The organism is Nonomuraea sp. NPDC049684, assembly GCF_044465345.1.
Taxonomy (GTDB): domain Bacteria; phylum Actinomycetota; class Actinomycetes; order Streptosporangiales; family Streptosporangiaceae; genus Nonomuraea.
The window spans coordinates 111155-167327 of sequence record NZ_JBITLO010000001.1 but is presented as its reverse complement, the minus strand read 5'-3'; the positions used below and the strand labels follow the sequence as shown (position 1 = coordinate 167327).

The 56173-nt window shown below is 72.6% G+C and carries 50 protein-coding genes (2 of these 50 cut by a window edge); 26 read left to right on the top strand and 24 right to left on the bottom strand.

All coding sequences use genetic code 11. The features are described 5' to 3' along the window. Nucleotides 1–314 carry the 3' portion of a right-handed parallel beta-helix repeat-containing protein gene (locus ACIBST_RS00770; RefSeq protein ID WP_397167893.1) on the top strand. Its footprint begins 937 nt before the window's first position, so 314 of the gene's 1251 nt are visible here — the last part of the coding sequence; its start codon lies beyond the left edge, outside the window; the stop codon is at nucleotides 312–314. 18 nt (nucleotides 315–332) lie between these two features. Continuing rightward, the gene (locus ACIBST_RS00765; RefSeq protein ID WP_397167892.1) at nucleotides 333–629 is read left to right on the top strand and encodes a hypothetical protein; all 297 of its coding nucleotides are present in this window, start codon (nucleotides 333–335) and stop codon (nucleotides 627–629) included. 3 nt (nucleotides 630–632) lie between these two features. Here the strand turns inward: ACIBST_RS00765 and ACIBST_RS00760 are convergent, their stop codons facing one another. Both ACIBST_RS00760 and ACIBST_RS00755 read right to left on the bottom strand, forming a co-directional pair. Beyond that, nucleotides 633–1793 (bottom strand): thiolase family protein, encoded by a 1161-nt coding sequence (locus ACIBST_RS00760; RefSeq protein WP_397167890.1) that lies wholly within the window; start codon nucleotides 1791–1793, stop codon nucleotides 633–635. Between the two features lie 70 nt (nucleotides 1794–1863). Further along, nucleotides 1864–2421 (bottom strand): TetR/AcrR family transcriptional regulator, encoded by a 558-nt coding sequence (locus ACIBST_RS00755; RefSeq protein ID WP_397167889.1) that lies wholly within the window; start codon nucleotides 2419–2421, stop codon nucleotides 1864–1866. Between the two features lie 54 nt (nucleotides 2422–2475). Between ACIBST_RS00755 and ACIBST_RS00750 the strand changes: the two genes are divergently transcribed. The 3 genes from ACIBST_RS00750 (at nucleotide 2476) to ACIBST_RS00740 (ending at nucleotide 7632) form a co-directional block, all read left to right on the top strand. Then, complete coding sequence (locus ACIBST_RS00750) at nucleotides 2476–5613, top strand: bifunctional cytochrome P450/NADPH--P450 reductase (protein WP_397167887.1); 3138 nt, start codon at nucleotides 2476–2478, stop codon at nucleotides 5611–5613. A 219-nt stretch (nucleotides 5614–5832) separates the two neighbouring features. Beyond that, nucleotides 5833–6468, top strand: a complete 636-nt coding sequence (locus ACIBST_RS00745) for an ACT domain-containing protein (protein WP_397167885.1) — start codon at nucleotides 5833–5835, stop codon at nucleotides 6466–6468. A gap of 45 nt (nucleotides 6469–6513) precedes the next feature. Continuing rightward, nucleotides 6514–7632 carry an acyl-CoA dehydrogenase family protein gene (locus ACIBST_RS00740; RefSeq protein WP_397167884.1) on the top strand — a complete coding sequence of 373 codons (1119 nt, stop codon included), beginning with the start codon at nucleotides 6514–6516 and terminating at the stop codon, nucleotides 7630–7632. On the opposite strand, the gene ACIBST_RS00735 is transcribed toward ACIBST_RS00740, so the two are convergent. Beyond that, nucleotides 7633–7989 (bottom strand): ArsR/SmtB family transcription factor, encoded by a 357-nt coding sequence (locus tag ACIBST_RS00735; protein ID WP_397167882.1) that lies wholly within the window; start codon nucleotides 7987–7989, stop codon nucleotides 7633–7635. Nucleotides 7990–8040: 51 nt separating this feature from the next. On the opposite strand from ACIBST_RS00735, the gene ACIBST_RS00730 reads away from it, so the two are divergent. The 3 genes from ACIBST_RS00730 (at nucleotide 8041) to ACIBST_RS00720 (ending at nucleotide 11784) form a co-directional block, all read left to right on the top strand. Then, nucleotides 8041–9141 carry a cation diffusion facilitator family transporter gene (locus ACIBST_RS00730; RefSeq protein WP_397167881.1) on the top strand — a complete coding sequence of 367 codons (1101 nt, stop codon included), beginning with the start codon at nucleotides 8041–8043 and terminating at the stop codon, nucleotides 9139–9141. Between the two features lie 24 nt (nucleotides 9142–9165). After that, the gene (locus ACIBST_RS00725; protein WP_397167880.1) at nucleotides 9166–10419 is read left to right on the top strand and encodes an acyltransferase family protein; all 1254 of its coding nucleotides are present in this window, start codon (nucleotides 9166–9168) and stop codon (nucleotides 10417–10419) included. 186 nt (nucleotides 10420–10605) lie between these two features. Continuing rightward, complete coding sequence (locus ACIBST_RS00720) at nucleotides 10606–11784, top strand: hypothetical protein (protein WP_397167878.1); 1179 nt, start codon at nucleotides 10606–10608, stop codon at nucleotides 11782–11784. Here ACIBST_RS00720 and ACIBST_RS00715 read toward each other — a convergent pair. Further along, a complete protein-coding gene (locus tag ACIBST_RS00715; protein WP_397167877.1) occupies nucleotides 11781–12404 on the bottom strand; it encodes an FMN-dependent NADH-azoreductase in 624 nt (207 codons plus the stop codon). The two genes, ACIBST_RS00720 and ACIBST_RS00715, sit on opposite strands and share 4 nt — an antisense overlap. Before the next feature lie 180 nt (nucleotides 12405–12584). Beyond that, a complete protein-coding gene (locus tag ACIBST_RS00710; RefSeq protein ID WP_397167876.1) occupies nucleotides 12585–13868 on the bottom strand; it encodes an ABC transporter ATP-binding protein in 1284 nt (427 codons plus the stop codon). A 231-nt stretch (nucleotides 13869–14099) separates the two neighbouring features. Between ACIBST_RS00710 and ACIBST_RS00705 the strand changes: the two genes are divergently transcribed. The 4 genes from ACIBST_RS00705 (at nucleotide 14100) to ACIBST_RS00690 (ending at nucleotide 18119) form a co-directional block, all read left to right on the top strand. Beyond that, nucleotides 14100–15569, top strand: a complete 1470-nt coding sequence (locus ACIBST_RS00705; RefSeq protein ID WP_397167875.1) for a glycoside hydrolase family 13 protein — start codon at nucleotides 14100–14102, stop codon at nucleotides 15567–15569. Next, nucleotides 15566–16591, top strand: a complete 1026-nt coding sequence (locus ACIBST_RS00700) for a LacI family DNA-binding transcriptional regulator (RefSeq protein ID WP_397167873.1) — start codon at nucleotides 15566–15568, stop codon at nucleotides 16589–16591. Before ACIBST_RS00705 ends, ACIBST_RS00700 begins: the two co-directional genes overlap by 4 nt. Before the next feature lie 36 nt (nucleotides 16592–16627). After that, nucleotides 16628–17506, top strand: a complete 879-nt coding sequence (locus tag ACIBST_RS00695; RefSeq protein ID WP_397167872.1) for a carbohydrate kinase family protein — start codon at nucleotides 16628–16630, stop codon at nucleotides 17504–17506. A gap of 64 nt (nucleotides 17507–17570) precedes the next feature. Further along, nucleotides 17571–18119, top strand: coding sequence for a signal peptidase II (locus tag ACIBST_RS00690; RefSeq protein WP_397167870.1), 549 nt, complete (start codon nucleotides 17571–17573; stop codon nucleotides 18117–18119). Between the two features lie 111 nt (nucleotides 18120–18230). Here ACIBST_RS00690 and ACIBST_RS00685 read toward each other — a convergent pair whose 3' ends face one another. The 5 genes from ACIBST_RS00685 to ACIBST_RS00665 form a co-directional block, all read right to left on the bottom strand. After that, nucleotides 18231–18410, bottom strand: a complete 180-nt coding sequence (locus ACIBST_RS00685) for a hypothetical protein (RefSeq protein ID WP_397167869.1) — start codon at nucleotides 18408–18410, stop codon at nucleotides 18231–18233. Nucleotides 18411–18436: 26 nt separating this feature from the next. Then, nucleotides 18437–19087 carry a S26 family signal peptidase gene (locus tag ACIBST_RS00680; protein ID WP_397167867.1) on the bottom strand — a complete coding sequence of 217 codons (651 nt, stop codon included), beginning with the start codon at nucleotides 19085–19087 and terminating at the stop codon, nucleotides 18437–18439. Next, the gene (locus ACIBST_RS00675) at nucleotides 19084–21117 is read right to left on the bottom strand and encodes an ABC transporter ATP-binding protein (protein WP_397167866.1); all 2034 of its coding nucleotides are present in this window, start codon (nucleotides 21115–21117) and stop codon (nucleotides 19084–19086) included. The genes ACIBST_RS00680 and ACIBST_RS00675 overlap by 4 nt, the downstream gene beginning before the upstream one ends. Nucleotides 21118–21692: 575 nt before the next feature. Further along, nucleotides 21693–22223: a hypothetical protein gene (locus ACIBST_RS00670; RefSeq protein ID WP_397167865.1), complete on the bottom strand. Its 531-nt coding sequence runs from the start codon at nucleotides 22221–22223 to the stop codon at nucleotides 21693–21695. Beyond that, nucleotides 22220–22723 (bottom strand): MauE/DoxX family redox-associated membrane protein, encoded by a 504-nt coding sequence (locus tag ACIBST_RS00665; RefSeq protein ID WP_397167864.1) that lies wholly within the window; start codon nucleotides 22721–22723, stop codon nucleotides 22220–22222. The genes ACIBST_RS00670 and ACIBST_RS00665 overlap by 4 nt, the downstream gene beginning before the upstream one ends. A 245-nt stretch (nucleotides 22724–22968) precedes the next feature. Between ACIBST_RS00665 and ACIBST_RS00660 the strand changes: the two genes are divergently transcribed. Further along, nucleotides 22969–27120 (top strand): tetratricopeptide repeat protein, encoded by a 4152-nt coding sequence (locus tag ACIBST_RS00660; RefSeq protein WP_397167863.1) that lies wholly within the window; start codon nucleotides 22969–22971, stop codon nucleotides 27118–27120. Between the two features lie 42 nt (nucleotides 27121–27162). Here ACIBST_RS00660 and ACIBST_RS00655 read toward each other — a convergent pair whose 3' ends face one another. Further along, nucleotides 27163–28602 carry a PQQ-dependent sugar dehydrogenase gene (locus tag ACIBST_RS00655; RefSeq protein WP_397167862.1) on the bottom strand — a complete coding sequence of 480 codons (1440 nt, stop codon included), beginning with the start codon at nucleotides 28600–28602 and terminating at the stop codon, nucleotides 27163–27165. 149 nt (nucleotides 28603–28751) lie between these two features. On the opposite strand from ACIBST_RS00655, the gene ACIBST_RS00650 reads away from it, so the two are divergent. The 6 genes from ACIBST_RS00650 (at nucleotide 28752) to ACIBST_RS00625 (ending at nucleotide 34244) form a co-directional block, all read left to right on the top strand. Beyond that, nucleotides 28752–29357 carry a TetR/AcrR family transcriptional regulator gene (locus ACIBST_RS00650; protein WP_364333638.1) on the top strand — a complete coding sequence of 202 codons (606 nt, stop codon included), beginning with the start codon at nucleotides 28752–28754 and terminating at the stop codon, nucleotides 29355–29357. Nucleotides 29358–29617: 260 nt separating this feature from the next. Continuing rightward, nucleotides 29618–30940 carry an MFS transporter gene (locus ACIBST_RS00645; protein ID WP_397167861.1) on the top strand — a complete coding sequence of 441 codons (1323 nt, stop codon included), beginning with the start codon at nucleotides 29618–29620 and terminating at the stop codon, nucleotides 30938–30940. Nucleotides 30941–31013: 73 nt separating this feature from the next. Then, nucleotides 31014–31928, top strand: coding sequence for a sugar kinase (locus ACIBST_RS00640; protein WP_397167860.1), 915 nt, complete (start codon nucleotides 31014–31016; stop codon nucleotides 31926–31928). A 59-nt stretch (nucleotides 31929–31987) separates the two neighbouring features. Beyond that, a complete protein-coding gene (locus tag ACIBST_RS00635) occupies nucleotides 31988–32608 on the top strand; it encodes a bifunctional 4-hydroxy-2-oxoglutarate aldolase/2-dehydro-3-deoxy-phosphogluconate aldolase (protein ID WP_397167859.1) in 621 nt (206 codons plus the stop codon). After that, the gene (locus ACIBST_RS00630; RefSeq protein WP_397167857.1) at nucleotides 32605–33342 is read left to right on the top strand and encodes a FadR/GntR family transcriptional regulator; all 738 of its coding nucleotides are present in this window, start codon (nucleotides 32605–32607) and stop codon (nucleotides 33340–33342) included. Before ACIBST_RS00635 ends, ACIBST_RS00630 begins: the two co-directional genes overlap by 4 nt. Next, the gene (locus ACIBST_RS00625; protein WP_397167856.1) at nucleotides 33339–34244 is read left to right on the top strand and encodes a D-isomer specific 2-hydroxyacid dehydrogenase family protein; all 906 of its coding nucleotides are present in this window, start codon (nucleotides 33339–33341) and stop codon (nucleotides 34242–34244) included. The genes ACIBST_RS00630 and ACIBST_RS00625 overlap by 4 nt, the downstream gene beginning before the upstream one ends. Nucleotides 34245–34741: 497 nt before the next feature. Here ACIBST_RS00625 and ACIBST_RS00620 read toward each other — a convergent pair whose 3' ends face one another. The 7 genes from ACIBST_RS00620 to zwf all read right to left on the bottom strand — a co-directional run bounded on the left by ACIBST_RS00620 (nucleotide 34742) and on the right by zwf (nucleotide 45478). Then, nucleotides 34742–36790, bottom strand: coding sequence for a protein kinase (locus ACIBST_RS00620; RefSeq protein WP_397167854.1), 2049 nt, complete (start codon nucleotides 36788–36790; stop codon nucleotides 34742–34744). A 120-nt stretch (nucleotides 36791–36910) separates the two neighbouring features. Next, a complete protein-coding gene (locus ACIBST_RS00615; RefSeq protein WP_397167852.1) occupies nucleotides 36911–38047 on the bottom strand; it encodes a cytochrome P450 in 1137 nt (378 codons plus the stop codon). A gap of 437 nt (nucleotides 38048–38484) precedes the next feature. Beyond that, nucleotides 38485–39267, bottom strand: coding sequence for an IclR family transcriptional regulator (locus ACIBST_RS00610; protein ID WP_397167851.1), 783 nt, complete (start codon nucleotides 39265–39267; stop codon nucleotides 38485–38487). A gap of 1116 nt (nucleotides 39268–40383) precedes the next feature. Further along, entirely contained in the window at nucleotides 40384–40998 is a 615-nt protein-coding gene (eda, locus tag ACIBST_RS00605; protein WP_397167849.1) for a bifunctional 4-hydroxy-2-oxoglutarate aldolase/2-dehydro-3-deoxy-phosphogluconate aldolase, read from the bottom strand. Nucleotides 40999–41056: 58 nt separating this feature from the next. Continuing rightward, nucleotides 41057–42022 carry a glucokinase gene (glk, locus tag ACIBST_RS00600; protein ID WP_397167847.1) on the bottom strand — a complete coding sequence of 322 codons (966 nt, stop codon included), beginning with the start codon at nucleotides 42020–42022 and terminating at the stop codon, nucleotides 41057–41059. A 112-nt stretch (nucleotides 42023–42134) separates the two neighbouring features. Continuing rightward, entirely contained in the window at nucleotides 42135–44078 is a 1944-nt protein-coding gene (gene edd, locus ACIBST_RS00595; RefSeq protein ID WP_397167846.1) for a phosphogluconate dehydratase, read from the bottom strand. Then, a complete protein-coding gene (gene zwf / locus ACIBST_RS00590) occupies nucleotides 44075–45478 on the bottom strand; it encodes a glucose-6-phosphate dehydrogenase (RefSeq protein ID WP_397169418.1) in 1404 nt (467 codons plus the stop codon). Before zwf ends, edd begins: the two co-directional genes overlap by 4 nt. Before the next feature lie 215 nt (nucleotides 45479–45693). Here zwf and ACIBST_RS00585 point away from each other — a divergent pair, with 215 nt between their 5' ends. Next, the gene (locus ACIBST_RS00585) at nucleotides 45694–46905 is read left to right on the top strand and encodes an ROK family protein (protein WP_397167844.1); all 1212 of its coding nucleotides are present in this window, start codon (nucleotides 45694–45696) and stop codon (nucleotides 46903–46905) included. Here ACIBST_RS00585 and ACIBST_RS00580 read toward each other — a convergent pair. Next, nucleotides 46902–48476 (bottom strand): ATP-binding cassette domain-containing protein, encoded by a 1575-nt coding sequence (locus tag ACIBST_RS00580; protein WP_397167842.1) that lies wholly within the window; start codon nucleotides 48474–48476, stop codon nucleotides 46902–46904. The two genes, ACIBST_RS00585 and ACIBST_RS00580, sit on opposite strands and share 4 nt — an antisense overlap. A 52-nt stretch (nucleotides 48477–48528) precedes the next feature. On the opposite strand from ACIBST_RS00580, the gene ACIBST_RS00575 reads away from it, so the two are divergent. Further along, the gene (locus tag ACIBST_RS00575; protein WP_397167841.1) at nucleotides 48529–49155 is read left to right on the top strand and encodes a TetR/AcrR family transcriptional regulator C-terminal domain-containing protein; all 627 of its coding nucleotides are present in this window, start codon (nucleotides 48529–48531) and stop codon (nucleotides 49153–49155) included. A gap of 33 nt (nucleotides 49156–49188) precedes the next feature. On the opposite strand, the gene ACIBST_RS00570 is transcribed toward ACIBST_RS00575, so the two are convergent. Both ACIBST_RS00570 and ACIBST_RS00565 read right to left on the bottom strand, forming a co-directional pair. Further along, the gene (locus tag ACIBST_RS00570) at nucleotides 49189–49755 is read right to left on the bottom strand and encodes a hypothetical protein (RefSeq protein ID WP_397167839.1); all 567 of its coding nucleotides are present in this window, start codon (nucleotides 49753–49755) and stop codon (nucleotides 49189–49191) included. A 79-nt stretch (nucleotides 49756–49834) separates the two neighbouring features. Further along, complete coding sequence (locus ACIBST_RS00565) at nucleotides 49835–50536, bottom strand: DUF2470 domain-containing protein (RefSeq protein ID WP_397169416.1); 702 nt, start codon at nucleotides 50534–50536, stop codon at nucleotides 49835–49837. A 67-nt stretch (nucleotides 50537–50603) separates the two neighbouring features. On the opposite strand from ACIBST_RS00565, the gene rpsD reads away from it, so the two are divergent. Both rpsD and ACIBST_RS00555 read left to right on the top strand, forming a co-directional pair. Continuing rightward, nucleotides 50604–51218, top strand: coding sequence for a 30S ribosomal protein S4 (rpsD, locus tag ACIBST_RS00560; RefSeq protein WP_397169414.1), 615 nt, complete (start codon nucleotides 50604–50606; stop codon nucleotides 51216–51218). 2 nt (nucleotides 51219–51220) lie between these two features. After that, nucleotides 51221–52462 carry a low temperature requirement protein A gene (locus tag ACIBST_RS00555; RefSeq protein ID WP_397167837.1) on the top strand — a complete coding sequence of 414 codons (1242 nt, stop codon included), beginning with the start codon at nucleotides 51221–51223 and terminating at the stop codon, nucleotides 52460–52462. Here the strand turns inward: ACIBST_RS00555 and ACIBST_RS00550 are convergent. Continuing rightward, nucleotides 52436–53227, bottom strand: coding sequence for an ion transporter (locus ACIBST_RS00550; protein ID WP_397167835.1), 792 nt, complete (start codon nucleotides 53225–53227; stop codon nucleotides 52436–52438). The genes ACIBST_RS00555 and ACIBST_RS00550 overlap by 27 nt on opposite strands. 118 nt (nucleotides 53228–53345) lie before the next feature. On the opposite strand from ACIBST_RS00550, the gene ACIBST_RS00545 reads away from it, so the two are divergent. Continuing rightward, a complete protein-coding gene (locus ACIBST_RS00545) occupies nucleotides 53346–53654 on the top strand; it encodes a DUF4190 domain-containing protein (RefSeq protein ID WP_352351593.1) in 309 nt (102 codons plus the stop codon). Here the strand turns inward: ACIBST_RS00545 and ACIBST_RS00540 are convergent. Further along, on the bottom strand, nucleotides 53583–54287 hold the full coding sequence (locus ACIBST_RS00540) for a TetR/AcrR family transcriptional regulator (protein WP_397167833.1): 705 nt from the start codon (nucleotides 54285–54287) through the stop codon (nucleotides 53583–53585). The genes ACIBST_RS00545 and ACIBST_RS00540 overlap by 72 nt on opposite strands. Before the next feature lie 66 nt (nucleotides 54288–54353). Here ACIBST_RS00540 and ACIBST_RS00535 point away from each other — a divergent pair, with 66 nt between their 5' ends. Together ACIBST_RS00535 and ACIBST_RS00530 are read left to right on the top strand one after the other, a co-directional pair. Continuing rightward, nucleotides 54354–55091, top strand: a complete 738-nt coding sequence (locus ACIBST_RS00535; protein WP_397167832.1) for an ABC transporter ATP-binding protein — start codon at nucleotides 54354–54356, stop codon at nucleotides 55089–55091. Further along, nucleotides 55091–55816, top strand: coding sequence for an ABC transporter permease (locus tag ACIBST_RS00530; protein ID WP_397167831.1), 726 nt, complete (start codon nucleotides 55091–55093; stop codon nucleotides 55814–55816). The genes ACIBST_RS00535 and ACIBST_RS00530 overlap by 1 nt, the downstream gene beginning before the upstream one ends. A gap of 46 nt (nucleotides 55817–55862) precedes the next feature. On the opposite strand, the gene ACIBST_RS00525 is transcribed toward ACIBST_RS00530, so the two are convergent. After that, on the bottom strand, nucleotides 55863–56173 hold the final stretch of the coding sequence (locus ACIBST_RS00525) for a S8 family serine peptidase (RefSeq protein ID WP_397167829.1). 1048 nt of this gene lie beyond the right edge of the window; the window shows 311 of its 1359 coding nt (coding positions 1049–1359); the start codon falls outside the window, past its right edge — the gene reads right to left on this strand; its stop codon occupies nucleotides 55863–55865.

Sequence of the window (56173 nt, the reverse complement as noted above, 5' to 3'; positions counted from 1 at the left end):
CGCCCTCCATCCTCCGGCTGCGCAACAACGTGATCGCGGTCGGCGGCGAGGCGGGCTGGGCCGACGGCAAGGGCGTCGACGACGGCGGCAGCGTCTACTACGGCCGCAAGCTCACCTTCAAGCTGGGGCCGAAGTCGGTCAGGGCCGACCCGCTGTTCGTCTCCCGCACCGACCTGCGCCTGCGTCCGGGCTCCCCGGCGCTGGGCCGCGGCCTGCCGCTGTCGCCCGCCTGGTACGGCGGCGCCGCCTTCGGCAAGGACATGCTGGGCCGTCCGCTGTCCGGGTCGCCCGACGCCGGGGCCTACCAGCGGTAGCGGTGTAACCTACGGGGCATGGTCCCGGATCTTCGTCTGCCGCTGGTCAAGCAGCTCGCCGAGGCCGACGTGCCCCACCGCTTCTGGCACACCGCCGACCCCGGCGGGCGCGTCTGGCTGTTCGAGAACGTCGAGGGCGACGGCGAGCACTGGGCGATCAGGCAGATCGAGGTCGGCGCCGACCGCGTCGCCCACCGCTACTGGTGGGGCCGGCTCCAGGACGATCGCGGCTTCCTCACCGACCAGCCGCTGGAGATCTGGGAGCTGACCGAGATCACCCAGGCGGCGTTCGAGGCCGTCTGGGCCGCCGCCTGAGCCTCAGCCGGCGTTCTCCAGCACGAGCGCGTTGGCCAGGCCGCCCGCCTCGCACATGGTCTGCAGGGCGTAGCGGGCGCCGCGCGTGCGCATGGCGTGCACGAGCGTGGTGGTGATGCGCGCGCCGCTGGCGCCGAGCGGATGGCCGAGGGCGATGGCGCCGCCGTTGACGTTGACCTTCGCCGGGTCGGCCCCCGTCTCCCGCAGCCAGGCCAGCACGACGGCGGCGAAGGCCTCGTTGACCTCGAACAGGTCGATGTCGGACAGCGCGAGCCCGGCGCGGCGCAGCACCTTCTCCGTGGCCGGGATCACGCCGGTGAGCATGAGCAGCGGGTCGGAGCCCGTGACGGCGAAGCTGTGCAGCCGGGCCAGCGGGCGCAGGCCGAGCCGCGCGGCGGTCTCGGAGCTGGTGATCAGGACGGCCGCCGCGCCGTCGTTGATCGGGCTGGCGTTGCCCGCGGTGACCGACCAGGTGATCTGCGGGAAGCGCGCGGCGTAACTGGGGTCGGCGTAGGCGGGCCGCAGCCCGGCCAGGATCTCGGGCGTGGTGGCGGGCCTGATCGACTCGTCGCGGTCGAGGCCGGCGATCGGGGCGAGCTCGGCGCCGAAGTCGGCGGCGGCGGCCTTGGCGTGGGAGTCGGCGGCGAAGACGTCCATCTCCTCGCGGCTCAGCGACCACTTGGCGGCGATCAGCTCGGCGCTGATGCCCTGCGGGACCAGCCCCCCGGGGAAGCGCGCGGCCACCGAGGGCCCGAACGGGTCGGCGCCCGGCGGCACGTTCGACCACATGGGCACCCGGCTCATCGACTCCACGCCGCAGGCCACCACCAGGTCGTAGGCGCCGGACATGACGCCCTGCGCGGCGAAGTGCACGGCCTGCTGGGACGAGCCGCACTGCCGGTCGACCGTCACCGCGGGCACCGAGTCGGGCAGGCCGGCGGCCAGCCAGGCGTAGCGGGTGGTGTTCATGGCCTGCTCGCCGACCTGGTCGACGCAGCCGCCGATCACGTCGTCGACCAGCGACGGGTCCACGCCGCTGCGCTCGACCAGGGAGCGCAGGGCGTGGGCGAGCAGGTCGACGGGGTGCGTCCCGTGCAGCCCGCCGCCGGGCTTGCCCTTGCCGATCGGGGTGCGTACGGCTTGCACGATGACGGCGTCGCGCATCGCGGCCTCCTGTCCGTTGGAAATTCCAACTCACTCTAACGCGAGCGGGTTGGACTTTCCAACGCAGGCGTCACCGGGCGGCCAGGCCGTTGATGATCATGTGCAGGGCGACGTCGAAGCTGCGCTCGACCTCCTCCGGCTCGCCGCTCAGGTGCCCCCGCGTCTCGGCGAAGACGAACCCCGAGACGAACGCGTGCAGCACCTCGCTCGTCCGCCGCAGCTCCTCCTCGGGCACCCCGCTGGCGCGCAGGATGCGGTAGAGCGCCTGCCACAGCGGCAGCCGCCGGTCCTCGATGAACTCGGGGTGGTTGTGCAGGTAGGTCCACATGGCCGGATGCTGCCGGGCGTGCCGGTGGTAGGCCAGGGCCAGGGCGCGGAGCTGGTCCGGCCACGGCGTGCCGTCGTCGGGCGGCAGCGGCAGCCGGGCGCTGACCGTCTCGCAGATGCGGGCCAGCAACGCTTCCTTGCTCGCGACGTGGTGGTAGACCGACATGGGGTTGACGTCCAGCTCGGCGGCCAGTTTCCGCATCGACAACCCCTCGACGCCGGCCTCGTCGATCAGGCGAAGCGCCGTGGAACAGATCTCGTCAAGACTCAGGGGAGCTCCCCTGCGCGCACTCACTGCCATACAGCGTATGGTAGCGTCAGCCATACGGTGTATGGCTACCCGAAGGGAGCACTCATGAGGCGTATCCCCGCCCCGCAGGGCCTGCCGATCCTGGGCAACACGCTGCAGATCCCGGCCCACTCGCCGGTGGAGCACTTCGTCAAGGTCGCCGAGCGGTTCGAGGAGGGCATCTTCCGGCTGGAGGTCGCCGGCCGCACGATCGTGCTCGTCCACGACCCCGACCTGGTCGCGGAGGTGTGCGACGAGAGCAGGTTCGTCAAGCGCATCAAGCCGCCGCTGTCGATCGTGCGCGACTTCGGCGGCGACGGCCTGTTCACCGCCGAGCCGCACGAGCCGGTGTGGGGGCAGGCGCACCGCATCCTGCTGCCCGCCTTCAGCCAGCGCTCGATGAAGGCGTACTACCCCCAGATGCTGGAGGTCGCCGAGCAGCTCGTCGCCTCGTGGGCCGGCCGCCAGGGCCAGGACCTGCCCGTGGCCGACGACATGACCCGGCTCACGCTGGACACGATCTCGCTGACCGGCTTCGGCTTCCGGTTCGACTCCTTCGCCTCTCCCGAGCTGCACCCGTTCCTGAAGGCCATGGGCGGCGCGCTGACCGAGGCCATGCTGCGCAACCAGCAGCTCCCGTTCGTCACCAAGCTGAAGCGCGGCCACGAGGACGCCTACCGCCGCGACATCGAGACCATGCGCGCCCTGGTGGACGACGTGATCAGGCAGCGCCGCACAGAGCTGCCCGGAGCGGGCGCCGGCGACGCCAAGGACCTGCTCGGCCTCATGCTGGAGGCCGCCGACCCGCAGACCGGCGGCCGCCTGTCCGACGAGAACATCCGCAACCAGGTGCTCACCTTCCTCATCGCCGGGCACGAGACCACCAGCGGCCTGCTCTCCTTCGCCCTGTACAACCTGCTGCGCGACCCGCACACCCTGGCCAGGGCCTACGACGAGGTCGACCGCCTGCTGCCCGGCGACGAGCCGCCCGGCTACGAGACGATCATGAAGCTCGACGTCATCCCCCGCATCCTGGAGGAGACGCTACGGATCTGGTCGCCGATCCCCGCCTTCACCGTCAGCGCCGTCGAGGCCACCACCATCGGCGGGTACGAGATCGAGGCCGACCAGAGCGTCGCCGTGCTGCTGCCGTCGCTGCACCGCAACCCCAAGGCGTGGGAGCGGCCGCAGGAGTTCGACATCGACCGCTGGCTGCCGGAGAACAAGAAGGCGCACCACCCGGCGGCCTACAAGCCGTTCGGCAACGGCGAGCGGGCCTGCATCGGCCGCCAGTTCGCGCTGACCGAGGCACGGCTGGCCCTGGCCATGATCCTGCGCCGCTTCGCGGTCTCCGACCCCGAGGCCTACCGGATGCAGATCAAGCAGACCCTGACCATCAAGCCCGACGGCTTCACCCTGCGGGTGCGCGAGCGCCGCGCCCACGAGCGCACCGCCCCCATCGCCGGCGTCCAGGCCGCCGAGGAGGGGGAGCGGCACGACCTCGCGGTCACCGGCGTGCCGCTCACCGTGGCCTACGGCTCCAACCTGGGCACCGCCGCCGACATCGCCGAGCGGCTGGCCGAGCGGGCCGGCCGGTCCGGCTTCGCCACCACCCTGACCACGCTGGACGACCTGACGCCGCCGTCGGACGGCCTGCTCGTCGTGGTCGCCTCCTCCTACAACGGCAAGGCGCCCGACAACGCCCAGCGCTTCGACGCCCTGGAGGAGCTGCCCGACCTGTCGGGCGTGCGCCTGGCGGTGCTCGGCTGCGGCAACTCGCAGTGGCCGACGTACCAGGACTTCCCGCGCCGGGCCGCCGGGAAGCTGACCGCCGCCGGGGCGGTGCCGCTCGTCGAGCGCGGCGAGGCCGACGCCGACGGCGACTTCGACGGCGACGTCTCGGCCTGGACGGCCCGCCTGTGGGCGGCGCTGGCCGAGGAGTACAGCGCCCAGACGGACGCGGCCGGGCCGCGCTACGAGATGGAGGTGCTCGGCGAGAGCGAGGTCAGGCCGGCCGTCGTGTCCGAGCGGGCCGTGCCGATGACCGTCGTGTCCAACGAGGAGCTGACCGGCGACCCCGCCGGGCTGTGGGACTTCTCGGCCGAGGCCCCGAGGCCCGGCGTGCGCTCCATCGTGGCCCGCCTGCCCGAGGGCGTCACCTACACGGCGGGCGACCACGTCGCCGTCTTCGCCAAGAACGACCCCGAGCTGGTCGAGTGGGCCCTGCGCTGCCTGCGGGTGCCGCGCGAGCAGGTGGTGCGGCTGCGCGCCGCCGGCGCCACCCACCTGCCCGTGGACACGCCGGTGACGGCCGGCCTGCTGCTGACCGAGTTCGCCGAACTGCAGGAGGTGGCCACCAGGGCCGACCTGGAGGCCCTGGCCGCGCACACCGGCTGCCCCTGGACACGCGGTCAGCTCGCCGAGCTGACCGCCAACTACGCCGACGAGATCCTGGCCAAGCGGGTCTCGCCGCTGTCCCTGCTGGAGCGCTTCCCGGCCGTCGAACTGCCGCTGCCGGTGTTCCTGGAGATGGCCGGGCCGATCCGGCCGCGCTACTACTCGGTCTCCTCCTCGCCGCTGGCCGACCCGGGCCTGGTGCGGCTCACCGTCGGGCTGGTCGAGGGGCCCGCCTGGTCCGGCAGCGGCACCTACCAGGGCATGTGCTCGGCGTACCTGGCCGGGCTGCGGCCCGGTGAGGTGTTCTACGGGTACGTTCGCGTGCCCGCGCCGCCGTTCCGGCTGCCCGCCGATCCGGCCACCCCGGTGATCCTGGTCGGCCCCGGCACGGGCTTCGCGCCGCTGCGCGGCTTCCTGGAGGAGCGGGCGCTGAGCGGGGCGGGCGGCCGGGCCGAGGTGTTCACCGGCTGCCGCCACCCCGACCACGACTGGCTGTACCGGGACGAGGTGACCGCCTGGGCCGCCCGCGAGGAGGTGACCGTGCACACCGCGTTCTCGGCCGTAGCCGGGCACCCGTACCGGTACGTCCAGGACGCCGTGGCCGATCACGCCGAGGAGGTGTGGGAGCTGCTGGAGCAGGGCGCGTACGTGTACGTCTGCGGCGACGGCCTGCGCATGGCCCCGGCGGTGCGCCAGGCGCTGCTGGACGTCCACCGGCGGCACACCGGCGAGGACGGCGAAGGCGGCGCGGCCTGGCTGGCCGCCCTGGAGGCGGACGGCCGCTACCAGCAGGACGTGTTCGCCTGATCCCAGCCTGAACCTCACGTGCGGGGATCGGTCTGCCTGATCCTTGAACGATCCTTGGTCGTTTTTGGGAAAACACCTGCTCAAACCGTCATCCCGGTTCGACAATCCGGACTTAGCGCCGGATCCTGGGATATAAGCGCAGCATGCGCGACATATCCGTGGAACGTACGCGAAACCTGTCCACGGCACTGTGAGAGCCTCTGGGAAAGGGGGCGGGCAATGCTGCTGCGACTGAGGGTGTCCCTGCCGGACCGGCCGGGCGGCCTTGGCCAGGTCGCGAAGGCGCTGGGGGCGCTCGGCGCCGACATCCTTCAGGTCACCGTGCTGGAACGGGAGACCGGCCGGGCGGTGGACGACTTCATCGTGTCCTGGCCGGGCCCGATCAGCGCGGCGGAGGTGTGCGAGCGGCTGTCGGCGACGCCGGGCGTACGCGTCGAGGGCGTCTGGCCCACCCGTGACGTGCCCGGCTCGGCCCCCGACTACGACCTGCTCATGCACGTGGCGACGGAACCGGCCCGCGGGCTGGCCACGCTGGTGGACGCCCTGCCCGCGCTGTGCGGCGCCGAGTGGTCGGTCGCGGTCGAGGACGGAGCCGTGCGGCACGCCTCGATGGCCGCGCCGGAGGTGGTGAACCTGCCCGACCCGCCGCCGCGCGCGATCACCCTGGACTCGGCGGACCTGCGGCTGATGTTGCTGCCGTTCGTCCCGCAGGGCATGCACGTCGTCGTCGCCCGCGCCGGCGGGCCGGTCTTCCACCGGGCCGAGCTGGAACGCGCGGTCCGCATCGTGGACGTCGTCGCCAAGCTCGCCGCCCGCGCCCCCGGACGATTGACCGGCCAAACATCAGACGAATAACGTGAGCCTCGTCCGTCCCTCCCGGCGCGCGAAGGACCTGAGGCCATGGATTTCGAGCTGACCGACGAGCAGAAGGCCTTCCGCGAGACCCTGCGCGCCTTCGTGGAGAAGGAGATCCTGCCCGTGGCCACCGAGTGGGAGCACTCGGGCCGCTACCCCACCGAGATCGTCGAGAAGATGAAGCAGATGGGGCTGTTCGGGCTGACCGTCCCCGAGGAGTACGGCGGCCTCGGCGCCGACATGGTCTCCTTCGCGCTGGTCTTCGAGGAGATCGCGCGCGGCTGGATGATCGCCAGACACGGCACCGACGAGCAGAAGCGCCTGCACCTCGCCGACCTGGCCGCGGGCGCCCGGCGTACGGCCATCGCGCTCACCGAGCCCGGCGCCGGCACCGACCTGCAGGGCATCCAGACCCGCGCGGTCCGCGACGGCGACCACTACGTGGTGACCGGCACCAAGACGTGGATCACCAACGCCCGCCACGCCGACCCGCTGCCCGTCCTGGTCAAGACCTCGGTCACCGAGCCGGCCCACAAGGGCATGTCGGTGCTGCTCGTCGATCCGGCCTCGCCCGGCTTCAGCGTCAGCCGCGACCTGCCCAAACTCGGCTACAAGGGCACCGAGACCTGCGAGGTCGTGCTCGACGAGGTGCGCGTGCCGGTCTCGGCGCTGCTCGGGGGCGTCGAGGGGCGCGGCATGCAGCAGGTGCTGGGCGGGCTGGAGATCGGCCGGGTCAACATCGCCGCCCGCGCGGTCGGCGTCGCGCAGGCGGCCTACGACGCCGCCCTGGAGTACGCGCGCGGGCGCACCGTGTTCGGGCAGCCCATCGCCGACTTCCAGGCCGTCCAGCTCAAGCTCGCCGACCTGGCCACCGAGATCCAGGCCGCGCGGCTGCTCACGTACTGGGCCGCCGCCAGGGCCGACGGCGGCGAGCGGGTGGACATGGAGGCGGGCATGGCCAAGTACTTCGCCTCCGAGGTGGCCCTGAAGGCGTCGCTGGAGGCGATGCGCATCCACGGCGGCTACGGCTACTCCCAGGAGTTCGTGGTCGAACGGCTCTACCGCGACGCGCCGCTGATGGCGATCGGCGAGGGTACCAACGACGTGCAGCGCCTGGTGATCGCCCGCGCCCTCGTCTCCGGCAAGGGTCGGGTGGGCTGGTAGCTAGTCGTGCCGGGGCAGCCCCGAGACCTCGTGGTCGGCATGGGACAGCGCCTCGGCGATGAGCGCCCGCACGTGCCCGTCGCGGGCGCGGTAGAGCACGCGGCGGCCGTCCCTGCGGGTGTCCACCAGGCCGGCCAGGCGGAGCTTGGCCAGGTGCTGCGACACCGACGGGCGCGCCGCGCCGACCGCCTCGGCCAGGGAGTTCACGTCCAGCTCGCGGGCCGACAACTGCCACATCAGCCGGAGCCGGGTGGCGTCGCCGAGCATGCGGAAGGCGTCCACGGCGGCGTTGACCTGGGCGGGAGTGGGTTGCTCCTGCGCATGGTCCGCACCTGAGACGTTGTCGCGTGCGTACATGACTACATATCCTGGTCGGAGCGGACGAGAAGCGCAAGTGAAGGGGTGCTCATGTCTGACTCCGATACCCATCCGCACGGCCACGGGCAAGGCCACGGCCACGGGCATGGTCACGGCCACGGCCACGGCCATGGGCACGGGCGCGGGGCGGGGGAGCGGCGGGGGGTCAGGGCGCTGGCCGCCAAGGCCGCGCACGTGTTAACGCCGCACAGCCACGACAGCGCCGCCAGGACCGACAGCGCCCTGGAGTCCAGCAGCCGGGGCATGCGCGTGCTGGCCGTGTCCTTCGCGGTCCTCATGCTCACCGCCGTGGTCCAGGCCGTGATCGTCGTCGCGTCGGGGTCGGTCGCGCTGCTCGGCGACACCCTGCACAACCTGGCCGACGCGCTGACCGCCGTCCCGCTGGCCATCGCGTTCTCGCTGGGCCGCCGCGCCGCCACCCGCCGCTTCACCTACGGCTACGGCAGGGCCGAGGACCTCGCGGGCATCGTCATCGTGGTGCTCATCGCCGCCTCGGCCGCGCTCGCCGGGTACGAGGCCGTCCGGCGGCTCGTCGAGCCTCAGGACGTGCGGGCGCTCGGCTGGGTCGCCGCCGCCGCGCTGGCCGGGTTCGTCGGCAACGAGTGGGTGGCGCGCTACCGCATCACCGTGGGCCGCCAGATCGGCTCGGCCGCGCTCGTGGCCGACGGCCTGCACGCCAGGACCGACGGCTTCACCTCGCTCGCCGTGCTCCTCGGCGCGGGCGGCGCGGCGCTCGGGTTCCCGATCGCCGATCCGGTGGTGGGCCTGCTGATCACGGTCGCCATCTGCTTCGTCCTGCGCGACGCCGCCCGCGAGATCTACCACCGCCTCATGGACGCCGTCGACCCCGCCCTGGTGGACGAGGCCGAACGCATCCTGGCCGGCGTCCCCGGCGTCGAGCGCGTCGGCTCGGTGCGCCTGCGCTGGCTCGGCCACGCCCTGCACGCCGAGGTCGAGATCCTGGTCGACCACGCCATGTCGGTCGTGGACGCCCACGCCGTGGCGGTCGAGGCCGAGCACCGCCTCATCCACGACCTGCCGCGCCTGCGCGCCGCCACCGTCCACACCGACCCCTGCGGCCCCGACGGAGCCGACCACCACGCGTCCCTGGCGACCCACCGCATCACCTAGCCCGCTGCGGGTAAGTTGGGGCGGGTGCCGACCGCCGCGACCCCCCACCCGACCACGCCGGGCGCGCCGTCCAGGCTCGCCTGGCTCGACGCCCTGCGCGGCATCGGCGCGCTCGCGGTGGTCGCCGAGCACCTGCTGCCGTGGTTCCTGCCCGCGCTGCGCCCCTACTGGTTCAGCCTCGGCGTCTACGGCATCCTGGTGTTCTTCCTGGTCAGCGGGTACATCATCCCGACCTCGCTGGAACGCCACGGCGACGTGCGGGCCTTCTGGGCCAGCCGCGCCTTCCGCCTCTACCCGCTCTACCTGGCCGTGATCGTGCTGGTGCTGGCCGCGTCCTGGTGGGTGCCGGTGCGCGAGGGCGTGCCGCGCGACGGCAGCGCGGTGGCGGCCCACGCGACCATGCTGCTCGACGTCGTGAGCGTGGGCGGGGTGGCCGACACGATGTGGACGCTGTCGTACGAGATGGTGTTCTACCTGCTGGTCACGGCGCTGTTCCTGATCGGGGCGCACGAGCGCAGCGGGCTGGCGTCCGTCCTGTTCGCCGGGGCGTCCGTGGCGGTGGGGCTGGTGGTGTCGGGGGCGGTGCTGCGGGGCGGCTGGCCGGCGTACGTGTCGTGCGCGGTGTTCGCCGCCGGGCTCGCCTGCGTGGTCGGCGGCTGGTTCCGCAGGACGGCGGCGTGCGTGCTCGGGCTGATGGCGCTGGCGTTGCTGCTGCTGAGCAGCCGGGTGCCGTGGCTGGGCGCGGCCGTGGTCGCGGTCATGTTCGCGGGCACGGCGATCCACCGGTGGGAGCGCGGGCGCGGCGGCCTGTGGCCGGTCGCGGTGACGGCGGCGCTGGTCGCCGTGGCTCCGGTGTGGGCGATCGAGAGCGGCTGGTGGTGGGTCGAGGCCGACGTGTGGCTGACCACGATCGCGCTGGCGGCGGCCACCTTCGCGGGCGCGATGGCGCTGCGCGGGCGGCGGCTGCCCGCCGCGCTCACCTGGCTCGGGCTGATCAGCTACTCGCTCTACCTGGTGCACCATCCGCTGCTGAAGTACTTCGTGGAGATCACCGGCGACCTGCGGCGGGCGCCGCTGCCGTACCAGCTCGCGATGGCCGGGCTGGCCCTGGCGCTGGTCCTGGCCGTCAGCGCGCTCTCCTACCGTTACGTCGAGCGCCCGATGCAGGCGCTGGGCCGGCGGGTCTCCCGGCGGTCCGCCGCCGCGCCGCGCGTGATCCCCGTCACGGGCGCCTCGGCCGCGGGCGGCCAGGGCGACGGCCCGGGGCACACCGCATAGGCCGGCACGATCCGGTCGCCGGGCTCGTGCCGCCGGCGACCGGCGGGCAAGATGGTGTGCGGGTCATCGGCGCGGCCCCGGCGGGCCGTCGCGCGGCCTCCCCGGGCCTCTCGCCGGATCCGGGGCCGGTCAGGGCACGTGCCGGGGCCCCCGCGGCCGCCGGCGGGTGGGGAAGGGGCCGAGGTCATGCCGGGTTCGCTGGTGCTCATGGGATCGGGGGAGACGAGCCCGACCATGGTCGAGGTCCACCGGGCGGTGGCCCGCGGGCTGCGCGCGGGGGCCCGTGCCGTGCTGCTCGACACGCCCTACGCCTTCCAGGAGAACGCCGCCGACATCTCCGCCCGCGCCCGCCGCTACTTCGCCCGCAGCGTCGGGCTGGAGGTCGAGGCGGCCACCGCCGTCGCGGGCGCGGACTGGGTGTTCTCCGGGCCGGGCAGCCCCACGTACGCGCTCGACCGGTGGGCCGCCTCCGGCGTGGCCGGCGACCTGCGGGCCCGGGTGCGCTCCCGGCAGGGGGTGACCGTGCTGGCCTCGGCCGCCGCCTGCACCGCCGGTCTGGCCACCGTGCCCGTCTACGAGATCTACAAGGTGGGCGCCGAGCCTCACTGGCGCGAGGGCATCGGCCTGCTGGAGCCGCTGGGGCTGCGGGCCGTGCTGATCCCGCACTTCGACAACGCCGAGGGCGGCACCCACGACACCCGCTACTGCTACCTGGGCGAGCGGCGGCTGTCGCGCATGGAGCGGGAGCTGCCGCCGGAGACCGCCGTCCTGGGGCTCGACGAGCACACGGCGCTGATCATCGACCTGGAGTCGGAGGCGGTGGAGGTGGCCGGGCGCGGCGGCCTGACCGTACGGCGTCCGGGGGCGGTGACCGTGCTGCCGGCGGGGACCCGTACGAACCTGGCCGCCGTCCGCGACCTGGCGGCGGGCGCCACGTCCGCGACGGTCCCGCCGCCCCGGCCCGCCCGCGCCGCCGCGGCGCCCGCCGTCCCGCTGGAGGAGACGATGCGCTCCTGCGAGCGGCTGTTCACGGACGCGGTCGGCAAGCCGGACCTGGTGGCGGCGGCGCGGCTCGTGCTCGACCTGGAGGCGGAGATCGTCACGTGGGCGGCCGACACCGAGGAGGACGCCGGCGGGGTCGACCAGGCCCGCGAGCTGATGCGGCTGCTGATCGCCCGGCTGGGCGAGGCCGCCGGGACCGCCGGCCTGCGCGCCCTGGTCGAGCCCCTGCTCGACCTGCGCGCGCGGCTGCGGGGGGAGGGGCGGTACGAGGTCGCGGACGCGCTGCGCGCGGCGATGGCGCGCGGCGGCGTGACCGTGGAGGACACCCCGGCCGGTCCGCGCTGGAGTGCGGCGGCGGTCTAGAAGGTCCTGGCGACGCGGCGGGCCTGCTCGTCGGCCTGCTTGCGCTCGGCGTCGTAGGAGCCGGTGAGCGTGGGGTGGTGGCGGATCTCCCGCACGTCGGCGATGCCCGTCCAGCGCAGCCAGTCGCCGAAGAACGTGGACTGGTGGTCGGCGCCGAACTCCGGGCCGAGCCGCGGCCCCCACACCGCGCTGGTGTAGACGACGGCCGCCCGCTTGCCGGTCAGCAGCGCGCGGTAGCCCGTCTCAGGGTGCACGTCGAAGATCATCGCGGGCTGGCTGACCACGTCGATGAACTGCTTGAGCTTGTACGGCACGCCCGCGTTCCACATCGGCACGCTGAACAGGTAGCGGTCGTAGGAGTCGAAGCGCTCGAACGTCCTGACCGCCGCGGCCCAGGCCGCGGCCTCCTCGCCTGTCGGGGTGCCGCCGCCGAACACCGTCATCTTGGCGCGGGCGGCGGCGGGGCCGAACTCGGGCAGGGTGCCGTCCCAGAGGTCGAAGCGGTCCACGGTGTGGGCCGGATGGGTGGCGAGGTACTCCTGGACGAACGTCTCGGCGATGGCGGCGGAGATCGACTCCGTGCCGCGCGGGGAGGCGGAGATGTGCAGCAACCTGGACATGGCGGACACCTTTCTGGACTGCGGTCCGTTTAGTGTCGCCAACGATACGGACCGGGGTCCGGTTGGTCAAGGCGTGGCGGTGCCAGGGCATGGCGAAAGCCGGACCCGCGCTGCATGTTGAGTGCGGCGCCGGTCCGGCGGGGCGTCAGAGGGCTTTCGAGGCCGGAGGCGCGTCGGGCGTCAGCGGCGCGGCGGGTCGATGCGGGCGCCGTCCAGGGTGAAGATCATGAGGCGGGACAGGTCCACCGCGACCTTCGCCGCGTCCCCGGCCCGCCACATCGGCCGGTTCCCCAGCCGGACGATCAGGTCGGAGCGGCGGTGGAAGCCGCTGCCCACGTTCTGGCCGACCTGCTCCTGCTCCTCGTGCTCCGGCGCGCGCTGGGAGAACAGCCGCCGCACCATCCCGGTCAGCCCGCCCGCGCCGGCGCGCTCGCCGTTGAGACGGGCGCGCGGGTCCGGCGGCTCGGGCACCGGCACCGCCGGCATGCCGCACTCCAGGTACGCCAGCCACTCGTGCCCGTGGTACTCCAGCGCCCGCACCCGCCCGTAGAACGACGGCCCGTCGTAGGACTCCGGCACCGGCGCCAGCCCGTCGGGACGCATGCCGACCAGCACCTGCCCGCCCGTGTGCTGCGAGATCGCGTACGCCCTGGGATCGCTCCAGGGCATCGTGAGCCGGTGCGGGCCGAAGTCGAGCATGACGTACTGGTTCTGCGGCGTCCTGACACCGGCCGCCAGCAGGTTCAACTGCTGGGAGTTGAGGAAGGCCGCCACGAACGCCGTCGCTGGATCGTTGTAAATCTGGGCCGGAGTGCCGACGTCCTGCAGGACGCCGCGATTCAGGATCGCGATCCGGTCGGCCAGGGTGAGCGCCTCGACCTGGTCGTGCGTGACGTAGATCGTGGTGACCCCGAGCGACCTGACCAGCGCGGAGATCTCCATCCGCAGTTCGGTGCGCATGCCGGCGTCGAGGTTCGACAGCGGCTCGTCCATGAGGAACAGCTTCGGCTGCCGGACGATCGCCCGGCCCATCGCCACGCGCTGCCGCTGGCCGCCCGACAGGGTGCCGGGGCGGCGGTCGAGCGTCTCGTCGATGTGCAGCGCCTTCGACAGCTCGGTGACGCGGTCGCGCACCATCGCGGGGTCCGACTTGGCGATCTCCAGGGGGAAGGCGATGTTCCCGCGCACGGTCCGGTGCGGGTAGAGGGCGCCGTTCTGGAACACCATGGCCACGTCGCGGTCGCGCGGCGGCAGGTGGTTGGCGAGCTGGCCGTCCAGCCAGAGGTCGCCTTCCGTGATCTCCTCCAGGCCGGCGATCATCCGCAACAGCGTGGACTTGCCGCAACCGGAAGGCCCGAGGAGGACGAGGAACTCGCCATCCTCGGCCTGCAGGCTCAGCCGGTCGACTGCCAGGTAGTCGCCCGGATACACCTTGGTCACTTTGTCGAGAACGACCGAGCTCATGGGCCCACACCTTGCGCGCGTGTCACCTGTGACGAGGCTGATTGAAGAGGTAGTACATCGCGCCTTAACGCTGGATGTCCACCCTTGACATAAAGAATCTCATCCGCAGGGGTTTCGGCCAGGGGTTTTAGGCGGCCGTATACCCATAAATCCGGATACGAGGTGCATGGAAGGGCTTGCGTAAACTTGCGGCAAGGGCTTTCATGGTGCGGGAAACCCGGGGGGAGATCCATGAACATGTGGTGGCGTGACGCCGTGATCTACCAGGTCTACGTGCGCAGTTTCGCCGACGGCAACGGCGACGGCGTCGGCGACCTGATCGGCGTGCGCGATCGCCTGCCGTACCTGGTCGAGCTGGGGGTGGACGCCGTCTGGCTGACGCCCTTCTACACCTCGCCGATGGCCGACTTCGGCTACGACGTGGCCGACTACCGGGACGTCGACCCGCTGTTCGGCTCCCTGGCCGACGCCAAGGCGCTCATCGACGAGGCCCACGGCCACGGCCTGCGCGTCATCGTGGACGTCGTGCCGAACCACACCTCGTCCGCGCACGCCTGGTTCCAGGCCGCGCTGCGCGGCGAGCGACGCGATCGGTACATCTTCCGCGACCAGCCCAACGACTGGGAGTCCATCTTCGGCGGCCCGGCCTGGACGCAGGTCGAGGACGGCCAGTGGTACCTGCACCTGTTCGACCCCGCCCAGCCCGACCTCAACTGGGACGACGACGAGGTGCGCGGCGAGTTCGAGTCGATCCTGCGCTTCTGGCTCGACCTGGGCGTGGACGGCTTCCGCGTGGACGTGGCGCACGGCATGGTCAAACCGGCCGGCCTGCCCGACATCGGCCACGCGAACCAGACCAGGATGATCGGCCGCGAGCCGGTGCCGTACTTCGACAACGACGGCGTGCACGAGATCCACCGGTCCTGGCGGCGGGTGCTCGACTCCTACCCCGGCGAGCGCATCGGCGTCGCCGAGGCGTGGGCGCCCACCGCCGAGCGCCTGGCCATGTACGTCCGGCCCGACGAGCTCCACCAGGCCTTCAACTTCCACTACCTGTTCACCCCGTGGGACGCCGCCGAGCTGCGCGCGGTGATCGACTCCTCGCTCGCCACGGCCGGCTCCGTGGGCGCGCCCACCACCTGGGTGTTGTCGAACCACGACGTCAAGCGGCACGTCACCCGCTACGGCAGCCTGGCCAGAGCCCGCGCCGCCGCGCTGCTGACCCTCGCGCTGCCCGGCTCGGCCTACGTCTACCAGGGCGAGGAGCTGGGCCTTCCCGAGGTGCTCGACCTGCCGGAGGAGGTGTGCCAGGACCCGCAGCGGCTGCGCGACCCCGACAGCGGGCGGGACGGCTGCCGCGTCCCGCTGCCGTGGACCCGCGAGCTCGGCTGGCGCGACCCGTGGCTGCCGATCCCGGCCGACTGGGCGGACCTCAGCGTCCAGGCCCAGGACGGCGTCACGGGATCCACCCTGGAGCTCTACCGCGCCGCGCTGCGCCTGCGCCGCTCCCTGGACGGCGACCTGGTCTGGCACGACTCGCCCGACGGCACGCTGGTCTTCTCCCGCGGCGACGTGCTGTGCACCGTCAACCTGACCGGCGCGCCCGTCGACTTCGGCGTCGAGGGAGAGCTGCTGCTGGCCTCCGATGTCCCCGGAGCAGCCGATTCGGCCGCCTGGTGGAAAGTAAAGTGTGTTCCATGAACGGTCACGCTCGCCTAGCCGACATCGCCGCCCAGGCCGGGGTGAGTGAGGCCACGGTCAGCCGGGTGCTCAACGGCAAGCCCGGCGTCTCCGCAGGCACCCGGCAGGCGGTGATGACGGCCCTCGACCTGATGGGCTACGAGCGGCCGCCCCGCCTGCGGCAGCGCAGCAACGGGCTCATCGGGCTCGTCACGCCCGAATTGGACAACCCGATCTTCCCGGCGTTCGCGCAGGCCATCGAGAAGGCGCTGACCCAGCACGGCTACACGCCCGTGCTGTGCACCCAGCTGCCCGGCGGCGCCCCCGAGGACGAGTTCACCGAGCTGCTGGTCGACCGCGGTGTCAGCGGCATCGTGTTCGTCTCCGGCCTGCACGCCGACACCACCGCCCGGATGGACCGCTACACCCGCCTGATCGACCGCGGCCTGCCGATCGTGCTGGTCGACGGCTACAGCGAGCACATCGACGCGCCCTTCATCTCGCCCGACGACCGCCTCGCGGCGCGGCTGGCCGTCCAGCACCTGGTCGACCTCGGCCACGAACGCGTCGGGCTCGCGCTCGGGCCGCGCCGGTTCGTCCCGGTGATCAGGAAGATCGAGGGCTACAAGCAGGCGATGGCCCACCTGCTCGGCGCCACCGACGTCGACGACCTGATCTCCCACTCGCTGTTCTCGGTCGAGGGCGGGCAGGCCGCCGCCGCGCAGCTGCTGGCCCGCGGCTGCACCGGGATCGTGTGCGCGAGCGACCTGATGGCGCTCGGGGCGATCCGCGCCTGCCGGCAGAAGGGGCTGGCGGTGCCGGGCGACGTGTCGGTGGTCGGGTTCGACGACTCGCCGCTGATCGCGTTCACCGACCCGCCGCTCACCACCGTGCGCAAGCCGATCGGCGCGATGGCCTCGGCCGCCGTGCAGACGCTGCTGGAGGAGGTCGGCGGCGCGCCGGCCAAGCACGTCGAGCTGATCTTCCAGCCGGAGCTGGTCGTGCGCGGCTCCACCGGTTCCGGTCCGCTGGTCAACCGCTGATCCCCTGACGCTCCCTGTGAAAGGCCGGCCCCGCCGATGACGCCTGACGTGCTGGTCCTCGGCGGCGCCGGGGTGGACACCACTGTCTACGTGCCCGCGCTGCCCCTGCCGTACCAGGACACCTACCACGTGCCGCCCGTCGTCGACCGCGTCGGGAACACCGGGGCCGGGGTCGCCCTCGGCTGCCACGCGCTCGGGCTCGGCGTCGCCTTGGCCGACCTCGTCGGCGACGACCCGCAGGGCGCGCTGATCAGGCACGCCCTGCGCGACATCGACTGCAGGTGGGGGGTGGCGCAGGCGGGCACCCGGCGCAGCGTGCTGCTCGTCGGCCCCGACGGGCGGCGCACCTCCCTGCACGATCCCAAGGTCACGCCGGGGGAGCGGCTGCCCCGCGAGCTGTACGCCGGTCCGCGGCCCAGGCACGCGCACATCTCGATCATGGACTTCTGCCGCCACGTCTACCCCGACCTCGACGGCGTCCCCATCTCCACCGACCTGCACGACTGGGACGGCGTCGCCGACTACCAGAAGGACTTCGCCTACGGCTCCGACTTGGTGTTCCTGTCGGCCACCGCGCTGGCCGACCCCGCGGCCACCATGCGCGACATCCTCGCCGCAGGCCGCGCCCACACGGTCGTCTGCACCCGGGGCGCGGACGGCTGCCTCGTCCTGACCCGCGAGTCGGCCACCGTACACGCCTTCCCCGCCGCGCCCCTGCCCGGCCCGGTGGCCGACACCAACGGCGCGGGCGACGCCTTCGTCTCCGGCTTCCTGTACGGCCTGCTGAACGGCCGGACGATCCCCGAGTGCGTCGCCCTGGGCGCGGTCGCCGGAGCCCACGCGTGCACGGTCGAGGGCACCCACGAATCCCCGATCACCGAGAAACTGCTGCTCAGCAGGGCGTCCCAGCTTTGAGCGAGCGTGGTCGCGGCCAGGTTCGGTAGATTCGGGGCGAGAAGCCATGGAATGTGAGGCAAGAGTGTCGGACGAACGCGGCCCCCAGGAGACCAGCCGGGGAAGGCGGCCTCGCACGTGGATGATCGTGCTGGCCGCGGTGGTGCTCGTGGTCGATCAGGCGTCCAAGTTCTGGGCGATGTCGGCGTTGTCCGGCGGCGAAGAGATCACGGTGATCCCGCGGCTGCTGTCGTTGCGGCTGCTGCTCAACCCCGGCGCCGCGTTCTCCCTGGGGGAGGGCGTGACCTGGGTGTTCGCCCTGGCCGCCGCGGGGGCGGTCGCCGGCATCCTGTACGCGTCCCGGCGGCTGCGGTCGCCGGCCTGGGGCGTGGTGCTGGGCGCGCTGCTCGGCGGGGCCGCCTCCCACCTGCTCGACCGCCTCTTCCGCCCGCCCGCGTTCGCCCACGGGCACGTGGTGGACTTCATCGACTACGGCGGATTGTTCGTCGGCAACGTCGCCGACATCGCGCTGACGGGCGGGTGCGCGGTGCTGTTCGTGCTCAGCGTCCGCGGGATCCCGCTGGGGGACGTCCCCGGCGAGAAACGCCTGTCCTCGGCCGGGGACCCTGCCTGATCGGACCTGCCTGATCGGACCTGCCTGATCGGGCCTGCTCGATCGGACCTGCCTGATCGGACCGCCGGAGGCCGGGCGGCGGCCCACCGCCGCCCGGCCTCCGGGGCGTTGTCAGTTCCAGGGGCAGGGGTTGTTGCAGGCGGTGTAGGTCACCGTGCAGTCGGACCAGAAGAAGATCCGCTTGTAGAAGCTGCCGCCGCAGTGGTCGCACCAGGTCTGGTACGTGCAACCGGCGTCGGCGGTCGCCCGGGGAAGGACGCGGGCGAGCACCCGCTCAGCGAGCTTGACCATGACAGTTGTCCTTTCCTCACCTTTCCTCACCGCCCGGCGGGACGCCGGCGCGGAGTCTTCGGCAGATGGCCCACGACCACGCCCAGGAGCTGCCGGGCGGGCACGTAGCCGAACCTGCGGGAATCGAAGCTGATCGGCCGGTTGTCACCGAGCACGACGAGCTGCCCGGGCGGGACGACGCGCTCCGGCCGGTTCGCCAGCGCGGGCACCTCGGCCCGCGGCACCGGATCCCCCGGCACCGCCACCACCCGCTTCACCAGCCAGGACGCCCCCGGCTCCGCGGCCACCACCACGAGCCGCCCCGGACGCACCCCGCCCAGGGAGGACCGGCGCACCAGCACCCGGTCGCCGTGCCACAACGTGGGCTCCATGCTCCGCCCGCGCACGGTCACCGCAACGAACCGCACCCGCAACACCACCAGCACACCCCCCGCCACGACCGCGCCGACACCCCCGACGACAGCCACGACGACCCCGACCACGGCGACGACAGCCTCCACCACCACCGCAACGGCGCGGACGACGGCCACCAGCGGCGTGGCACCAAGGAGGGCCGCCATCTGGGTGGCGCCGAGGATCGCCGTCACCGGCGCGGTGCTGAGGATGGCCGTCACCGGAGTGGCGTCGAAGGTGGCCGTCACCGATGCGGCGGCCTGGATGCTCGGGCCGGCGATCACTGGACGCCTGCCGGTGCGTAGCCGCGGGCCTGGGTCGCGAACAGCTCGGCGTACCGGCCGCCCGTCCGCAGCAGCTCCTCATGGGTGCCGCGCTCGACGATCTCCCCGTCGGCCAGCACGGCGATCGTGTCGGCGTCGCGTACCGTGCTCAGCCGGTGGGAGATCAGCAGCGTCGTCCGTCCCGCCCGATGCTCGCGCAGGACGGTGTGCACCTCGTGCTCGGCGGCCGGGTCGAGACCGGCGTTCGGCTCGTCCAGGATCATCAGCTCGGGACGGTCCCGCAGCAACCCCCTGGCCAGCGCGATCCGCTGCCACTGTCCGCCCGACAGGGTCACGCCCGACTGCTCGTCGTCGGAGAACATCCTCGTGAGGAGCGTGTCGTAGCCGCGTGGCAGCGCCCGTACCATCGCGTCGGCGCCCGCGCGCACGGCCGCCGCCTCCACCCGCGCCCGCCCGGCCCGCAGATCGCCGACCGCGATGTTCTCGGCCGCGCTGAGATCGTAGGCGGCGAAATCCTGGAACACCGCGCCCAGACGTTCGCGCAGTGCGGCGGGGTCGAGCTCACGCAGGTCCACGCCGTCCCAGAGAATCGCGCCGCGCTCGGGATCGTAGAACCGGCACAGCAGCTTGACCAGCGTGGACTTGCCCGCCCCATTGAGCCCGACCAACGCCAGCGACCGTCCGGCGGGAATGTCGAGATCAACACCGCGCAACACCCAAGGCTGCCCAACCCCGTACCGAAACCACACCCCCCGCACCACAACCCCCCGCTCCACCACAACTGCCCGCTCCACCACAACCCCCCGCTCCACCACAGCCTCCGGCCCCGCAACCCCCCACTCCCGCACCGCGACGCCCCGCTCCGCCCCCGACCCCTGCTCCGTCACCGCGACGCCCTGTTCCCGCACCCGCCCCGCGACGCCCCGCTCCGGCCCGACCCCTGGCTCAGGTTCCGGTACCACGACGCCCCGCTCCCGCTCCTGCACCGTGACGCCCCGCTCTGGCCCCCGCTCCCGCCCCCCAACCGTGACGCCCTGCTCCTGATCCCGCGCTGCGATGCCCTGCTCAGGCTCTCGCTCCTGCTCTCGCGGCACCGGTCGCTGCGGCGCCAGGCCACGCAGCGCACCGGTCGCGGGCGTCAGGTCAGGGACGGTGTCCAGCACAGCTCGGTAGTGACCGAAGAGCAGCAACGCCTCATGCGCGGCGGCCAGGTTGCGCACGCCGGACGCCAGCCCACCCTGCGTCCCGGCCACCGCCGCGACGAACACCGACAGATCGCCCACCGACGCCCGCCCGGCGACCGCCTCTGCCACGATCCACACCAGCCCCGCCCCCCAGATGACGGCAGCTAACAGCGCCTGCCCGCCCTGCCCCCGGAGCTGCCGGACCGCCACCCGCCGCCGCTCGGCGTCGACCGCCCTCAGCTCGGTCAGCATCCGGTCGCGGAAGAAGTCCCCGAGCCCGAACAGGCGGATCTCCTTGGCCGCGTGCGGCATGCTCAGCAGCCGGGCGAAGAACATCTCCCTGCGCTGCCCGTGCCCCGTGCTCCGCATGACCTCGGCCTGCTCCCGTCCCAGCCGCAGATGCACGCGGAGCAACGGCAACGCCGCGACGGCGACGAGAACCGCGACAGCCGGGCTCACCTCGGCCAACGTGACCAGGAACCCCGCAGTCATGATCCCGGCCTGCGCCAGCCCGAGCGCACTGGTCACCACCCGGCCAGGGCCCGAACTACCGGCCCGCTCGGCCAGGTGCAGACGATCCTGGAACGCGGGATCCTCCAGCCTGGCGAGACCGGGCAGCGCGTTCACGGCCGTGTAGAGCCGGTCCCGTACGACCAGCCCGACCCGCCGCTCGAACTCAGCCTCCGCGAAGCCCATCACGTACGGCCCCACCCCGGCGACCGCGGCCAACACCAGCAGCGCCGCGACGTACGGAGCCAACCCCGCCATGGTCGTCGCCCGCCCAGCCACCTCGTCCAGGACGAGCTTGGTGCACCAGGCGGTGAGCACCGGCGCAGTGCCCGTCACCGCGGTCAGCGCAGCCTGCAGCAGGACGTACCACCGACCCGCCTCCCAAGCCACCACCCCCGCCTCTCGAAGCGCCCTCAACCCCGTCCTCAGCCTCGCCCCCCACCCCGGGCTTGCCCCTGCCCTCACCCCGATCCCCGACCGCACCTCTGCCGCTGCCCCGGCCTTCGCCCCTACCCTCGCGCCTGGCCCCGCCCCGGCCCTCGCCTCTGGCCCCGACCAGGTTTCCGCGCCCTGCCCCGACCTGGTTTCTGCGTCTGGCCTCGACCTGGTCTCCGCGCCTGCCCCTGACTCCGACCTCCACCCGACCCCTGCTCCTGAGCCCGAGCGTGCCCCGGCCTCCGGGTGTGCCTCGGCCTCCGGGTGTGCCTCGGCCTCCGGGTGTGCCTCGGCCTCCGGGTGTGCCTCGGCCTCCGGGTGTGCCTCGGCCTCCGAGCTCGCCCCTGACCCTGGCCTTGCTCTGAGCCCCCGCCTTGCCGCGAGCCCCGGCTGTGTCTCAGCCCGAGGCCCAGGCGTCTCCTCTGGCTGGGCCTCCTGCCGCGTCTCCGGCTGCCCAAGGCTGCCGTCGTTCGGGCTCACACCGGCTCCGCGGTGGGCAGCGCGGCCGGCTCGGTGCCCGAACCGCTGATCACGCCGCGATCGTCCAGCAGGTAGAAGGCAGGCAGACCGCGCAATCCGAACGCGCGCCACACCGGCCCCTCCGCCTCCTCCTCGACCACCACCATGGCCACCGGCCGCAGCCTGGCTGCCAGCTCCTCGACCTCGCCGGGCGCGCCGATGAGCACCGCGAGCACCTCGTTCCTGCTGAACCGGCCCCGGCGTACGTAGTCCAGAAGGTCTGGCAGCCGCTCACCGCACAGCGAGCACGCGGGGCTGAAGAAGCCGACCAGACGCACCCCGTCGGCCTCCACGACCTCGCCCTCCTGAGTCGTGGCTGCGAACGACGCGGGCACCGCTCCGGGCGGGAGCACCGGCAGCGGGATCCGTCCCGGCGCGGGCCCGGCGCCGTGCGCATCCCCACCGCCGCGAAGGCGGGCGACGAGCACCAGCACCAGCAGGAGGTTCAGCACGCTCAGTACGGTGACGAAAATGATCAAGTACGTCATCGGAACACGCTCCTGAGATCGTCGATCTTGATGAGCAACAGTGCCGCGACGGCTCCGGCGAGCCCGGCGACGACGTTCTGCGCCATCACCGGCGGCACAGGCGGACCGCCGGTGACGAGCCCGAGGACGCTCACGCCCGTGAGCAGCGCGTTCCTGACGAGGTGCACTGGCTCCAAATCACGCGGCGGTCCGCCGAAACACAGACAGGGCGCGGGTGTACGCCGGGCCACGGCGAGCGCGACAGCCCCCGTGAGGATCGCGCTCACCGCCGTCGCCAGGACGAACCCGTACCAGGTCGTCCCCGGAGCCACCAGCAGCACGACGACCGCAGACTCGGCCACCACCACCCCACCCGCGACCCACGCCCGCCGCCGCCGGCCCACGAGCCGGCTGCCCTCCAGCGACCGCGCGAAGGCGGGCAGATCCCGCGCCTTGCCCACAACCGCGACCCCGAACACCACGACCAGCGCGACGCCACATCCGACGGCAAGAACGTCCATGCGTCGAACCGTAGAAAACCGGCCCCTCGGATTTACTGGCAAGCTTCTTAACTATTTGCCAGTATGTCCACCAGGCACTCCAGGCACCTGCGGCGGCCAACCGGCAGAAGACGCGGCAGATGTGGCAGCGAAAAGCATGGTGGGCACACGAAATGAACCAAGGCGGGCACCACGGTGGAACTCACGGCAGAATCCGCAGCAGGCACCGCGGTGGAATCTAAGGCGGGAACTGCGGCGGTATCCGTATGAGCTCGGGCGGTGAGGCGCTCCGGCGCAGACGGATGGCGGCGGGACTGAGCCAGCGCGAACTGGCCAGCCGCGCCGGGATCGGCGTGCGCACCTTGCGCGACATCGAGCGCGGACACGTCAGCCGCCCCCAACGTGCCTCCCTGGAACGCCTGATCGCCGCGCTGCCCTTGACCGATCCCGAGCGGGCCGACCTGCTGGCCGCCTTCGAACGCGCTGCGCCGCGACCACCGTGGATCGGCGTGCTCGGCCCGCTTGCCGTCCGCCGGGGAGGCATCGAGCTGGACGTCGGCGCGGCCATGCCCCGGGCCCTGCTCGGCCTGCTGGCGCTGCACGCCGGCCAACCGGTCCCGGTCGACGAGATCGTGGACATCCTCTGGGAGGACCGGCCGCCGCGCACGTACGACAACCTCATCCACGTGTACGCGGCCCGGCTGCGCGCCGCACTGGGCAAGGAGGCGCTCCAGCGGACGCCCTCCGGCTACCTCCTCGCGCTCCCCACCACCTCCCTGGACCTGACCACCTTCGAAGCACTGACCACCCACCCCGGCGCCGCTCTGAACGTTGCCGCCTTGCAGACGCTGCCCGCCCATCGCGGTGCCGCTCTGAACTTCGCCGCCTTGGAAGCACTAACCCTGCATCCCGATGCCCTCTCCACCACCTCCCCGGACCTCACAGCTGGGGAGCCATCGCCACCCCGACCCGGCCGATTTCCCACCAGCACCCCGGATCCCGCAACCTGGGAGGAGTTGACCACGAAGCCTGATGTGTTGTCCGACGCCTCTTCGGACCTTGCCACCCAGGCGCCTCAGAGCCCGCCACCTCACCCCACGTCGTCGCCGGACCCCGCCACCACAGAGCCGCTCACCGCCCGCCTCGACGCGCTCCCCACTGCCTCACTGGATCCGGCAGCCTTACAAGCATGGGCAGCTCGTATTGGTGCACTGCCCGCTACATCGCCGGATGCGGCGACATTGAAGGCCTTGATCGCTCGCGCCGGCGCGCTTCCAGACGCCCGCTTGGACTTGGCGACCTTGAAAGCGTTGACCGCCCTCCTACCAGGTCTTTCGATCAACAACACCACCCCTGAGGCACTGACCGCCCGCCGCCGTGGCGACGGGGCTCCCGCCGGAGCCGACCGGCGGGTCCCGTCCTGGGACGCCGTGCTCGCCGTGGCGCTCGCGTGCTGGCGCGGCCCTGTGCTGGCGGGTTCTCCCAGTCGTCTGCGTGAGCACCCCCTCGCGGTCGCCGCAGCCAGGAAACGGGTCGCCGCGGCACTGGCCTACGCCGACGCCGCCCCTGGTGCCGGGCCGGAGGTGGTGGCCGCGCTGTGGCGGGTGGTGCACGACGAACCGTTGCACGAGGGGCTGGCCGCCCGGCTGATGACCGCGCTGGCCGAGCAGGGCGAGCAGGCTGCGGCCCTTCGCCTGTACGGGGAGATGCGGGCCAGGCTGGCCGAGGAACTGGACGTGGAGCCGGGGGACGACCTTCGCCGAGCCCGCGACCGCATCCTCGCCCGCCCGCCCGAGGTCCCGGCAGGACGGCCGCCGGAACGGGTGGTGACCGTACCGGCGCAACTCCCCGCCGCCGTGGTGGCCTTCACCGGCCGTGCCGCCGCGCTGCGCCGCCTGGACAGACTCCTCGAAGGGCGGGACGAGGCGTCCGTGGTCGCCGTCCTCACCGGTACGGCGGGTGTCGGCAAGACGGCACTGGCCGTGCACTGGGCGCACCGCGCCCGCGACCGGTTCCCCGACGGCCAGCTCTACGTCAACCTGCGCGGATACGCCGCCGCGCATCCCCTCGGCCCTCTCGACGCGCTCGCCCGCTTCCTGCACGCGCTCGGCGTGCCGCCCGAGCAGGTCCCCGGGGACCTCGACGAGGCCGCCGCCCTCTACCGCACGATGCTGGCGGGCAAGCGGATGCTGGTCGTGCTGGACAACGCCTCGGACCCTCGCCAGGTGCGCCCGCTCCTGCCCGGTGGTGCGGGCCCGGCCACGCTGATCACGAGCAGGGACACCCTGGCCGGACTGGTCGCGCTCGACGGCGCCCGGGTACTCCCGCTGCCGGCGCTCACCGAGGGGGAGTGCCGCGACCTGCTGAGCCGCTTGCTCGGCCGCCCCCAGGTCAGGGCCGAGCCCGAAGCGGTGTCCGAGCTGGCGTCCCTGTGCGCCCACCTCCCGCTCGCCCTGCGCATCGCAGCAGCCAACCTCCTCAGCACGCTCGCCACCCACACCGCCACCAGGCAGACCGCACGGCCCACCCACCGAACCCATGTCCAGCCCAACGCCGGGCCCAGCGCCCCGCCACAGGCCCAGCCCAGGGTCGCACGCCACGCCGAGCTTCACGCCCAGTCCAATACCGAGCCGCCCGTCGGGCCGAAGGCCGAACTGGAGTGCTACGCCCAACCCACTGCCCAGCTCATCGCTGAGGGCAACACCCAGCCCGCCGCCGAGCACAAGGCCGAGCCCACAGCTCGACCCCTCGCCCCACCTGATGCGCACTCGCCCACCCGCCCCATAGCCCGCTATGTGCAGCGGTTGCGCGCGGGCAACCGGCTGGACGCGCTCCAGATCCCCGGCGACGTCGAATCGGCCGTGCGGACCGCGTTCCACTTCTCCTACGCCGCGCTCCCGCCGGCTGCGCAACGCCTGTTCCGGCTTCTCGGCCTCATCCCCGGCCCTGACATCACCGTCCCCGCCATGGCCGCGCTCCTGGGGACCACCGAGGAGGAGGCCGAGAAGCTGGCGACCGTCCTGCGTGCGGCGAGCCTGCTGGAGGAGTACCTGTCCGGCCGGTTCGCCCAACATGACCTGCTGAGGCTGTGCGCCGCCGAGTACGCGCGAGACGAGCACGCCGAGCTGCTCCGGTTGCACCGCCACTACCTCGACCAGGCCGACGCCGCGGCACGCACCCTCTACCCGCAGTTCCTGCGGTTGCCCGTCGCGCCCGCCGCCGAGCGCTTCCTTGACCACGCCGCCGCCTCCGGCTGGCTGGACGCCGAACTGCCCAACCTGCTCGCCACGGTGACCCATACCGCCGAGCACGGCCCGTACGAGGCGGCCTGGCTCATCGCCGACACCCTGCGCGGCTACTTCTTCATGCGTCACCAGGTGGCGGAGTGGCGCACGATGGGCAACACCGGGCTGGCGGCGGCCAGAGCAGCGGGCGAGCCGCGGGCACAGGTCGCGCTGCTGCTCAGCCTGGCCGGGCTGAACGGTTTCCAGGGACGCCAGCAGCAGGCGCTCGACCACTACGCGGAGGCCATGCGCCTGGCGGAGGAGACCGGCTGGCACGAGGCGCTCACCGCAGCCCTGTGCAACGCCGGCGCCACGTACGCCGACCTGGGCATGCTGCGCGAGGCCGTCGATCACCTCGAACGCGCCCTCACGCTGAACGAGGCCATCGCCCACACCCCGGCCCAGGCCGTCAACCTGGGCAACCTCGGCTGCCTCTACCTGGAGATGGGACGCCTCCACGACGCCGAGGCCAGCTTGAACCGCTCGCTGGCCCTGTGCCGCGAGCTGGAGCACCGGGCCAGCGAGGCGAACGGCCTGGCGATCATGGGCGAGGTCCTGCATGGGCTGGACCGGCTGCCCGACGCCCGTGACACCCTCTTGTCCGCGCTGGACCTGCACCGGGAGGTGGGCAACCGCGGCAACGAGGCGGACACGCTGCGCAACCTGGCTGCGGTCGAGCGTGACGCCGGCAACCTCGATCAGGCGCTCAAGCTGGCCGCCACGGCACTCGACGCCTCCCACCAGACCGGACACCGCAGGCTCGTCGCCGACACCTTGCACACCCTCGGCCTCGTGCACCTCGCGCTCGGCGACGTGGACGCCGCGCTCGACCACCACATGCGGGCGCTGGAGCTGGCCAGGGCGGCGGGCAACCGTTACCCGGAGACGAAGGCGCTGTTCGGCCTCGCCGCCGGCGAGCGCCTGCGCGGCGCACACGAAACAGCGCTCCGCCACGCCGGGCTCGCCCTGGCGCTGGCCCGCGCCGCCGGGTATCGCCTGCACGAGGGCCTGGCGTTGTCCCTGCGGGCCCGCATCAGCGACGACGCCGGCGACGCGCGCAGAGCGACGGAGCTCTTCACGGAACTCGGCCTGACAGCGAAGTGCTGGCAACGCGCTCTCCTTCCCCGGACGTGAACCCACCACCGCTCCTGTCTTCCGATTTGGCCTGGCCTGGGGTCACGATCGGGGCGTGATGTGCCAGACCGTGTTTCCTGCGTCGTCCGCGACCAGGAGGCGGCCGCTCTTGCCCGTGATCACGCCGACCGGCCGGCCATAGGTGGTGCTCTCGTCCGGGGCCGGCTTGAAGCCGGTCAGGAAGTCCTGGGGCTTGCCGTTGGGCATGCCGTTCTTGAAGGGGACGTACACGACCTTGTAGCCGACCGGATCGCCGCGGTTCCAGGAGCCGTGTTCGGTGATGAAGGCGCCGCCACGGTAGGACTCGGGGAACGTGGGGCTCTCGGAGAAGGCCAGACCGAGGGGAGCCGTGTGAGCGCCGAGGGCGTAGTCGGGGCGGAGCGCGCGAGCCACCATCTCGGGACGCCGTGGCTGGACCCGCTCGTCTACGTGCTGCCCCCAGTAACTCCACGGCCAGCCGTAGAAGTCACCAGGGCGTACACGTGTGAAGTAATCAGGTGCGGCGTCGTCGCCCAGGAGGTCGCGTTCGTTGACGACTGTCCAGAGTGTTCTGGACTGTGGTTCGAGGGCCAGGCCATTGGGGTTTCTGATGCCGGAGGCCAGGATGCGCTCGCCGCTGCCGTCAGGGTTGATCTCCAGGATGGCGGCGCGCCGTCGTTCGGCATTCAGGCCATGTTCGCCCGCGTTGCTGGACGAGCCGACCGTCACATACAGCTTGGTGCCGTCAGGGGCGGCGAAGAGATTACGGGTCCAGTGGTTGTTGTAGCCGCCGGCCGGAAGGTCGAGGATCTTCTTCCCGGGAGCGGTGACACGGGTTTCACCCAGCCTGTACGGAAAGCGCCAGACGCCGTCCGTGCTCGCGACGTAGAAGGCCGCCTGGGTGCCGTTCGGGGCCGCCGGGCCGAGCAAGTACGGCGCGGACGCGCCCAACAGCGCCATCCCGAACGGCTGGTCGAGGTTTTCCAGGAACACGCTGCGGAAGTCGGCCACGCCGTCGCCGTCGGTGTCGCGCAGCAGCGTGATCCGGTTGGCGCTGCGTTCGGTGGTCGAGCCGTCGTTGCGACGCAGCCAGTAGAACAGCCCCATGATCGGGGACTCCGGGTCCTTGGGCAGGGTGGCCGACTCCGCCACGAGCACGTCGCCGTTCGGCAACTCGTACAGCCAGCGGGGATGTTCCAACTCACCCGCGAACCGGGTGACCATGAACCCGGCCGGTGCCTTCGGCGCTCTGCCGGAAGGCCAGCCGACCACGTCGGGGGCGTTGACCTTGGGGATGGGGAACGTCTCGCGTTCCCCGAGCTGGGGCTCGGAGCCCAAGTGGGCGGCTGTCTGCGGGGCTCCGCCCCGGTTCACCGCGTAGACCGCGCCGGCCACCGCGAGAACCAGGAGCAGGAGGAGCACAAGCAGGGCTCGAATCAGGAGCCGGCGTCTGGGGCGGCGCGGAGCCGTCACCGGCGCTTTCACTTCGGAGGTCGTGGACACGGGGGTGTCTCCCGGTGAGCGGCTGATCGTTGATGGATGACTGGACGGCACGTAGGGACGGCAGCCAAGGATCCTCTCCCCTCGGATAAGCTGTCCGGAGTTAACGGCCGTTAGATTTCTAACATGTGTTAAGCGCGAGGTCAATTCTGATGCTCACCCGTCACAAGATCCTGGAAGCCGGCCTGGAGGTCCTCGAGGCCGACGGCGCCCACGGGATCAGCATGCGTAAGCTGGCCAAACGTCTCGATGTGACGGCGACGGCGATCTATCACTACTTCGACGGGCGCGAGTCGCTGCTGGAGGCCATCGTGGACGAGGTGTGCAGCAAGATCGTCTCTCAGGCCCCTCGTGAAGGGGGATGGAAGGATCAGCTGCGCGGGCTCATGGCCTCGATGGTCAGGCAATCGCTGGAGCACCCCAGAGCCTCGGTCTGGTCCATCACCACTTACGCGCGACGCGCGCCCGTGATGAGTCTCCACGAGGCCATCTTCGGCATCCTCCTGGATGCTGGTTTCCCTCCTGACCAGGCGGATCACGTGAAGGGCGCGGTGCTGCGCGTGTGCGTCGGGCATCTCGTCCTGCACGAGGCCGCCGCGAGGGACTGGACCGAGCTGCCCGCCGACAGGTATCCGCACTATCACGCGGTCGAGGCCGCCCGCCTGCGGGCCGATCAGGTCGAACACTTCAAGTTCGCGCTCGACGCCGTCCTCGCCGGCTTGCCGGACCCGAGCGATGAAGGCGAATCCCCTGCTTGACCGCCTGTGTGGCACGCCCTCTCGCCATGTGGCCGTCCGGTGAAGTCGGTAGCCGCAGAAGTTAACGAGTGTTAGAGTTCTGCTCGGCTCCGCATCCAGCCGGGTGGATGCCAGAGGGAGGGACGTCCTGATGAGGGGAGGCGTGACCATGGCCGGAGGGTTCCCGTCGGGGGAGGAAGCCGGAGGTGGTTCGAGGCGCGGGTGCGGGGTAACACACCCGTTGGCGCGGATGCGGCCCAGGGACGCCTTCGAGGTGCAGCGTGACCGAGAGCAGCAGCACATTTACGACCGTCGAGCACAGAGCACAGGTGCGCAAGGCCGCGACGGCCAGCGTGGTCGGAACCGCGATCGAGTGGTACGACTTCTTCCTCTACAACACGGCCGCTGCAGTCGTCTTCGCCGAGGTCTTCTTCCCGCAGTCCACGCCGTACGCGGGCACCCTCGCGGCCTTCGCGACCAACGCCGTGGGGTTCGCGGCCCGGCCTGTGGGGGCGGCGATCTTCGGGCATTGGGGCGACCGCATCGGCAGGAAGGCGACACTCATCGTCACCCTTCTGACGATGGGCGTGGCCAGTGCTCTCATCGGCGTGCTGCCGGGCACCGACAGCATCGGCATTGCCGCGCCGATCATCCTGGTGGTCCTGCGCGTCCTGCAGGGCATCGCGGTGGGCGGCGAGTGGAGCGGGTCGGTGCTGCTGTCGATGGAGTGGGGCGACCAGCGCAGGCGGGGGCTCATGGCGAGCTGGCCGCAGGTGGGCGTGCCCATCGGGCTGATCCTCGGCACCGGCGCGATGTCGCTGCTGGCCGCCACGACGGGCGACACCTTCAAGGACTGGGGTTGGCGGGTGCCGTTCCTGGCCAGCCTGGCGCTGGTGGCGGTCGGGCTGTGGGTGCGGCTGAAGGTGCTGGAGACCCCGATGTTCGCCCGGGTGCTGGAACGGCGGCAGGTGGTCAGGCTCCCGGTCGTCGAGGTGCTGCGCAGGCATCCGAAGGAGGTCGTGCTCAGCGCGTTGCTGCGGGTGTCGGAGCAGATGCCGTTCTACCTCTACACGACGTTCGCCATCACGTACGTGACCCAGCAACTCGGCCTGTCGCGGACGATCGCGCTGTCGGCAGTGACCTGCGCGGCGGCGGTGGAGTTGGTCGCGATCCCGTTCTTCGGGCACCTGAGCGACCGCATCGGCCGCCGGCTCGTCTACGCGACCGGCGCAGCGCTGCTGGCGGTGGTGGCGTTCCCCTACTTCGTGCTGCTCAACACCGGCGTCGTGCTGGTGGTCTTCCTCACGATCATGATCACGCAGATCCAGCACGCCATGGAGTACGGCCCGCAGGCCTCGCTCATCGCCGAGAGCTTCCCGACCAGCCTCAGGTACGGCGGCGCGGGTCTCGGCTATCAGCTCGCCTCGATCATCGCCGGCGGCCCCGCGCCGCTGATCGCGACCTGGTTGTTGCACGACTACGGCTGGCAGGCGATAGCGATCTTCATGATCGTCGCTGCGGTGGTCGGGTTCGCCGCCGTGCTGGCTCTGCCCGACCGGTCCAGGGTCGACATCTCCCAGCCCTCCGCCTACCGGGCGACCTGATCGATCCTTCTCTTGTCCTGCATGACGTGATAGCACCGTTGACGGATCCGAGACGACAGGAGATGGGCGAGTCATGAGCGTCGTGGTGTGCGGTGAGGCCATGCTCCTGATGCTGGCCGAGCCCGGCATCCCGTTGGAGCGTGCCACGGTCTTCCGCCGCTCCATCGCGGGCGCGGAGTCGAACGTGGCCGCGGGGCTTGCCAGACTGGGCCATGACGTGCGCTGGCTCGGCCGGGTCGGCGCCGACCCGGCGGGCCGGGCGGTCCTGTCCATGCTCAGAGCCGAGGGTGTCGACACCCGGCACGCGGTCATCGACCCCGATGCGCCGACCGGGCTGCTGGTGCGCGACAGTCATCCCTTCCGTGCCATCGACGTGCAGTACTACCGTTCCGGGGCCGCCGCGTCCAGGCTGGGGCCGGAGGAGCTGACGCCGGAGATGGTGAGCGGTGCGAAGATCGTCCACGTCACGGGCATCACTCCGATGTTGTCGGACTCGGCCCACCTGGCGACCCTGCGGCTGCTGGAGCTGGCCCGGCAGACTGGAGCGCTCGTCTCCATCGACCCGAATGTCCGATACAAGCTGGGTGATCCCGCGGCGTGGCGCGAGCGGGTGGCGCCGCTCCTGGCCAGGGCGGACGTGGTGCTGGCCGGTGAGGACGAACTCGACCTCCTCCACGTCGACCCGGCGACGCTGCCCGGCCTGACCGTGGTCAAGCACCGGGACAAGTCCGCCACGTGCGCAGGGCTGCGGCAGGAGGCGTTCACGGTGCCGGTGAACGATCCCGTCGGAGCCGGGGACGGCTTCGCCGCCGGGTTCCTGTCGGGGATGTTGCGCGGTGAGCCGTACGAGGTGTGCCTGCGTGAGGCGGCGGCGGTGGCGGCACTCGTCGTCCAGTGCGCAGCCGACACCGACGGCCTTCCGGACCGGGCGGGCCTCGATCGTGTCTTGGCCGCCTTCACGGGGCACACCGAAACGGTCCATCGATAGCCCGCGAACCAGCCGAAGATTCTCCGCCGCCAAAGGGGCGATCGATAAGGAAGGAAGTCATGTACCGCTGGGAGATCGTCCAGGCTGTCACGGAGCAACGGGTGTTCGGCATCGTCAGGGCCGCTACGCCGGAGGCGGCGCTGACGTCGGCCGAGGCCGTGCTGGATGCCGGGTTGCGTGCCGTCGAGGTCGCGCTCACCACGCCCCGCGCCCTCAGCGCCGTGGCGAGGCTCGCCGAGCAGCGGCCCGACGCGCTGGTCGGGGCGGGGACCGTCCTCGACGCGGCCGCCGCCAGGGCCGCCGTGGAGGCCGGCGCGCGCTTCCTGGTCTCACCCAGCCTGCACCCTGAGGTGATCCGCGCCGGGCACCGCTACGGCGTGCCGGTCTTCCCGGGCGTGGCGACCCCGACCGAGATCGTTCGGGCCCTGGAGGAGGGGGCGGACGCGGTCAAGATCTTTCCGGCGTCGGGCGTTTCACCCGCCTGGCTGCGGGACGTGCGGGCTGCCCTTCCGCAGGCGCCCGCGATCCCCACCGGCGGCGTGACCGTGGACGATGCGCCCGAGTGGATCGCGGCCGGCGCCGTGGCCTGCGGCATGGGCTCGGCGCTGACCTCGGGCGGCCCGGATGCCGCGGTCGAACGGGTTGCGGCGCTGCTGGCCGGGCTGGCGGGGGCCCGATGAGCGTGGAGACACTACGCGGCCTGCACGGGCAGGTGCTCGACGCGGTCGGCAGGTCGCTGGCGGGCGGGGAGCTCCGTGCGGGGCAGGTGCTGCGCCTGGAGGACGTCCAGGAGCGGTACGGGGTTTCGCGGACCGTCGCGCGGGAGGCCGTCCGCGTGCTGGAGTCGAAGCGCGTGGTCACCAGCCGCCCTCGCGTCGGGGTCACCGTACGGCCGATGAGCGCCTGGAACCTCTATGATCCCCAGGTGATCCGCTGGCGGCTGGCCTCGCCGGGGCGTGAGGCGCAGCTGCGTGAGCTGGCCGAGCTGCGCGTCGCGGTCGAGCCTGCCGCCGCCGCGCTCGCCGCGTCCAGGCCCGACCCCCGCGTGCGGGACGAGCTCGCCGCCCACGCCCGCGCCATGGACGCCGCCGCCCGTGAGGGGGACAGCCAGGCCTACCTCACGGCAGACGCCGCTTTCCACCGGGTGCTGCTGACCGCGTCGGGCAACGGCATGTTCGCCCAGCTCGCCGAGGTGACCGACGTGCTGCTCGAAGCCAGGCGGGAGCTGCTGGTCCTGCCCGAACGCCTGGAGACGACCGCCATCGGACTCCACCACGAGATCGCCGAAGCGGTCGCCGCCGGGCGGCCAGCCGAGGCGGCGCGGGCCGCCGCGGACATCGTCGGACGGGCCCGCGCCGAGGTCGAGCAGATCCTGGCAGGCGGCCGAGAGCACGTCACGGAGGTTCCCCGATGAGCGTCGCCGTTCACGTCGGCCCTGAGCCGGTTCCCATGTTGGTCGAGGCCGTACGGCGGTCGGGCGGCAGCGTCGTGCCGCTGGAGAAGGCGGAGGCGATCGTCTACTGCGGGCGTGGTGGGCCCGAGGAACTGCGGTCCATGATCCATTCCGGCATCCGGTGGGTGCAGCTGCCCGCGGCGGGGGTCGAGCGGTACGCCGAAGCCGGAGTGATCACTGAGGAGCCCGTCTTCACCGCCGCCACCGGCTCCTACGGCGTCCCCGTCGCCGAGCACGCGCTCGCGCTCATGCTGGCCGCGGCCCGCAACCTGCCGCGGCTGGCCAGGGCCACCGAGTGGGGGAGGAACGAGTCGAGGGAGTTCGCCGGCTCGACAGTGGCGATCATCGGCTGTGGAGGCATCGGGCGGACGCTCATCAGGATGCTGGAGCCGTTCGGCTGTCCGGTGATCGCGGTCACCGACAGCGGCCGGGCGCCCGGTGCACACCGGATCCTGCCCCGTGACCGTTACCGGGAGGCGCTGCCGGAGGCCGCGTACGTCGTCCTCGCCGCTGCGACCACGCCGAGCACCAAGGGCATGATCGGTGCTCCCGAGCTTGACCTGATGCGTACGGACGCCTGGCTGGTCAACATCGCCCGGGGCGCACTCGTCGTGACAGACGACCTGGTGACGGCGCTGCGCGAGGGACGGATCGGTGGTGCCGCGCTGGACGTCACCGACCCGGAGCCGCTGCCGTCCGGACACCCGCTGTGGCGCATGGAGAACGTGCTGATCACGCCGCATACGGCGAATCCACCGTCGTCCTATTGGCGCGGTCTGGCCGAACGCGTGGCCGCGAACGTGCGCCACTTCGCCGACGGCGCCCCGATGGAAGGAGTGGTGTCGCCGGAGCAGGGGTTCTGAGGGGGCAGGGCATGGGCGGCGTTGGAACGGGCGGTGCCCTTGTCGCGGGCCGGGCTTTCTTGTCCGGAGTCCCGCATTTCGAGTGACGTCGCCATCTCGCCGCCAATAGATCAGGGCCCCGATGGAGAGGGCTGGCGTGGGGCTGCTGGTCTGTACGGGATGGTGATGGGGGCGGTCCAGAGGGGGCGTTTTGCTGGGATGTGGGGGTTGGTTCTTGGTTGGCGCACGGCTGCTCTGGCCTTGCGGCTCATGCCTGGGGTGCTGGTTGGTTCAGGGCCGTTTGTGCTCTGCCGCTCAAGGTCTGAGTTGCTGGTTGGCTGTGGCTGCTCGGGCTCTGAGGGGCATGTCTGTTCGGCTGGTTAGCTCAGGGCTGGTCATGCTTTGGCGTTCAGGTCCAAGCCGCCCGGTTGCCCAGGGCGATTCGGGCTCTGGGCTCACGCCTGAGCGGCTGGTTCGCCCTGGGCTGGCTGTTGTGGCGTTCAGGTCTGAGTCGCTGGTTAGCCCAGGGCTACTCGGGCTCCGGCGCTCAGACCTGAGTCGTGTACTTCGAGGCCCGCCGGCTCGGCGCTTCTCGGCAGGTCGAACACCAGCGTGCCGGTGAAGGACTGGCCGGGGGCGATGCGGATCGGGGTGATCTCGGTGCCACTCTTGTCCAGGAGCTTGCTGCCGCCGTGCAGGGCCTCGTCCTCGTCGATCAACTTCTGCTGGCCGGGGTAGAGGACGCGGGCGTCGGGGCCGACGTTGTTCACCTTCACCGTTACCTGACAGGTGCGACGGGAGGCCGACTTTGCGGGTTTGGGGCACTTTGTGCCGGTTACCGCGAAGCGCAGCTTTCCGTCCTGTACCGGGCCCTCCTCGCCTATGGCGGGGGAGCGGAAGATCCAGGCCAGGGTGGCAAGGACCAACACGAACAGGACGATCACGATCACCAGCGCGGTCATGCAGCCGGTGAACACACCGCGCTTGCGGCGCGGAGGCGTGTACCCGGGCAGCGGGCCCTGGCCCGTGGTGTTGTGCGGCGGTAGGGGGCCCTGGCCCGTGGTGTTCGGCGGTAGGGGGCCCTGGCCGGTGGTCTGGTGGTGGGGGAGCGGGATGTTTCCGGTCCGGTCCACGGGGGGCGGCATCTGTGGCGCGCGAGGTGCCGGGCGCTCCGTGGGTGCGGGCATGGGCGGGCGGGGGCCCGTGCGTTCGGCCGGGGAGGACGGGTGCGGCGTGCGTTCGGCGGGGGAGGGCGGGTGCGGTGGGCGCGGGCCCGTGCGCTCGGCGGAAGGCGGCATCGCGGAGCCCGCCCCCGCGCGTTCGGACCCGCGTGGCAGCGGAGGGTGGGATGCCGCGCGTTCGGGTGTGAGTGGCATGGGAACGGCGGAGCCCGTGCGTTCGGCCGCGGGGGGCATGGGGGAGCGGGACCCCGTCCGGTCGGGGGACGGGGGCATCGGGGGGCGAGAGCCCGACGCGGGGGGCATCGGAGGGCGCGGCCCCGTGCGTTCCGCAGGAGGAAGCAGGTGGGGGGAGCCCGTGCGTTCCGGCGGCGAGGGCTGGTGCGGAGGGCCCGTGCGTTCCGCCGGCGAGGGCTGGGGCGGAGGGCCGGTCCGTTCCGCTGGTGACGGCGGGTGCGGGGGGCCGGTGCGGTCGGCAGGTGGGGGCGTGTGGCCGAGGGGGCGGAACTCCGAGGGGTTCCAGGCGTTCGTCAGGTGTTCGGTGGCCGCCAGCTGGGCTGCGGGCTCGTCGGCCGCGCCCACCAGTTCCAGCAGGAGCTGCTTGGCCGCGGGCCGGCGCGCGGGGTCGGGGTGGATGGCCGCGGCGACCAGGCGGTCCAGGGGGGCGGGCAGGCCGCGCAGGTCCGGCGGCGCGGTACGGGCCCGCGCGGCCATCACGTACGCGTCCCCCTCGCCGAACGGGTGCCCGCCGAGGCCCGCGTACGCGATCAGCGAGCCCCAGGCGAACACGTCGCCGGCCGGGCTGGTGTGACCCTCGAAGACCTGCTCGGGAGCGATCCATCCGGGCGTGCCCATCACCATGCCGGCGTTCGTGTGCCGGGACTCGACGTGCGTGGAGCGCGCCAGGCCGAAGTCGATCACTCGCGGCCCGGCCAGCGTCAGCATGACGTTGGCCGGCTTGAGGTCGCGGTGAACCAGCCCCGCGGCGTGGATGGCGGTCAGCGCCGCCGCCACGCCCACGGCCGCCGAGTGCAGCACCGACGGCGGCAGCGCGCCGTGCTCGATCAGCTGGTCTTCGAGCGAGATGCCGTCGATGTACTCGGTGACCAGGTAGAGCACCCCGCGGTCCTCGCCGTGGTCGAGCACCCGCGCGGTGCAGAACGAGGCCACCTTGCGCGCGTTGGACACCTCTTCGTGGAAACGCGCCCGGTAGACCGGGTCGGCCGTGAAGTCTCGTCTGATGGCCTTGAGCGCGACCTTGACCCCGTCGGCGCCCCTGGCGAGGTAGACGGTGCCCATGCCCCCCGAGCCGAGACGGCTCAACAGCTCGTAGGGGCCGATCGCCGGCGGATCCTCAGGCTTCAGCGGAGTGCCTGCCGAGCGCCCCACGGTCGCCGTCCTCTCGCCGTCGTCATCCCGTCGCAAACCGAACCGTTTCTTCCGCCGGTACGCCTTTTTCCACCCCAGACTCTAACGGAGAAGCCGCGGCCCGGTGGCGACGAAGCCCGGTCAGCTCTGGCCTGGACGCCGCTTCAGCGGTCGCATCGTCACCCGCAGGCGGGCGGCGTTGAGCGTCTGGGGCAGCGGGCGGTGCGGGGACAGCGGCCGGCCGGTCGCCTTCGGGCGGGACGAGGCCAGGATCCCGCCCAGGAACGCCGTGCCGACGCCGAGCATCAGGTGCACGCCGTCGCAGCGCGGCAGGGCCCACCATTCGCCGGCGGCGGTGCCGTCGAGCCAGATCTCGGGGGCGAAGGAGTCGGCATAGTGCAGGCGGGGGCTGCGCTGGTGGGGGGCGAACGGCAGGATCACGTGGGTGCCGGCGGGCACCGCGACGCCGTACCAGTCGGTCTCCTCGACGGTGAGGCGGGACAGGGCCGGGACCGGCGGCCACAGGCGCAGGCCCTCGCGCAGGCAGGCGCGCAGGTAGTCGGGGTCGGCGCGGGCGCACTTGCGCTGGACGGGGTAGGTGGCCAGCAGCGCGAGGGTGCGCATGAGGCTGGCGGCGGTCACGCTGAAGCCGAGCAGCCAGAACGCCGCCTGCCGCAGGCCGCGCGCCTCCGGGCCGCTGGTCTCGGCGAGCAGGCCGGCGAGGGTGCCGGGCTCGGCTCGGCGCAGGTGGTCGAGGATGCGGGCGTCGTAGCGGCCGGACAGGATCTCCTGGCGGCGTCTGGCCCGGCCTCTGCCTGCCCGTCTGACCTGGGCGAGCAGGGCGCTCAGCTCCTCGTCGCCGGCCGCGCCGGCGCCGTAGACGCACCGCCGCGCCACCCGCTGCCAGCACGACTCCAGGCGGGCGTAGTCGATGACGCCGTCCGTCAGCGCGGCCGCCTCCTGCCGGGCCACCTCCGCGAACGCCGGCCGCAGCACGTCGTAGGGCAGGCCGGCGGCCCGTTCGCGCACGGTGGGGACGAAGGCGGGCTGCGACAGCACGCGTTCGGCGTCCCGCTGGGAGAGCACCACCAGGGCCGTACGGCGCGGGCCGCGGACGAGCACCGGACGGCCGCCGTACCGGACGTGCAGGCCGGTCAGCAGGGAGCGGGAGCGCAGCAGGTCGAGGCCGGCCGTCGCGTGCGGCGTGCCCGGCGGCAGGAGCGCGCCGGCCAGGCGCAGGCTCTCCAGCACGGTGGCCCTGTGCAGGCCTCTAGGCACGCGTGGCCTCCCCGCCTGCGGCCGGCCCTCGCCTGTCGCGGATGGTCCGGGCCTCGCGGTCTCCGGTCGGCCTCCATGTGCCCAGGATCGTTCTGGCCTGCCCGCTTCCGGTCGGCTTCCGCGTGGCCGGGGGCGTTCGGGTCTGCCCGTTTCCGGTCTGCCGTCGCGTGCCTGGGGTTGTCGGGGCCTGCCCGTTTCCGGTCGAGCTCCGTGTGGCCAGTGTTGTCCGGGTCTCCCCGCATTCGGCCGGCGCCCGCGTGCCTGGGTTTGTCCGGGATTGAGCTGGACGGGCCGTGGGCGCCTTTTCGGTGGCCGGAATGGGAAGGAAATCCATGGGGTCATGCGATCGTCCGTCCGGCGGGGGCGCAAGCGGGGGTCTCGGTGGGCGGAACGTTTTCGGGCCGCGCCCCTTGGAGCGTTCCAGGAGCCGGAACACCTCAGGCCACCACCAGCGCGGCCGAGATCGCCTGCGCGGCGCCGCGTACGGTGAGGCCCAGCCGGGCCAGCGGCGCGGACGGGCCCGGCGCAGCCACCCCCACCGACATGCACACGCCGCCGCCCGGCCCGAACACCGGCGCGGCGACGCACGACACGCCCTCGGTGTACTCCTCCTGGGCGTAGGCCACGCCGTACCGGCGGACCTGGGCCAGCTCGCGCTCCAGTGTGGCCACGCCGGTGATCGTGCGGCTGGTCAGCCGTTCGAAGCCGCCCCGCCCAAGGACTTCCTCGCGCAGCCCGGTGTCGAAGGCCAGCAGCGCCTTGCCGGTCGCCGTGCAGTGCAGTGGTGCGAGGTCGGTGCCGTCGGAGCGGGAGCGGACGCGGTCGTGGCCGTAGAGGCGCTCGACGTAGCGGGCCTCCAGGCCGGCGGGCACGGCCAGGTTGACGGTCTGGCGGGTGGTCTCCTGCAGGCAGAGCAGGTACGGCAGCACCACCCGCCGCGACCCGGGGATGCGGTTGCGGGCGATGCCGGCCATCGTCTCCAGTTGCCGTCCGGGCAGGTAACCGGTGCTCACCCGCCGGGCCAGCTCGCGTGCGCACAACACGCCCAAAATCCGGTGGGCCGTGGACTTGGGCAGGCCCGTGCTCCGGCTGAGCTGGGCCAGGCTGACCGGCCGGTGTGCGGCGCTCAGCGCGAGGAGGATGTCGATGCCCCGCTCCAGGCTCCCGATCGGCGTCACCGGGCGCGTGAGGTGTTCCTGACGGGCCGTTTCCAGCGGCATGATGCTCCCTTTCGCTCTCCGAGGAGCGGATGGGGCTTCCCGGGGCTACGGCTTGGCATTCCTTGCCCTACCCCGCCGTCGGGCGTCCGAATACCGGGTTCGGAGCAGGCTGATGATCTCTGGGTGCCCGGAAAGTGCCACTTCAGCGGGTGTTTTGGGATATAGGTCCAGAGTTGCGGCATATGCGCCCGCCCGCCGGTCGCCCGGCGACTGTGCGTCGGCTGCTTAGAGGGGATTTCGAGGGAGGGCGTCAGGATGACTCTGCGGGTCCACGCCCTTGCCGAGGTGGCGTTGCTGGATGATCGGGGATCTCGCTGGCCGGCATACGGCTCGATGGGGACATGGGTGAAAGCGCGCCCACGGCGGCCCCCATATGCGCTGCAGCGGCCGCCGGAGTTGCTGGGGTGCTGCGCGGGCCTCTCCAACCTTGGGCGGTCCGGGCGGCGGCGGGCTGTCCATGAAGCCTGCGAGGAGGCCGGGTTCACCGGCCGTCGTTGCCGGGACAGCGCGGCCGTTGGGTGCGGCCAGGCAGCGTTCCTGGCCGACTGCCGTCGCGCCGACGGCGTCGTCCGCGGCGGGAGGGCGGGCAGGTGCACGGGTACAGGGCGCGCGGGTGCAGGGTACGGCGCTGCGCTGTTGACGCGTGCTTCTGTTGCCGGTTCACCGGTGGGACGGACCGTCGGTGCGAGCGCCCGGCGGTGTACATCGCCTGCGTGCAGCGGGCGGCGGAGCGCTCTGCCACGACGCCGACCCCGGCTGCAACGCCTGCCGAGGCGGCGCCAGAGCCGGGTGCGGGGCCTGCGGGACGCAGACGGTCGGTGGGAGCGCCTGCGGGACGCAGACGGTCGGTGGGAGCGCCTGCCGGACGCGGACGGTCGGTCGGTGGGTGGCGCGTGCCGACGTGGATGGTCGGTGGGTGGCGCCGGGATCGGTCGTCACATCCATGTGGGGCCCGTCGGGGAGTGCGCGCGTACTGGGGGTCCGGGCTGAGCGTCACCGCTCAGGGCGACGTGTGCCCGCACGGACCGTACACCTGTCCCAGAGAGGGCGCGGGACGCCGAAGCCCACCGGACGCAGAAAAGCACAGGGCCGCCGCCGAGGCGGCGGCCCGAAGAACTACCGGGGCAGAGCCGCCGCGGCGGCGGCGAGCTTCTCCACGCGGGCCCAGTCGCCCGCCGCCAGCGCGTCGGCGGGGGTGAGCCAGCTTCCGCCCACGCAGCCCACGTTCGGCAGCCGCAGGTAGTCGGCGGCGCTCTCGGCCCGGATCCCGCCGGTCGGGCAGAAACGCACGTCCGGCAGCGGCCCGGCCAGCGACTTCAGGTAAGGGACGCCGCCCGCCGCCTCCGCCGGGAAGAACTTCAGCTCCTTGATGCCGCGCTCGGCCAGCGCCATGACCTCCGAGACGGTGGCCGCGCCCGGCAGGTACGGCACGCCGCTGGACTCCAGCGCCTCCACCAGCGACAGCGTCGTGCCCGGCGAGACCAGGAAGCGGGAACCGGCCGCCACGGCCGCCGAGATGTCGGCGGTGGTGCGGATCGTGCCCGCGCCGACCGTGGCCCCGGGCACCTCCGCGGCGATCCGCTCGATCGCTCCGAGCGCGGCCGGCGTGCGCAGCGTCACCTCGATGACGGGCAGCCCGCCCGCCACGAGAGCCTCGGCCATCGGCACGGCGGTCGCCACGTCGTCGATCACCACGACGGGGATCACGGGGGCGAGGTCGAGCAAGCTCATCAGAGTCTTCTCCTCATCGGCCGGGGTCACGGCCGTCTAGTGGTGATCAGGGTGGGCCTCAGCCCACGAGTTCGGTGGTGGCCCGCCCGCGCAGCCAGGCGGCCGCGCCGGTGAGCGCCGGCTGGGACGCGACGATCAGCGTGGTGGAGATCGCCTCCAGGTACCCGGGCATGTCGGGGTTGCCGACGAACCGGGCACGGAAGCCGCTGGTCCGCACCCGTTCCACGATACGGGGCAGCACTCCGCCGCCCAGGTAGACCCCACCCCTGGCGCCCAGGGTGAGCGCCACGTTCCCGGCGAAGCTGCCCAGCATCTCGCAGAACACCTCGACGGTCTCCGCGCACAGCGAGTCGTCGAGCCGGGCCACGATGTCGGAGGCGTTCAGGTCGGGCGCGGTCACGCCGTTGACCTTGGCCAGCGCCCGGTGCAGGCGTACCAGGCCGGGGCCGGACAGCAGGTGCTCGGCCACGACGTGCGGCAGCCCCTCGGCCTGCAGCACCCGGACGATCTCCAGCTCGCGCCGGTCGATCACCGGCACCGTGACGTGCCCGCCCTCGCCCGGGACGGGCGTCCAGCCCCGGTCCGTGGGCACGAGCCCGCCGACGCCGAGCCCGGTCCCGGGGCCCAGCACGGCCTTGACGCCGTGGGAGGGCTCGGGGCCGCCCAGGGACACCAGGTCGGGGCCCTCCAGGTGGGGCAGCGACACGGCCAGCGCCTCGAAGTCGTTGAGCAGCACCGCGTACGGGATGCCCAGGTCGCGTACGGACCCGGCCCATGCCGAGTTCGTCAGCCGGTAGCGGTCGCCGTCGATCGGCCCGGCCAGTGCCAGGCACGCCGCGCCCGGCCGCGCCCCGCCCGCGTGCTCGGCGAGATAGGCGTCGACGGCGTCGGGCAGCGTGGGGTAGGAGGCACCGGCCAGCACGGCGACGCTCGACGGCCGGGCCTGCGGCGAGGTGACCAGCCCGAACCGGGCGTTGGTCCCCCCGATGTCCGCGACCAGCCAGGGAAGGTCAAAGGCACTCATCTCACACCTCCGAGGCTCACACCTTCGGCGCTCACAGCGGGTCTCACACCTCCGGCGCGCCCGGCGGGACCGAGGTCGGACGCCGTCGTCACCGGAAGGACGGCACGGACGCTCACCGGCCCAGCCCGGCGCCCCGCGCGCCCACGGGCGCGCCGCTCTCCAGGTGGGAGGCGCCTGCCTCGGCGGGGAAGCCCAGGCCGGGGCCGTGGTGCGGCGACTCGGCGCCGCTCACCCCGAAGATCCCGGCGCCCTGCTCGGCGTGCCCGGCCATGCGGCGGAACGTGGCGAACAGCTCGCGTCCCGTGCCGACCCACTCCGCGTCGCTCAGCGGCCGGCCCTCGGGCGTGCGCCGGGCCAGCTCCTCTGCGGGCACCAGCAGCTCCAGCGTCCCGGCGGCCGAGTCGAGCCTGATGACGTCGCCCTCGCGGACGATCGCGATCGGCCCGCCGTCGGCGGCCTCGGGCGACAGGTGGATGGCCGCGGGCACCTTGCCCGACGCGCCCGACATGCGGCCGTCGGTGACGATCGCCACCCGCTGCCCGCGGTCGAGCAGCACCGCCATCGGCGGCGTGAGCTTGTGCAGCTCGGGCATGCCGTTGGCGCTGGGGCCCTGGTAGCGGATGACGGCCACGAAGTCCTGCCCGTCCAGCTCGCCGGCCTCGAAGGCGCGCAGCAGGTCGAGCTGGTCGTCGAACACCTTGGCCGGGGCCTCGATCACCAGGTGCTCGGGCTTGACCGCCGACACCTTGCTGACGGCCCGGCCGAGGTTGCCCTCGACCATGTGGATCCCGCCGTCGGACGAGAACGGCTCGGCGACCGGGCGCAGCACGTCGAGGTCCTTGCTGCCGCCGGTGACCGGCTCCCAGACCAGCTCGCCGTCCACCAGCGAGGGCGCCTCGCGGTAGCGGTCGAGGCCGGGGCCGGCGACGGTCAGCACGTCGCCGTGGAGCAGGCCCTCGTCCAGCAGGTCGCCGATGAGCACCTGCATGCCGCCGGCGTCGCGGAAGTGGTTCACGTCCGCCTGGCCGTTGGGGTAGATCTTGGTCAGCGACGGCACGACGCGCGACAGGCAGGCCAGGTCGTCCCAGGTCAGCACGATGCCCGCGGCGGCGGCCATCGCGACCAGGTGCAGCGTGTGGTTGGTCGAGCCGCCGGTGGCCAGCAGCGCCACGCAGGCGTTCACGATCGACTTCTCGTCCACCAGCTCGCCGATCGGCGTGTACTCCGGGCCGTGCGCGGTGATCTCCACCGCGCGGCGGCCGGCCGCCTCGGTCAGGGCGTGCCGCAGCTCGGTGTGCGGGTTGACGAACGTCGAGCCGGGCAGGTGCAGGCCCATGACCTCCATCAGCGCCTGGTTGGAGTTGGCGGTGCCGTAGAAGGTGCAGGTGCCGGGGGAGTGGTAGGACTTGGCCTCGGCGTCCAGCAGCTCCACCCGGCCGACCTTGCCCTCGGCGAAGAGCTGGCGGGTGCGCGCCTTGACCTTGTTCGGCAGGCCGGAGGTCATCGGCCCGGCCGGCACGAAGATCGCCGGCAGGTGCCCGAAGTGCAGCGCCCCGATGAACAGGCCCGGCACGATCTTGTCGCAGACGCCCAGCAGCAGCGAGGCGTCGAACATGTCGTGCGACAGCGCGATGGCGGCCGCCATGGCGATCACGTCGCGGCTGTAGAGGGACAGCTCCATGCCGGCGCGGCCCTGCGTGATGCCGTCGCACATCGCGGGCACGCCGCCGGCGACCTGCGCCACGCCGCCCGCCCTGCGCACCGCAGCCTTCAGCTCGGGCGGGTAGGTCTCGTACGGCTGGTGGGCCGAGAGCATGTCGTTGTAGCTGGTCACGATCGCCACGCCGGGCTTCGCCGTGCCGCGCAACGACGGCTTGTCCTCCTCGGAGGCGGCGGCGAAGCCGTGCGCCAGGTTCGCGCAGCCCAGGTGGGCGCGCGCCGGGCCATTGGCCCGCGCCGCCTCGCCGTCGCGCCGGATGCGCGCCAGGTAGGCGGTACGGCTGGCCGCGCTGCGCTCGGCGATCCGATCGGTGATCTCCTGGATGACGGAATTCACAGGTCTTCCTCCTCGTGCCAGGCGCGACCGCTGCGGCCGAGCAGTTCGTGGGCCCCGGCGGGGCCGGTGGTCCCCGCGGGGTAGGGCTCGGGCAGGTCGGCGGAGGACTCCCAGGCCGCCAGGATCGGATCGATCCAGCGCCAGGCCGCCTCCACCTCGTCACGCCGCATGAACAGCGTCGGGTTGCCCGCCAGGACGTCGGTCAGCAGCCGCTCGTAGGCCTCCGGCACCCGCGCGGTGAACGTCTTGCCGAAGCTGAGCGACAGCGGCACCGGCTTCAGCGTCACCTCGCCCGCGCCCGGCTCCTTGGCCATGATGTGCAGCTCGATGCCCTCCTCGGGCTGGAGCCGCAGCACCAGGCGGTTCGGGGTGCCGCCGGGGAAGATGGAGTGCGGCACGTCCTTGAACTGCACCACGATCTCCGACCGCCGGTACGGCATGCGCTTGCCGGTCCGCAGGTAGAACGGCACCCCCGCCCAGCGCCAGTTCTTGATCTCGGCCCGGATCGCGGTGAACGTCTCCACCCGCCGCGAGGCCTCGGTCGTCGGCGTGGAGGCGGGCTCGTCCAGGTAGGACGGCATGCCGCCGGCCTCGGTGTACTGGCCGCGCACGGTGAACCGGTCCACCTCGGTCCCCACGATCGGCCGCAGCGACTGCAGCACCTTGACCTTCTCGTCCCGGATGGACTCGCGGTCGTTGCGCGACGGCGGTTCCATCGCGGTCAGCGTGAGGAGCTGGAGCAGGTGGTTCTGCACCATGTCGCGCAGCGCGCCCGCGTGGTCGTAGTAGCCGCGCCGTCCCGGCGTGCCGACGGTCTCGGCGGCGGTGATCTGGACGTGGTCGATCCACAACGAGTTCCAGATCGGCTCCAGGAAGGCGTTGGCGAAGCGCAGCACCAGCAGGTTCTGCACCGTCTCCTTGCCCAGGTAGTGGTCGATGCGGAAGATCTGGCGCTCGTCGAAGATGGCGCCGACCTCGTCGTTGATCCGCTGGGCGCTGGGCAGGTCGCGGCCGAGCGGCTTCTCCAGCACCACCCGCGAGAGCGGGGTGACCAGGCCGGCCGCCTCCAGCTCGCGGCAGAAGGGGCCGAACGTCATCGGCGGGCTGGCCAGGTAGAACACCCGGTCGCGCTGCTCGTGACCGGCCAGCAGCCTGGTCAGCGCGCCCCAGCCCGACTTGTCCTCGCCGCCGACGTCCACCGAGACGTGGTGCAGGCGGCCCAGGAAGCGCTGCCAGACGGCGGGGTCGTCCACGGGGACCTGGTCGCGCACCTCGGCGTCCACCTTGCCGCGGAAGTCGGCGTCGGTCAGCCCGCCCCGGGACATGGCGATGACGCGGGTCTCGGGGGACAGCCGGCCGTCCCTGTCGCTGTGGTAGAGCGCCGGGATCAGCTTGCGCATGGACAGGTCGCCGGTGCCGCCGAAGACGACGAGATCGGCCGTATGGGCGGGGCTGGCGGTCGAGAGGGGGGACAAGGCGAAGCTCCGTTGGTCTACCAAGGAAGGACAGAACGGACACTAACGAGAGTTTGGGTCGTGCACAAGCAGGGTTTTGGCATCTGAGATGAAAAAGTCTTCACTTTTCATTACCGAAGCCCATGTGATTCACTTAGCCGATGCCTCGACGTACCGCCGCGACCCTCGCCACGAGTGGCGAGGTGCTCCGCCTCATCCGCACGGGTGAGGCCGTCACGCGCGCCGACCTCGGCCGGGTGACCGGTCTGTCGCGCCCGGCGGTGCAACTGCGCGTCGGCGAGCTGCTCGACCGCGGCCTGGTCGTCGAGCGCACCGACGCCCCCTCGACCGGCGGGCGGCCGCCGGTCCGGCTGGAGTTCAACGCCGGGGGCGGCGTCGTCCTGGTCGCCGCGCTGGGCGCGAGCCGCACCCGGGTCGCGGTCTGCGACCTGGCCGGGCGCGAGCTGGCCGGCCGCGACTTCTTCATCGACGTCGAGCAGGGCCCCGACGTCGTGCTCCCGCTGCTCATGGACACCTGGGACGAGCTGCTCGGCGACCGCCCCCGCTCCTGCGTCAGGGGCGTCGGCATGGGCGTGCCGGCCACCGTCGAGTTCGCGCAGGGCCGTACCGAGAGCGCCCGGGTGATGGCCTCGTGGACCGGCGTGGTCATCCCGCCGATCATCCGCGAGCGCTTCCCCGTGCCGGTGCTCGTCGACAACGACGTCAACGTGCTGGCCATCGGCGAGCACCGCGGCGCCTACCCCGACCTCGGCGACCTGATGTTCGTGAAGGTCTCCACCCGCATCGGCGCGGGCGTGATCGCCGGCGGCGAGATCCTGCGCGGCGCGCTCGGCGCGGCCGGCGAGATCGGTCACATCCCCGTGCTCGACGGCGGCGGCGTGCTGTGCCGCTGCGGCAACACCGACTGCGTCGACTCCGTCGCCAGCGGCACCGCGCTGCTGCGCGACCTGCGCGAGGCGGGCAAAGACGTGCGCACCATCGCCGACGTGACCGCGCTGGTGCGCGCGGGCGACGCCGAGACGATGGCCATCGTGCGCACGGCCGGCCGCCGCATCGGCGAGGTGCTGGCCGGGGCGGTCAACATCCTCAACCCCTCGGTCGTGGTGCTCGGCGGCGACATGGCCGAGGCGTTCGGCCCGCTGGTGTCGAGCATCCGCGAGGTCGTCTACCGCCGCTCCACCGCGCTGGCCACCCGGCGGCTGCGCATCGAGCCGAGCCGGCTCGGCGCGGGCGCGGGCATCAGCGGCTGCGCGGTGATGGTGCTCGACCACGTGCTCTCGCCCGAGGCGGTCGACGAGACGATGACGGTCTCGACGCTGCGCCGTGAGCGCGGCCTGGCCGGCGCCGGCTAGAGGTCCCAGCGCGGTTCGGGGCTCTCCCGCACCACGCCGTCCGCGCCGAAGATCAGGTGGCGGTCGAGGTCGTCGGCGAACCAGCGGTCGTGGGTGACCGCCAGCACCGTTCCCGCGAAGCCGTCCAGGCCCTCCTGCAACGCCTGCGCGCTGGCCAGGTCGAGGTTGTCGGTCGGCTCGTCGAGCAGCAGCAGCGTCGCCCCGGACAGCTCCAGCAGCAGGATCTGCAGCCGGGCCTGCTGGCCGCCGGACAGCGTCTCGAACCGCTGCCCGCCGGCCGGCGCCAGCTCGTAGCGGGCCAGCGCGGCCATGGCGTCGTTCCTGGTCAGCGCGAACGTCTCGGTCACCAGCTCGGCGACGGGCCGTCCGTGCAGGTCGGGCCGCAGGTGGGTCTGCGCGAAGTGGCCGGGGACGACGCGCGCGCCCAGCCGGGCCACGCCGGTGTGCGCGACGGGCTCGCCGGCCAGCAGGCGCAGGAAGTGGCTCTTGCCGGTGCCGTTCAGGCCGAGCACCCCGACCCGCTCGCCGTAGGCCACCTCGGCCGAGAAGGGCCGCACCAGCCCGGTCAGCCCCAGATCCTCGCAGGTCACGGCCCGTTTCCCGGTGCGCCCGCCGCGCAGCCGCATCCGTACGTTCTGCTCCTTCGGCGGCCGGCTCGGCGGCCCCGCCCGCTCGAAGCGCTCCAGCCGGGACACCGCCGACCGGTAGGCCCCCGCCAGCGCGTCGTTGTTGGCCGACCGCTGGCGCAGCACGTGCACCAGCCGGCGCAGCCGGGCCCGCTCGTCCTCCCAGCGCCGCCGCCGCTCCTCCAGGCGCTCGCCGCGCCGCCTGCGGGCCTCGGCGTAACCGGCGAAGCCGCCGCCGTGCACCCACACCTCGCGGCCCTCGACGGTGACGACGCGGTCGGCCGTCTCGGCCAGCAGCCGCCGGTCGTGCGAGACCAGCAGCACGGTCTTGGCCGAGCTCCTGACCGCCCGCTCCAGCCACTGCTTGGCCGGCACGTCGAGGTAGTTGTCCGGCTCGTCGAGCAGCAGGATCTCGTCGGGGCCGCGCAGCAGCGCCGCCAGCATCAGCCGCTTCTGCTCGCCGCCGGACAGCGTGGCCAGCCCCCGTCCGGCGATCTCCCGGTAGGGCAGGCCGAGCGCCTCGGTCGCGCACGCGTCCCACACCACCTCCAGCTCGTAGCCGCCCGCGTCGGCGTAGTCGGCGACGGCCTGGGCGTAGGCGAGCTGCCGGGGCTCGTCGTCGCGCAGCCCGATGGCCGCCTCGGCGCGGTCCAGCTCGGCCGCGGCCGCCCGCACCCGCGCGGGCGCGACGCCCAGCAGCAGGTCGCGCACGCTGCCGGTGCCGAGGAACTGCCGCATCACGCCGACGCCGCCGCCGGTGGTGACGCGCCCGTCGTCGGGCCGCAGGTCGCCCGCGATCAGCCGGAGCAGCGTCGTCTTGCCCGCGCCGTTGGGGCCGACCAGCGCCGCCTTGGCGCCGTCGCCCACCTTGAACGACGCCTCCAGCAGCAGCGGACGCCCGTCCGGCAGCAGGTACGTCAGGCCGCTCACCTCGATATGACCCATGTTCCATTACTAGACCATCGATCCGGTACGCGTACAACGTATTATCGATCGGGTGGACAACGTTTGGGTTCGCCCCCGCAAGGACGCCAAGCCGAGGCTGACGCTCGACCGGATCGTCACCGAGGCCGTCGCGCTGCTCGACGAGGAGGGCGTGGCCGGGCTGACCATGCGCCGCCTGGCCGAACGCCTCGACACGGGCTCGACCACCCTCTACTGGCACGTCCGGACCAAGGAGGACGTCCTGGACCTGGCGCTCGACGCGGTCTTCGGCGAGGTGCCGCTCCCCGGCGGGCACGACGACTGGCGCGCCGCCGCGCGCGACCTGATGGCCGGCTGGCGCGCCGCCCTGCTGCGCCACCCCTGGTCGGCCACCATCCTCGACCGCCCGCTCATGGGCCCCAACGCCCTGGAGCGCACGGAGTTCCTCTACCGCACCCTGTCCGGGGCCGGCCTGGACGGCCCGCAGGCCGCCTACAGCCTGTCCAACTACGTCATGGGCTCGGTCATCATGCAGGTCACCTGGCAGCGCCGCGACCGGCTCGACACCGACGCGTTCCTGCGCGAACGGGCCGCCAGCTACCCGGCGCTGGCCGAGCACGGCCTCGGCCACGACTGGGACGCCACCTTCGCCACGGGCCTGGGCTACCTGCTGCGCGGCATGACGCACGACGCCGCCTGAACAGCCCTCGCGCCCAGGCGACGGGGCGGGCGGTCATCTCCTGGGGTTGTGGGTCCTGGACGGGTCGCGGCCCGGCGGGGTGCCGTGCGGGTGCGCCGGCGGGGTCGTCGCCGGATCGGCGCTCCAGGACGGCGTCCGCGTCGGCGTCGGCGTGAGGCCGGGCCGAGAGCTGTGCGAGTGCGACGGGGACGGCGAGGGCGTCCGCCCGGGGGAGGCGGCGACGGCGCCGGACGCGGTCGAGCGCGGTTCGCGCGTCCCCCGCCCGCTCTCAGGCGTGGAACGGGTCACGGCGGGCCCCGTGCGGACCCTGGTGGGACGGACCGTGGGGGTGGCGGTGGGCGTGGGGGTGGGGGTGGCCGTGGCCCTCTCGGAGCCCACCGCGACGGGCCCCGGCTCGCCGGAGGTGGGGCCGGGACCGTGCGGCCAGTGCACCGGGTCGAGGCCGGGCGAGCTGAACGCGTCGCCCATCAGCGCCCCCGCCCCGGCCAGCATGAGCGTGCCGAGCAGCACCCCGGCGGCCATCAGCGCCCGCCCGCGCCGCGCGCCCCCCTCCGCCGAGGAGGAGGCGGTCCGCGTCGTCGATCGATGGGTTCCGCTCACGTACCCCGATGGTAGTGACGTGCGGGCATGGGTCGGTCCGTGGCGGACGTCCAGCCGGGAAATTCAGCGTCAATCGTGATCAACAGCCGCACAGCAGCCCGTGCAGCGCGGTCTCCAGGCACAGCCCGGACCGGGCGGGGACCGGCCACGGGAAGCGCACCAGGGACTCGTCCACGCGTACGGTGGCGCCGTACCGGTCGAGCTCCCACAGCCACACCTCGCCGGGCTCCTCGCCGAGCTGCCTGGCCACGCCCGCGGTGAGCTGCGGCCGGTGGGAGTCGTTGACGTGCGCGATCATCCGTTCGGCCGTCTCGGTGAGCGGGTCGGGGGCCGCGCCGAGGTAGTCGTCGGCGTCCAGCAGGCCGGACTCCTGGCCGGTCAGGTAGACGACCTGGGCCACGTCCAGGCGCAGCAGGCGAGGGGCGTCGGGACGGCCGTACCGCTCCAGGGCGTCGAACAGGCCCTCGTCGGCGCTGTGCGCGGCCACCGCCACCGCCGCGGAGCGGGCCTGCGACCGCGGCACGGCCTCCGCCCACCCGTGCACCTCGATCATCGCCCGCGGGTGCGTCACCGCGCCGAGCTGCCGCATGGCCGTCAGGTTCACCGCGACCACGGCGTCCTCGCGCAACCCGTGCAGCGGTTCGCCGGGCCGGACCAGCAGCACCGGGCGGCCGCTCTCGTCCACGCCGCCCCGGGCGGGGGAGTCGGCGCCGTCCACCGTGAGCTTGGCCGGCGTCGAGGTCGAGGCGAGAGTACGGATCCGCTCGGCGAGGGGCAGCATTGAGATCACATCCACTGATAGGTTAGCCTTACCTAAGTAAGGATTACCTAACCACATTGAGGTGAACGTGCGCTACACCGGCCCGAAGGTGCGACTGTCGCGTCGCGCGGGCGTCCCGCTGACCAGGAAAGCCGTCCGCTACTTCGAGCAGCGCCCCTACCCGCCGGGCGAGCACGGCCGCAAGACCAACCGCCGCACCACCGGCGACTACGGGCTGCGGCTGATGGAGAAGCAGAAGCTGCGCTGGTACTACGACGTGTCCGAGCGGCAGCTGCGCCGCTACTGGGACCTGGCGGTGCGCAAGCCGGGCGCCTCGGGCGCCGAGCTGGTCACCATCCTGGAGACCCGGCTGGCCTCCCTGGTGCTGCGGGCCGGCCTGGCCCCGTCGATCTACGCCGCCCGCCAGTACGTCAGCCACGGCCACATCGCCGTGGACGGCCGCAAGGTGGACATCCCCAGCTACCTGGTCAAGCCCGGCCAGGTCATCACCGTGCGGGAGCGCTCGCGCCGGATGCAGCCCTTCGTGGCCGCCGCCGAGGGCGTGCACGCCGACGAGCGCACCGCGCCCTACCTGTCGGTCGACCACGCCGAGCTGCGCGCCACCCTGGTGCGGCGCCCCGAGCGCGAGCAGATCGCGGTCCCCGTGGACGAGCAGCTCGTGGTGGAGTTCTATTCTCGTTAGCCGTGACTGAAGCGGGAGAGCGCCACGCGAGCTGGCTGGAGCTGTTCTTCGACCTGGTCGTCGTCGTGGCGGTCGCCCAGCTCGCCCATCGGCTCCAGCACCCGACCTGGACGAACGTCGTCCTGTTCGGGGTGCTCTACTACGCGGTGTGGAGCGTCTGGACGTCCTTGACGCTCTACTCCAACGTCCGGGCCGGCAGGACGCGGGTGCCCAGCATGCTGGTCGGCATGTTCGGCATCGCGGTGATGGCCGCCGCCGCGCCCGACGTGGCCCACGAGATCGACAAGGCGGCCGGGACGCACGACGGGTGGTTCATCGCGGCGTACATCGTCTGCCGGATCAGCGCCTCCCGGTCGATCCAGCACGCCGGCACGATCATGACGGCCTGGCCGGCGGCCCAGCTCGGCGCCGGGCTGTTCCCCTGGGTCGCCTCCATCTGGGCCGACGGCTCGACGCGCTACGGCCTGTGGGCCCTCGGCATCCTGCTCGACGTGGTCTTCTCCGTCGTCAACAGCCGCCGGCCCGAACGGTTCCTGGCGGAGATGCGCGGCCAGGCGCACCGGCTGGCCGAGCGCGAGGAGCGCCGGGCCAGGGCCGGCCGCCCGGCCCGGGTGCTGCCCCGGCCCGCCGTCGCCGTGCTCGACCCGGCCCACCTGGGGGAGCGGCTCGGCCTGTTCGTGATCATCGTGCTGGGCGAGGCGGTCATGCAGGTCGTCGTCTCGGCCTCGGGCCACTCGTGGGGGCCGGAGCTCGCCGTCGCCGCCGCGGCCGGCTTCGGGCTGATCGTCGCCCTGTGGTGGCTGACCTTCCAGTACGGCCTGACCACCGTGCCGGGAGCCGCCGAGCGCGGCCTGCCGCCGTACGTCGCGCTGCCCGCGCACTTCGCCATGACCGCCGGGGTGACGGCCACGGCGGCCGGGCTCGGCGTCGTCGCCGCCCAGCCCGCGCAGTCGCTGCACCACGGCGCCGGCTGGGTGCTGGGCGGCGGGCTGGCCCTGTACTTCGCCGCCTCGGCCGTGCTCGGCGTGGCCCTGCGCGCCGGGTGGCGCTGGATCTGGGGGTGGGCGGTGCCCACCGCCCTCGCGCCGCTGGGGGTCGCCGCGCTGTCGGGGCTCGTCCCCGGGTACGTCTCGGTCACGCTGCTGCTGGCGGTGGCGCTGTGGCGGCTGGTCTACCGGTCCGGCCGGACGGGTTCCGAGCCTGCCGGCCAGACGGCCTCAGCCGGCGACGTCCTGCCGGCGTAGCTCGGCGACCTCGCGGCGCAGGGCGGCCAGCTCCTCCAGGATGCGCTGGGTGTGCAGGCTGTTGTCCTGCTCCAGCGCGGCGCGCTCCTCGGCCGACTCCTCGTCCATGGCGCTGACCACGACCGCCATGAACAGGTTCAGCACGACGAACGTGCAGACCAGGATGAAGATGGTGAAGAAGATCCAGGCCGTGGGGTGGGCGCCCATCACCTCGCGGGCGATGTTGCCCCAGTCGTCCCCGGTCATCGTCTGGTAGAGGGTGAACAGCGAGGTCGGCAGGCTGCCGAAGCGCTCGGGGGAGTCGCCGCCGTACAGCTTGGTGGCCATGACCGCGGCGACGTACAGCACCAGGGAGAGCAGCAGCACGATCGAGCTCATCCCGGGCAGGGCGCGCAGCAACGCCGAGACCACCCGGCGCAGGCTCGGCACCACCGACAGCAGCCGCAGGGCCCGCAGGATGCGCAGCGAGCGCAGCACCGACAGCCCGCCGGTCGCCGGCACCAGGGCGATGCCGACGATCAGGGCGTCGAACAGGTTCCACGGGTCGCGCACGAACGCCGAACGCTCGACGTAGACCTTGGCCAGCAGCTCGGCCACGAAGATGTAGAGGGCGGCGTGGTCGATCACGACCAGCAGGTGGCCGAACTCCCCGACGACGGCGGGAACGGTCTCCAGGCCGAGGGTGGCCGCGTTGACCAGGATGACGCCGACGACGAAGCGCTGGAAACGCCGGTCGGCGAGGAAGGCGCGGACGCGTTCACGCACGGGGGCAAGCTCCTAAAGATCGGTCATGTGCCGTTCCATGATGCAGCAACATGATCAAGGAGGTGCCTGTGGTATAAATCGCACCTGACAGTCACAGGGGCAAGGGGGCGCAAGGGGCATGTCGTATCCGAACTACGGTCCGTCCTATTACGGGCCGCCGCCCCAGAGCCACCCCAACGGCACCACGATCCTCGTGCTCGGCATCCTCAGCCTGGTGGTGTGCGGCATCCTCGGCCCGTTCGCCTGGTCGATGGGCAACAAGGCGCTCAAGGAGATCGACGGCAGCGGCTACGCCTACGACAACCGCGGCGCGGTGCAGGCCGGCCGCATCTGCGGCATGATCGCCACGATCCTGCTAATCCTCGGGGCCGTGTTCATGGTCCTCGGGCTCGGGGCCGGCATCCTGTCGGCCGTCTTCTCCAACTGAGGGCCGCACGCAGTAGTCTCCGATGCCCGACTCCAGCAGGTCGAAGGCCGCCGTGGCCTGGGCCCGCAGGTCGGGCGCTATCGTCTCCCAGCTCTCGCCGGCCAGCGTCCGGGTCGCCGCGTGCGTGGCGAGGATCCTGGTCGTGCCGAGGATCTGCGTGGCCACCACCTGCGGGGTCAGGTCGTCGGCGTCGGCGTCGAGCTCGTCGGCCAGGGCGCGGGCCAGCGCCTGCTCCCGCGCGACGTGCAGCTCGCGTAGCTTGGCCACCAGCGACGGGCTGCTGTTGACGATGCGGGTGAACACGTCGGCGCCCTCGTTGAGGCCGTAGCGCCAGTGGCGTGAGTCGAGGGCCTCCAGGAAGTCGCGCCGGAAGGCCCGCGCCACGCTCTCGCCGGGCCGCCGCCCGCGCACCACCTGCTGCGGCAGGTCGGTCACCAGCTCCTGCCGGTCGGCGAACAGGTCTTCCTTGGTCGGGAAGTAGTTGAACACCGTGTTGACGGACACGTCCGCGGCGCGGGCGATCTCGGCCACCGTCACGGGGTCGAACCCGCGCGTCATGAACAGGCCCATCGCCACGTCCGCGATGCGCTGCCTGGTCTCCCGCTTCTTGCGCTCCCGCAGCCCCTCTTCCATGCCGCCATGATACCCAACTTGCAGCGACTCCAAAATTGTGGCTACTCTAATTTTGGAGGCGATCACATGTTGAGAACCACAGGTCTGACCAAGACCTTCGAGAGCGGCGTGGAGGCCGTCAAAGGCGTCGACATCTCGGTGGAGGCGGGCGAGATCGTCGGCTTCCTCGGGCCCAACGGCGCCGGCAAGACCACGACCATGCGCATGCTGACGACCCTGCTCCGGCCCACCTCGGGCACCGCCACCGTGGCGGGCCACGATCTGCTGGGCGATCCGCGCGAGGTGCGCCGCCGCATCGGCTACGTCTCGCAGGGCGGCGGCGTCAACGTCATGGCCCCGCTCGCCGAGCAACTGGAGCTCCAGGGCATGCTGTACGGCATGCGCCAGGCCGAGGCCAGGTCCCGGTACCGCGAGGTGCTGGCCCGGCTCGGCCTGGCCGGACTGGAGGAGCGCGTGGGCGGCGCGCTGTCGGGCGGCCAGCGGCGCCGCTTCGACATCGCCTTCGCCCTGCTGCACGACCCCCGTCTGCTCTTCCTGGACGAGCCGACCACCGGCCTGGACCCCCAGAGCCGCGCCAACCTGTGGGAGCACGTCCGCTCCCTGCGCGAGGAGCACGGCGTGACGATCTTCCTGACCACCCACTACCTGGACGAGGCCGACGCGCTCTGCGACCGGCTGCTGATCATCGACGACGGCCGGATCGCCGCCGCGGGCACCCCGGCCGAGCTCAAGGCGGGCCGCACGCTCGACGAGGCGTTCCTCGACATCACCGGCCGGTCGCTGCGCGAGGAGGCGGGGGTCTGATGCTGCGCGACACCTGGGTGCTGTTCCGCCACTGCCTGCGCGCCACCCTGCGCCAGAAGCTCGGCATCGTCTTCGGCGCCGTCCAGCCGCTGCTGTTCCTGGTGCTGTTCGGGCCGATCTTCGCCACGTTCGGCACCTGGGAGGTGCTGGTGCCGGGGCTGATCGTGCAGCTCGGCCTGATGAGCATGGGGCTGGCCGGGTTCGGGGTGGTCTTCGACAAGCGCTTCGGCGTGCTGGAGCGGCTGCGCGTCACCCCGGCCAGCCGCCTGGCCCTGCTGCTCGGGCGGGTGCTCGACAACGTCGTGACGATGGCCGTCCAGACGACGATGGTGCTGGCCGTCGGGTTCGCCTTCGGGATGCGGGTGCCGCTCGCCGGGCTCGCGGCCGGGTTCCTGCTGGTCGTGGTGCTGGGGGCGAGCCTGGCCGCCCTGTCGTACGCCGTCGCGCTGACCATCAGCGAGCAGCTCTTCGCGCCGGTGATGTCGACGGCGGTCATCCCGCTGGTGCTGCTGTCGGGCGCGTTCCTGCCGATGTCGATGGCGCCCGGCTGGCTGGACGCGCTGTCGCACCTCAGCCCCTTCAGGTACGTCCTGGAGGCGCTGCGCGACCTGTTCGCCGGCCACTACGCCACGGGCACGGTCGGGCTGGGCGTGGCCGTCACGGCCGGGCTCGCCGTGGTCGGCCTGACCGTCGGGGCCCGCGTGTTCAACCGGGAGAACGCGTGAGCGGGCCGCTCCGGGACGGCCCGCCCGCCCGTACTCGGGTCCGTCCTCAGGCCGCGGCCTTGGCCCGCCGGTGCAGCGCGGCCAGGATGCCCGCCGGATCGACCGTCCCGTAGCCGTAGTCGTAGTCGAAGCCCACCTCGCTGCGGTCCTCGGCGGTGCGCCGCAGCAGCGCCCGCAGCTGCGCCGGCGACAGCTTGGCGGCCGGCCACCGGGTGCGCACCGCGGCCACCAGCCCGGCGGCCACCGGCGTCGCCGCCGAGGTGCCCGTGTCCGGCTCGCCGTCGCCGAACGCCCGCGACCCCGAGAAGTGCGTGTACGCGCACACGTCGGGCTTGCGCGCGGTCAGCCGCCCCGGCC

Bases quoted from the DNA above. Each gene is read 5' to 3' on its own strand.
- ACIBST_RS00765 (WP_397167892.1), top strand. From the start codon at position 333: ATGGTCCCGGATCTTCGTCTGCCGCTGGTCAAGCAGCTCGCCGAGGCC.
- ACIBST_RS00760 (WP_397167890.1), bottom strand. From the start codon at position 1,793: ATGCGCGACGCCGTCATCGTGCAAGCCGTACGCACCCCGATCGGCAAG.
- ACIBST_RS00755 (WP_397167889.1), bottom strand. From the start codon at position 2,421: ATGGCAGTGAGTGCGCGCAGGGGAGCTCCCCTGAGTCTTGACGAGATC.
- ACIBST_RS00750 (WP_397167887.1), top strand. From the start codon at position 2,476: ATGAGGCGTATCCCCGCCCCGCAGGGCCTGCCGATCCTGGGCAACACG.
- ACIBST_RS00745 (WP_397167885.1), top strand. From the start codon at position 5,833: ATGCTGCTGCGACTGAGGGTGTCCCTGCCGGACCGGCCGGGCGGCCTT.
- ACIBST_RS00740 (WP_397167884.1), top strand. From the start codon at position 6,514: ATGGATTTCGAGCTGACCGACGAGCAGAAGGCCTTCCGCGAGACCCTG.
- ACIBST_RS00735 (WP_397167882.1), bottom strand. From the start codon at position 7,989: ATGTACGCACGCGACAACGTCTCAGGTGCGGACCATGCGCAGGAGCAA.
- ACIBST_RS00730 (WP_397167881.1), top strand. From the start codon at position 8,041: ATGTCTGACTCCGATACCCATCCGCACGGCCACGGGCAAGGCCACGGC.
- ACIBST_RS00720 (WP_397167878.1), top strand. From the start codon at position 10,606: ATGCCGGGTTCGCTGGTGCTCATGGGATCGGGGGAGACGAGCCCGACC.
- ACIBST_RS00715 (WP_397167877.1), bottom strand. From the start codon at position 12,404: ATGTCCAGGTTGCTGCACATCTCCGCCTCCCCGCGCGGCACGGAGTCG.
- ACIBST_RS00710 (WP_397167876.1), bottom strand. From the start codon at position 13,868: ATGAGCTCGGTCGTTCTCGACAAAGTGACCAAGGTGTATCCGGGCGAC.
- ACIBST_RS00705 (WP_397167875.1), top strand. From the start codon at position 14,100: ATGAACATGTGGTGGCGTGACGCCGTGATCTACCAGGTCTACGTGCGC.
- ACIBST_RS00700 (WP_397167873.1), top strand. From the start codon at position 15,566: ATGAACGGTCACGCTCGCCTAGCCGACATCGCCGCCCAGGCCGGGGTG.
- ACIBST_RS00695 (WP_397167872.1), top strand. From the start codon at position 16,628: ATGACGCCTGACGTGCTGGTCCTCGGCGGCGCCGGGGTGGACACCACT.
- ACIBST_RS00685 (WP_397167869.1), bottom strand. From the start codon at position 18,410: ATGGTCAAGCTCGCTGAGCGGGTGCTCGCCCGCGTCCTTCCCCGGGCG.
- ACIBST_RS00670 (WP_397167865.1), bottom strand. From the start codon at position 22,223: ATGACGTACTTGATCATTTTCGTCACCGTACTGAGCGTGCTGAACCTC.
- ACIBST_RS00665 (WP_397167864.1), bottom strand. From the start codon at position 22,723: ATGGACGTTCTTGCCGTCGGATGTGGCGTCGCGCTGGTCGTGGTGTTC.
- ACIBST_RS00660 (WP_397167863.1), top strand. From the start codon at position 22,969: ATGAGCTCGGGCGGTGAGGCGCTCCGGCGCAGACGGATGGCGGCGGGA.
- ACIBST_RS00650 (WP_364333638.1), top strand. From the start codon at position 28,752: ATGCTCACCCGTCACAAGATCCTGGAAGCCGGCCTGGAGGTCCTCGAG.
- ACIBST_RS00640 (WP_397167860.1), top strand. From the start codon at position 31,014: ATGAGCGTCGTGGTGTGCGGTGAGGCCATGCTCCTGATGCTGGCCGAG.
- ACIBST_RS00635 (WP_397167859.1), top strand. From the start codon at position 31,988: ATGTACCGCTGGGAGATCGTCCAGGCTGTCACGGAGCAACGGGTGTTC.
- ACIBST_RS00630 (WP_397167857.1), top strand. From the start codon at position 32,605: ATGAGCGTGGAGACACTACGCGGCCTGCACGGGCAGGTGCTCGACGCG.
- ACIBST_RS00625 (WP_397167856.1), top strand. From the start codon at position 33,339: ATGAGCGTCGCCGTTCACGTCGGCCCTGAGCCGGTTCCCATGTTGGTC.
- ACIBST_RS00610 (WP_397167851.1), bottom strand. From the start codon at position 39,267: ATGCCGCTGGAAACGGCCCGTCAGGAACACCTCACGCGCCCGGTGACG.
- eda (WP_397167849.1), bottom strand. From the start codon at position 40,998: ATGAGCTTGCTCGACCTCGCCCCCGTGATCCCCGTCGTGGTGATCGAC.
- glk (WP_397167847.1), bottom strand. From the start codon at position 42,022: ATGAGTGCCTTTGACCTTCCCTGGCTGGTCGCGGACATCGGGGGGACC.
- zwf (WP_397169418.1), bottom strand. From the start codon at position 45,478: ATGCGCAAGCTGATCCCGGCGCTCTACCACAGCGACAGGGACGGCCGG.
- ACIBST_RS00585 (WP_397167844.1), top strand. From the start codon at position 45,694: ATGCCTCGACGTACCGCCGCGACCCTCGCCACGAGTGGCGAGGTGCTC.
- ACIBST_RS00580 (WP_397167842.1), bottom strand. From the start codon at position 48,476: ATGGGTCATATCGAGGTGAGCGGCCTGACGTACCTGCTGCCGGACGGG.
- ACIBST_RS00565 (WP_397169416.1), bottom strand. From the start codon at position 50,536: ATGCTGCCCCTCGCCGAGCGGATCCGTACTCTCGCCTCGACCTCGACG.
- ACIBST_RS00545 (WP_352351593.1), top strand. From the start codon at position 53,346: ATGTCGTATCCGAACTACGGTCCGTCCTATTACGGGCCGCCGCCCCAG.
- ACIBST_RS00540 (WP_397167833.1), bottom strand. From the start codon at position 54,287: ATGGAAGAGGGGCTGCGGGAGCGCAAGAAGCGGGAGACCAGGCAGCGC.
- ACIBST_RS00535 (WP_397167832.1), top strand. From the start codon at position 54,354: ATGTTGAGAACCACAGGTCTGACCAAGACCTTCGAGAGCGGCGTGGAG.
- ACIBST_RS00530 (WP_397167831.1), top strand. From the start codon at position 55,091: ATGCTGCGCGACACCTGGGTGCTGTTCCGCCACTGCCTGCGCGCCACC.